Here is a 57,671-nt window from a genome sequence, read left to right as displayed (position 1 = left end):
CAGTCAGATGCAAAATCGCGCAGCAATCTTGAACTTATTTATAACGGAACACCGCTGCCCGACGATCGTGAATCGGTATTCTGGCTGAATCTATATGAAATACCGGCAATTAAAACGGCGGATGCAGAGAAAAATAAAGTGTTGATGGCGATGAATACACAGTTAAAAATTTTTTATCGTCCGGTGGGATTAAATACAATATTTAATGATCGGCTTGACGCACTTACATTTTCTTATCACCGGCAAAACGGGCAGGATACTATCGTGTGCCGTAACCCGACACCTTATTACATCTCATTATCATCATTGTCACTGATTTGGGATGGTCAATACTATCCGGTGACAATAATGCCGGATATGATGGTCGCGCCTTTCGGGGAAAAAACCTATACCATCGCCTCCCCGCCGACCGGAAACACAGGGAAAATCAGTGCGGAAGCAATAATTATTGATGATAACGGAAATTCACATACTGTATCCCGTTTATTATAATCCATTTTATATTCACCAAGAATATAACAACCAGCCGTATTGTTTTCACTTGTATTATTTTACTCGTATTATAATTACAAATAAAAAATAACCTGGTAATACACCTTTCACTAATGAAATATAGTTAGTAATATGTCATGGCACGTAATAGTGCTAACTTAGTAAGCAAGAAGTCCTCCGGGAAGGATTCCTGAAGGACTTCTTTTATACCCTTATTCATTCAAACTGCAGGTTCGTTGGCGGTACTCAGCCCGCCGGGTCACATAGTTTATCTATGCTCCCCGTCTGTTTTCCCTTGCCGCCTTGCTGCAACCTGAATGACGTTGGGTATATATCAGTTAATTATTAACATCAACCACAACCCGTCCACGAATTTTACCATCCAGTAGACGCTGTGCTGCCGGAATCGCTTCCTCTAACGGAATAACACGACTAATTTCAGCCAGAACATTCATATCCGACAGCTCCGCCAGATGATCCCATGCCGCTTGTCTCACTGCATGCGGACACATAACACTGTCGATCCCGATTAAACTCACCCCTCTGAGAATGAAAGGTGCAACTGTGCCGTTAAAATCCATTCCCTGTGCCAAACCACAGGCTGCGACAACACCACCGTATTGCGTACCCGCACAAACACCGGCCAGCGTATGGCTGCCCACACAATCAATCGCGGCTGCCCATCTTTCTTTTGTCAGTGGTTTACCAGGCGCTGATAACTCACTGCGATCCATAATTTCTTTAGCACCCAGTGTATCAATCAGATAGGCGGTGTCCAGTGTACGGCCTGTGGATGCAATCACGTCAAAACCGAGTTTGGCCAGTAATGACACCGCAAAGCTGCCCACACCACCGCTGGCGCCGGTGACCAGCACTTTGCCGGACTCTTTGGTAATCCCTTGTTTAAGAAGAGCGTGAACCGCCAGCATTGCTGTGTAACCCGCTGTACCAATCATCATCGCCTGTTTGGTTGTCAGCCCTGCCGGTAAGCGGGTCAGCCAGCTGTCTTTCACTTTAGCTACCTGAGAAAGTCCACCCCAATATTTTTCGCCGACACTCCAGCCATTAAGAATGACTTTATCACCCGCTTTATAAAGTTCTGAGCTACTTTCTGTCACGGTTCCGGCAAAATCGATCCCCGGGATCATAGGAAAACTGCGCACAACAGGACCTTTACCGGTAATGGCAAGACCATCCTTATAATTCAGGGTGGAATAATCAATCTGTACAGTTACATTGTGCTCCGGCAACTGAGACTCATCCATCTGAGCAACTTTCGCTGTATATCCGTCAGTATTGTCAATCAAAATGCACTTAAACATAATGTTATCCTTTTTGGGAATATAGACCAGGCGTCTGGTTAATTGTAAAAAAATTTATTAAATAATCTCCGTTACATTAACAACAGAGAAACTTAATAAATTATTCTGTAACAGCTGCGCCTATAGTATTAAAAGTGCTGCTATTTAATTATTTTGTTAATAAAAACAGATATAAACAGATCCAGCGGATCACTATTGCGGGTGAGTTTTGCCCGCATAACCGCGCCTTCCCATCCTATCCAGAAAAAAGCTGCCATCAGCCGGCAATCCGTTCCTGCCGGTATAGTATTCCGATCCTGAGCTTCCAACAGACAAGTTTCTATTTTCTTCTGCCATCCGCTGATAATAGTATTTAATATCTCACCATATCCGTCTGGTAAATTCGCCACTTCCTGGCCCAGGTTACCGACTAAACAGCCGCGCAGCCAGTTATACTTTTCCATACCTGCTTTTGCTGACTGATAAAATTTTTCAATCCGCGCCAGGGGCGGTAGTTCCGGGTCGCACAGGCATTTATCCAGCAGATGCGAAAAATAGTTGTCATAACTGCGCATGATCTCAAGACCAAATTGCTCTTTGCTCTCAAAATAATAGTAAAACGAGCCTTTCGGCACACCGACCTTCTTCAGTATCCCGTTGATATCTGAGGTCATATAACCTTTTTCGGTAAACATTTCCACACCACTACGGATAAGCAGTCGTTTAATATCAGCGCCCGCATCATAATTCTTCGGCGGTCTTCCGCGTTTTGGTTTTGTGGTTAATGTATTCATCACTCAGCATCTCTCCGGTCAGTCATAATAATATAGACCGATTGTCTTGTTAATTCTATTGGTTTTTTTGTATCGATGCAAACAATCATCATAACAACATGATTTTATTTATTATTATATGAACAACAGGAGGATGTATAAAACAAAAATAGCCCGTCTGACCGGCAATATCACAGTATCATTATCCTCAATCATAGATTTCTGTGAATATTTTATTTAACCTCATTAAATCGCAGGGAATTAGTCAGTTGTACAAGGAAATTAAATGGATATTATCGTAGAAATTGCCGGCCGGCTTATTATGATGATACTTGATTTTGTTTTTTCTATTCTGAGCATCTTTGGAGTAAAGATAGCCATTCCGGGAACTTCGTTTGTTTTACTGCACCTGCTAAATTACAGGCCTCTGTTGGTTGTTGCCTTTATTATTTTGGCTCTCGGATTATATGGTCCGGCAATTTATAGAAGACTAAACAAGAATAAAAATAAACCCCGGTGAATAGACCGTGGGATACGAGTATACAGGATTCGAACAGACTCATTATTATTACTGGTTTTGTCTATTCAAAAAATATCAGAGCCTCCATTTAGACCTGCTGTCATATTTAACTTAAAATATAAACTATTTTGAGTCTGGTAGTTATACAGCACAACATTATGAGAAACGCTGATAACCATGGTTTTTCATAATGTTGAACATCCTGATTACCCGTCCAGACTCAGAAGTATTTGAAGTCAGAAGATTATTCGTGACTCCGGAGTAATTCCCGGATGAGTCAGTAACTGAGTCTTTAGCAATTCACTGTTGAAATGACGAAAGCGCCATTCCGGGTGCTTACCCTGAAGCCGCTCAAGATACAGTTGAAAACTCTCCCCCTCATTCAAATGTTTCATTCCGGCAATTATGGTATTGACACTTTTGATCTTACTTAGAAGCTGGTTTTCATATAACTGTTTGAAGCAAAGATCACGATAAATCATTGCAAGAATACTTCCTTTGTTACCCATATTCCACACAGATATGGCAGTTACACTGACTAATTGTAATGCGGCTACAATGCGCTCATGCTCATTTTTGGGAACTGATGGTTCTCCGGTTACACCATTTTTTGTAGGACACATGTATGGAATTGCAAGGGGATTAATACATCGCAATCGTTGTAACCCTGCTAGTTTCAGCCATCCTTCCTGTTTATTACTCTTGGGCGTAGCTGGCGAACCCTCAGCCGCTGAATCGCCACAGTAAAAGCCCCCCCGCCGCCCGGATGATTTTTCTGTGAACTGAAACTGATAATAATGGGTAGTTATTGTCCGATTAAGATAGTTGGTTAATTTCTGTCCGGGTAGAAGAGCTAAATGTATCAACGGGGAAATATCGAAGCGTTGTAATGCTTGTCTTCTATTATCATCACCTTTAGTTGTCAGATCTTCAGGCCATACCAGCTCTTTGTCCATAACTGCCTCATAATCAAAATCAATAATTTCACTATACAGTCATTATCTATGCGGTAGTACTCTGAGATGACAACACACTCTGGCTAGTTGGTTAATACAATCAGGAGTGCCGCTTTCAGCTCTTCAGAAAATGGGAGGGAGGGAAAGCATAGAGATGCTAAGACGATATGCGCATCTGGCACCGAATCATTTAAGTGAGCACGCACGACAAATTGACGTTATTCTTGAGGGTAACGACACAAGGAGGGAATCAGGCAGGATTAAAATAGCATAACTCTTTGATTCATATGGTACGCCCTACAGGATTCGAACCTGTGACCTACGGCTTAGAAGGCCGTTGCTCTATCCAACTGAGCTAAGGGCGCACTGAAGAAAAACAGTGGGTTAACTGATTGAAGCGACATGGATTATACGTCTCAAATGCGGTGAGTCAATCAAAAAAAGTCGCTGTTTGGGTGGTAATCAGTGCAACCATAATAAAACGTGACTGACAGAGTGGAAATGTTCTGACAGAATAGCGCCCATACTTTTATCTGTTTTATGGATTTTTACACAATGTCAGCAAAAATTATAGACGGGAAAACGATTGCGCAGACCATCCGGACAGAAATTGCCGCCAAAGTTAAGCAACGTCTGGCTAAGGGAAAACGGGCTCCCGGACTGGCCGTTATTTTAGTCGGCGAGAACCCCGCGTCTCAGATTTATGTCGCCAGCAAGCGCCGCTCCTGTGAAGAAGTCGGATTTATCTCACGCTCTTATGACCTGCCCGATACCACCAGCGAAGCCACACTCCTCCATCTTATAGATGAACTGAATAATGATAATACCATTGACGGGATACTGGTTCAGCTTCCGTTACCTGCCGGTATTGATAATGTTAAAGTGATTGAGCGTATCCATCCGGATAAAGATGTCGATGGCTTTCATCCGTATAATATCGGGCGTCTGTGCCAGCGCGCGCCAAATCTGCGCCCCTGCACACCGCGTGGTATTGTAACGCTGCTGGAACGCTGTAATATCAACACCTTCGGGCTGAATGCCGTGATTGTCGGCGCATCCAATATTGTCGGGCGTCCGATGAGTCTGGAGCTTCTGCTGGCAGGCTGCACCACAACTGTCACCCACCGTTTCACCAAAGATCTGCGCCATCATGTTGAGCATGCGGATCTGCTGATCGTGGCTGTTGGTAAACCGGGATTTATTCCCGGAGAGTGGATAAAACCCGGCGCTATCGTGATCGATGTCGGGATTAACCGCCTTGAAAACGGCAAAGTGGTCGGCGATGTTAATTTTGCCGACGCTGCCGAACGCGCAGAATGGATAACCCCGGTACCGGGCGGTGTTGGCCCGATGACTGTTGCCACTCTCATTCAGAACACATTACAGGCTTGTGAAGAATTTCACGATAAGGACGAATAACCATGGCTATTTTTAATCTCGAAGGACACCCGCACGTTGAATTATGTGATTTACTCAAAATTCAGGGCTGGGCAGACAGTGGTGCAGCGGCAAAACAGTTTATTGCCGATGGTCAGGTAACAGTCGACGGCGAAACCGAAACGCGTAAACGCTGCAAAATCGTGGCTGGCAAAACAGTTGAATTTGCCGGACAACAGGTAAAAGTGGCTGAATAATATCTGTCTGTAAATAAACCAGAGCATTGTCTCTGGTTTTTTTTATCCGGCATATATACCCTTATTCATTAAATTGTCTATCTGTATAAAAGAGCCGCAAAAAAATGATAACCAAAAAATTCGCACCTGTACAAATTGCCCTGCACTGGATTGTTTTCCTGCTTGTGATTCTTGTTTATACCAGCGCCCTGTTACGGGATACCGCAAGCGAGCCGCTGAGAAGTATTTTATCCCTGCTGCATTACAGCAGTGGCGTGCTGGTCGGTATATTAATGATTGTCCGGCTGGCAGCCAGAATAAAATACCCCGCGCCTGCCATTATACCAAAGCCCTCACCGATGATAACCGGATTATCCCATCTGGCTCATCTGGCCATATTTGTGGTATTTATTCTCTTACCGGTGCTCGGTTTCAGTATTAAATACCTGAACGGTTATGATTGGTCATTATTCGGTATACCTATGCCGGTATCCGCAACATCGGATGAAGACCGCGCGTATGAAATACAAAATATTCATGAAATTATCGCTAATACCGGTTATTTCATTATCGGCCTGCATGCCGCCGCAGCCCTGGCGCATCACTATTTCTGGAAAGATAATACGCTGCTGCGCATGATGCCCCGCAAGCGGCACTGATTATCAACTCATTAAAAAGGGGAGTGCGACCGCACTCCCCTTTCTCTTTATTTGTAACTCACTGCATTTCCGTCAGCGGTATTTTTTATGATACTCGCCACGGGTGGCTTTAAATTGTTCAGCCATGGCTTTAGCTTGCGGGATTTTTCCTTCGTCTGCCAGTTTCAGCGCATCGTCAATTTGCCCGACCAGCACATCATAACCATGATGGTAATCTTTCATTTCTGCACTGTCCGCGGCTTTACCTTTTAATTTGGCAGGTGTTTCTTCTTTGGCACTCAGCGCGGCGGTACGCATTTGTGACAGGGCATTTTTCAGCTCTGCCGCATCATCCGTTTTTTCAACAACCTGCAAATTTGCGTTCAGGGTTTTCATATTATCCGAAAGCCCGGCAGCGGATGCGGTCACTGCGCCAAATGCACAGACAGAAACCACCAGCAGGGCTAATATATTTTTACTCATCAGCGCTTCCTTTATTTATTAGTATAAAAATACGACAAAAAATCACAATATAAACCAAATACTGTAACAGAATAGCTGATAACCCACTGTTATGCCCGGCCGTAAAAATAAAACACAATAAAAAAGCCCGGCGGTAAATAACCCCGGGCTTTCAGCAAAAATATTATAGATTATTAATAGTGTATACCCAACGTCATTCAGGATGCAGGCAGGCGGTAAGGGAAGATAGACGGGGAGCATACATTAGTATGTGACCCGGCTATCTGGGTGCTGCCAACGAACCTGCAGTTTGAATGAATAAGGGTATATAACTATTTACGCCGCCAGGTTGTACCCTGCGGACCATCTTCCAGCACGATATTCATCTGTGTTAATGCATCACGCGCTTCATCTGCCAGCGCCCACTCTTTTGATGCGCGGGCATCAAAGCGTAGCTTAATCAGCGCTTCAATTTTGGCCACATCTTCATCACTTTCCGTCTGCGCACCGCTTTGCAGGAACTGCTCCGGGTCCTGTGTCAACAGTCCGAGAACACCCGCCAACTGACGGAGTTGCGCTGCCAGACCATTTGCCGCCGCCATATCTTCCTGTTTCAGACGATTCAACTCACGCGCCATATCAAATAATACAGAATAGGCTTCCGGTGAATTGAAATCATCATCCATCGCTTCACGAAAACGGGTTTCAAACTCATTATTCACAATCACCGCAGCGTTTTTATCTGTGCCGCGCAGTGCGGTATAAAAACGCTCCAGAGCTGTACGCGCCTGCTTCAGATTTTCTTCCGTATAGTTAAGCTGACTGCGGTAATGGGCAGATAACAGGAAGTAACGCACGGTTTCCGGGTCGTAATATCCCAGCACATCACGGATGGTAAAAAAGTTATTGAGTGATTTTGACATTTTCTCTCTGTCAACCATCACCATGCCGGAGTGCATCCAGTAATTCACATACGGACCGTCATGCGCACAGGTGGACTGAGCAATTTCGTTTTCATGGTGCGGGAACATCAGGTCAGAGCCGCCGCCGTGAATATCAAAATGATTTCCCAGCTGTTTGCTGTTCATCGCAGAACATTCAATATGCCAGCCCGGACGCCCCGCGCCCCATGGTGATTCCCAGGAAGGCTCACCCGGCTTGGACATTTTCCACAGCACAAAATCCATCGGATTGCGTTTTACATCTGCCACTTCAACACGCGCACCGGCCTGAAGCTGCTCCAGATCCTGACGGGAAAGCAGACCATATTCCGGGTCGCTGCTGATATCAAACATCACGTCGCCGTTGTCAGCCACATAGGCGTGATTGCGCGCCAGCAGCAACTGCGTTATCTCAATAATCTCTTTTATATGATGCGTTGCGCGCGGCTCAGAATCCGGACGCAGCAGGTTCATCGCATCAAAATCACGGTGCATTTCCACGACCATGCGATCAACCAACTGGTCGCAGGTTTCATTATTCTCATTTGCACGCTTGATGATTTTGTCATCCACATCCGTGACATTACGGATGTAATTAACCTTATAACCTGCGTAACGCAGGTAACGCACGATGGCGTCAAACGCAACAAATGTCCGCCCGTGCCCGATATGACACAGGTCATAAACAGTGATACCACACACGTACATCCCGATGGAACCCGGGTTAATGGGCTTAAATTCCTCTTTTTGTCTTGATAACGTGTTATAAATTTTCAGCATAAGGCTATTCCATTAAGAGTCTGTACGTGTTGAAGGTGAGTTCTGTTAATTAATTGATAATTAAACGCTTATTTTATCTGGTATGCGACGGGATATCAGCGCAAAGCAACATAGGTTATTGAAACGCGAATACCCTGTAAATGCAAGAAAGACCCTGCAAAACCCGTTGATTATAACAAATACTGACGATCATTTGTGAGTGTGATATAACACCTCCGTGAGATAAAAACGGCCTATAGCCTCATTCATTCAGACAACAGGTTCCCTGGCGGCACTCAGCACGCTGCCTGCCTGAATGATGTCGGGTATATAACCGCCTTTAAAATATTAGCAGGAATTTATTATGGTAACTTTTCATACAAATCATGGTGACATCGTCATTAAAACGTTCGCGGAAGAAGCACCAGAAACGGTCAAAAACTTCCTGAAGTATTGCACTGACGGTTTCTACAACAACACTATTTTCCACCGTGTAATTAATGATTTCATGATCCAGGGCGGCGGTTTTGAACCGGGTCTGAAACAGAAACCAACACTGGCTCATATTCAGAATGAAGCAAACAACGGTCTGAAAAACACCCTCGGTACTCTGGCAATGGCCCGTACCGGCGACCCGCATTCAGCAACTGCACAGTTCTTCATTAATGTGGCAGATAACGACTACCTGAACTTCCGCTCAGAAACACCAAGCGGCTGGGGCTACTGCGTATTTGCAGAAGTCGTTGAAGGCATGGATGTTGTTGACTTAATCAAAGTGGTTAAAACCGGTAACAGCGGTATGCATCAGGACGTTCCGCGTGAAGATGTCATCATCAAAAGCGTCACTGTTTCCGAATAAGCATGACCACGCTTGTTATTGCAGATTTGCATTTAAATGAGCACGAGCCGGCGATCACCGCCGGCTTTCTTCGTTTCATACAAGAGCAGGCCGTTCACGCATCACAACTCTATATCCTGGGTGATTTTTTTGATTACTGGATTGGTGATGATGACCCTGCCCCGCTGCATAAAACCGTTGCTGATGCGCTGAAAGCACTCAGTGAGCGCGGCGTGAAGATCTTTTTTATTCACGGCAACCGTGATTTCCTGCTGGGTGCGCGTTACGCGAAACAGTGTGGTATGACGCTGCTGCCACAAACACAGATAATTGAAGCCGAAGGTCAGCGTATTCTGATCCTGCACGGCGATACACTCTGTACCGATGATACCGATTACCAGCACTACCGCAAACGCGTTCATACAAAATGGATCCAGCGCCTGTTTTTGTGGCTGCCGCTGTCAGTCCGGCTGAAAATCGCAAAAAAAATGCGCGTGGGCAGTCAGTCTGCTAATCAGCAGAAAACGCAGGCAATAATGGATGTGAATCAGAGCGCGGTAATTGACACCTTCCGTCAATACAAAACACAATGGATGATCCACGGCCATACTCACCGCCCGGCAGTTCATGACATCCGTATTGACGAAGAAACACACTTACGTGGCGTTCTCGGTGCCTGGCATTCTCAGGGCTCTGCATTTAAAATTACCCCGGACGACATCTCGCTGATCTTCTTCCCGTTCTGATACATTACCACCTGAAATTGCATTAAATCACTGACGCAAACGTTTTCCTCTGCGATTTACCGTGATATTATGCCCGTCTTCTTAACCGGCCAATACGCCGGAAGTCAGCCAATCTTTGTGACGCGGGATGTACAGGAGCACCGAAAACATGAATGCCACTTCTTCACAACAACACTCACCAGCCGCTAAAATTGCCATTGTGATGGGATCCAAAAGTGACTGGAGCACCATGGAGCACGCCGCAGACATCCTCGACAGTCTGCAACTGCCCTATCATGTGGAGATTGTGTCCGCGCACCGCACGCCTGACAAACTGTTTTCCTTTGCTGAAACTGCTAAACAAAACGGCTTTGATGTTATTATCGCCGGTGCCGGTGGTGCCGCACATCTGCCGGGCATGCTGGCAGCCAAAACCCTGGTTCCTGTGCTGGGTGTGCCGGTTCAGAGTGCCGCACTCAGCGGCGTAGACAGTCTTTATTCGATTGTTCAGATGCCGAAAGGTATCCCGGTCGGCACCCTGGCTATCGGCAAAGCCGGAGCCGGAAATGCTGCCCTGCTCGCCGCTCAAATTCTGGCACTGCATGATGCCGCGCTGCTGACCCGCCTGGCTAACTGGCGCGCAGCACAGACCGAAGAGGTTCTCAGCCATCCGGATCCACGGGAGATCTGCTGATGACGCCGGTTTGTGTTCTGGGAAACGGGCAGTTAGGCAGGATGCTGCGCCAGGCCGGTGAGCCGCTGGGTATTGCGGTTTATCCTGTGGGGTTGGATGCCGAGCCGGAAGCCGTGCCGTATCAGCACAGTGTGATCACCGCCGAAATAGAACGCTGGCCGCAGACTGCTCTGACACAAGTGCTGGAGCAACACCCCGCCTTTATTAACCGGGATATTTTTCCGCGCCTGGCTGACCGCCTGCCGCAAAAACAGTTAATGGATGATTTGCAGTTAGCCACCTCACCGTGGCAGCCGCTGACATCACCGGATGAATGGCCGGGTATATTCAGCCGTCTCGGGGATTTTGTAATAGTCAAACGCCGCACCGGCGGTTATGACGGTCGCGGACAGTGGCGTGTGCGTCCGGGTGATGAAACAGCACTGCCCGCAGAGATTTACGGCGACTGCATTGTTGAGAAAGGCATTGCCTTTTCCGGTGAAGTTTCGCTGATCGGCGCCCGCAACCGGCATGGCGACTGCGTGTTCTACCCGCTGACCCATAATCTTCATGAAGACGGTATTCTGCGCATAAGTGTCGCGTATCCGGAAAGTCAGCATCCGTTGCAGTTACAGGCGGAGCAGATGCTGGGCGCTATTCTTGCAGAGCTGGATTATACCGGTGTGATGGCGATGGAGTGCTTTATCGTCGGTGACGGGTTACTTATCAATGAACTCGCACCCCGCGTGCATAACAGCGGACACTGGACACAGAACGGTGCATCTGTCAGTCAGTTTGAACTGCATCTGCGCGCTATTCTGGATTTACCTCTGCCACAACCGGTGATCAGCGCCCCGGCTGTCATGGTCAATATTATCGGGACTGAATTTAATACACAGTGGCTGGCACAGCCCCTGGCGCATATTCACTGGTATGACAAAGAGGTGCGTCCCGCGCGCAAAGTGGGACACATTAACCTGACACACCCGGAGCCCGCGCTGCTTAACACAAATCTTGACGGGCTCGCGCAGCAATTACCGGCGGAATATCAGTCAGCTATCCGTTGGGCAAAAGCAAAATTAAGCTGGTAGTCTGTACCGCTTCCGGCGACAATAGCGCTCTTCTGCTGCCCGGCTCTCAGCCGGGCATTTTGCTTTTTACGCCTTTTCCGGAGCCGGGATGTTTTCGCGAGACCGCCGCTTAGGCACTGTTTATCAGTGGACCATACTCACCCTGCTGGGGTTAGTCTATTTTCTGGCAACCGCCACCACTTTTACCTCGTTAGGTGTGGTATTGCCCGGGATGCTCAGAGAGCTGCACTGGAGCTGGACTGATGCCGGTTTTGGTTTCACCCTGCTCGGGCTGACCTGCGGGTTATCCAGTTTTCTGCCGACGCTCTGCATCCGCAAAACTAATGTTAAGGTCACGCTGTTTACCGGGCTGCTGCTGTTTCTTGCCGGGTTTTACAGTCTGTATACCACCGAAACTATTCAGCGCTATTTTGTCGGCACCGCCTTTCTCGGGATAGGCTTTACCTTTATGGCAACCGTGCCGGGCACTTATGTTATTTCACGGCTGTTCAGCCGTCAGTCTCTTGCATTCGGGTTCTATTTTACCCTCGGCGGGCTGGGCGGTGTGGTCGGTCCGTGGATCTACTTTCTTGCAGTCAATGTATTCGGTTCCTGGCGCATTCACTGGCTGATCGCCGCCCTGACCCTGACTGTGATGACGCTGATCACACTGTTAGTGCTGCGTGAAGGGCGCCGCGAAATCACCCACGCCCGCGCCGTCATGTGGCAGCAAAAGAAACAAAGTTCCCGCATCTACCGCAGCCGTGATCGCTGGACTGCGCGCCAGGCGCTGCGCACATGGCAGTTTTATGTGATAGCCGCGTCGTATACCGCGTTTTTATGGTGTGGGTTTACGGTAAACAGCTTTGCCGTTCCGCATATTACAGATAACGGGTTCAGTGAGACGATTGCCGCCACACTGCTCAGTACCATGGCGTTTATTAATGCCTTCTCCCGCCTGGCAGGCGGTGCTATCGGCGAGTGGCTGGAGCCGAAAAAACTGCTAATTATCAGCCTGGCAACCATCACCCTCGGTGTGCTGACATTAAGCATCGCCACCAGTTGGCCGCTGCTTATTCTGTTTACGATTTTAGTAGGTATCGGCTACGGCATGACATTTCTCGCCTCCAGTGTGCTGCTGGCAAACTATTTCGGACGCGGACCCTACCTGGAACTGTTTTCTGTCGTAAATCTGATTTCAACCTTTGCCTGTCTCGCGCCGTTCTTCGCTGGTGCTATCAAAGATTACAGCGGCAGCTTTACTCCGGCATTCCTGGTAATCGCGCTGCCGGTGGTTGCCATTCTGGCAGTCACATTCTTTATGCACCCGCCACAGCACAAACCGGTAAAGGCCCGCAGTCAGCCCGCATCATGATCCTGCGGATGAGCCGCCCACGCCGGTAACTCATCCGTAAAAGAATGGTATTCCGGGATACAATAATCACGTCCCGGATTATCAAAACCCCCGACCAGCAGCGCAATGACCGGCGCATCATCCACCGCCCCCACTGAGCTGCCGCATTGCGGACAAAATGCCCGGCAGGTGCTTTCTGATGAGCGAAACAGTGACGGCATACCGCCCTCACCATCCCATATGATATTTTTGCTGTCAAACTCCACCCACAGCGCCGTCAGGGCACCGGTGTGTTTGCGGCACATAGTACAAGAGCAGGTATGCGGATAGCGCGGATGCTGCGCCCGGTAACGAATATGCCCGCACAAACAGCCGCCGGTAATTATCTCTGTTGTCATAAGACAGCTCCCTCATTAACTTAGCTTTGCAAACTGCGGTACTGCTGTGAATCGCCTAATAAGCGGATCCCCAGCACACTGCCGCACAGAGAAAGCAGGAAACCGCCAATCAGCGGCAGTGCAATCCACAGCGGCCACTGCGGCTGCCACGGAAAATCAAACACCCGGGTCTGCAACTGCCACAGCGCGATTTCAGCACCCAGTGCCGCGACAACTCCCGCCATCGCGCCCAGCAATGCAAATTCACACCACAGTGTGCGTCGCAACAGACGTTTTCCCGCCCCCAGCGTGCGGTACACCACCAGCTCTGTTCTGCGCTGATTCATCCCGACCTGAATTTGCGCCAGCAACAGCAAAACGCCGCAGATCAGCACCAACACGACCATAGCTTCCAGCGCACGGCTTACCTGCGCCAAAATAGTCTGGATCTGTTTGAGCATCGCGCCGGTATCAAAAATACTGATAGACGGATATTGACGATTCATTGCCGTAATTAATCCGTCATTACCTTCATAATGAAAACTGGTCAGCCACATCGCCGACTGATTTTGTAAAGATGACTGATTGAAAATAAAGAAGAAATTCGGGCGCATACTCTCCCAGTCCACCTGACGGATACTGCTGACCGTGGCGGTGAATGGTTGTGTATCACCAACAAACGTCAGGGTATCACCCACTTTCAGACCGAGCTGTTTCACCACTTCCATCTCAATGGAGACTTCCCCGGGCTTCGGCGGCCAGGAGCCGTCCGCCAGTTCATTCATCGGCGGTAATTTATCCTGCCAGGTGAGGCTCAGTTCGCGGCGGACAGTATTGTTACCGGGATCTCTTGCATCTGCCCACGCCAGCGCAGTTTCGCCGTTGATGCCGGACAACCGCGCCAGCACAACCGGGTAATATTCTGTCGGCGTCACATTATGTTTTGCAAGCAGCTGATTGACCGGTTCAATTTGTGCCTGCGTCATATTCACCAGAAAATAATTGGGTGTGTCCGGCGGCATCTGCTCCTGCCAGCGTCCGATCAGGTCCCCGCGCACCATCACCAGTAATCCCAGCAGCATAAAAGAGAGTGCAAATGCGCCGGTCTGCACCAGAGTCTGACCCGGCTGGCGCAGTAAACGCCGGATAGCCAGTTGCAGGCTTAATTGCCGGAACGGAATTTTTGCCAGCAACCACAGCCCGCCGTAGCCCACCACCGCAAGTAGTGCGGCGATCAGTACCACACCCGATAACACCGCCCAGAGCAGCACAGAAGCATTTGTCAGCACCGCCAGCCCGCCGGCAACAATCACCGCTACCAGTGGCAGATACCAGCGCAGCGGCCAGACAGGGGCGATAACATCATTGCGCAGCACACGCGTCGGCTGCGTCAGCATCAGCTGACGGTACGGACGCGCGCCGACCAGCACAGTGATCGCCAGCAGTGTCAGCAACGCCCAGATCCACGGCCACCAGCCCGGTGCGGGCAGTTCTTTCGGCAACAAAGGTGCAAGCAGGCTCATCAGCACAACATCAAACATCAGCCCGAGCAGTGATCCGGCGACCATTGCTGCCACCATCAGTACCGCCCATTGTCCGATAACCCAATAGCGCAGCTCACGGCGGCCTGCACCGAGTGTTTTGAGCACAGCGATCAATGTGTGACGGCTGCTGCAATAGTGCGACATCGCCACAGCAACCGCAGCAATCGCCAGTAACAGTGTCAGTAAGGAGGAGAGCACGAGGAACTGCTGTGCACGATCAATCGATTTCGCCAGCGCCCCGCCCTCCTGATCCAGAGTCATCCAGCGCTGATCGATGCGCAGAGCATCTTTAAATTTTTCCTGAAATGCAGCCACTGCATCCGGTTCACCGGCAAACATATCACGGTACGTCAGGCGGCTGCCGGGCTGTACCGCACCGGTCGCATCCACATCATTCAGATGAATAAGGACGCGGGGTGCCATCTGAAACGGATTAAACCCGCTGTCCGGCTCCTGAATCAGAAAACCGGCTATGTTCAGATCGGTATCCCCGACTTCCAGCTTGTCACCCGGTTTCACCGAAAGCAGTTCCGCCAGACGCGGTGCGATCAAAATCTCACCGGGCTTCGGTTTCAGCCCCGGCGGATCGGTTTCCAGCTCACCATACAGCGGATAGGCGTCATCTGCGGCTTTGACATACACCAGTTGCGGCACATCATTGGCAAACACCATGGTGTTAAAGCTCATCTGCTGACTCAGGCGAAGCCCGTTTTTCTGTGCGGCAGCAAGCCAGGCGGTTTCCGGCGGGTGAGAGCCGCGCAGAACCAGATCACCAGCCAGATAATCACGGCTCTGATAATTAACACTTTGATTAATGCGATCCCCTGCCCGCCCGAGCGCCAGCACACATGCCACCGCCAGGGTCAGAGAGAGCCAGACCACCAGCAGAGACGGCGTGCGCCACTCCCGCCAGAACCAGCGCCAAATCATGCCAGTTCCTCCAGTTTGCCGTCCGCAAGTTTTAGCCGCCGCTGACAGCGTGACGCCAGGGTCAGATCATGGGTGACTAAAATCAGTGTTGTGCCGTGGTCACGGTTAAGGGAAAAGAGTAAATCGGCAATTTTTTCACCGGTTTGGCGATCAAGATTGCCGGTTGGTTCATCGGCAAAAAGAATTTTCGGGCGCGTGGAAAACGCACGGGCAATCGCAACGCGCTGCTGTTCACCACCGGATAGTTGCGCCGGCATGTGTTTCAGGCGCTTATCCAGACCTAACTGTGTGAGCAGACGCACCGCATTTTCCCGCGACGCAGATTCTGATTCTCCGCGCAGCAACGCGGGTAACTGGACATTTTCCAGCGCATTCAGTGTGGGGATCAGCATGAAAGACTGAAAAACAAACCCGACATCCTGCGCGCGCAGTTTTGCCCGCGCTTCTTCATCCAGTTTCGGCAAAGAGTGCCCCAGAAGATTTACCTCGCCGGACGTGCCGTCATCAAGCCCTGCGATGATCCCGAGCAGGGTCGATTTCCCCGAACCGGACTCGCCGACCAGCGCAAGTGTATCCTGAGACTCGACAACCAATTCAACACCCTGCAATATAGTGATCTCATTTTCATCCTGACCGACGCGCTTAATAAGATGATGAACTTCAAGAATACGCTCCAACGCCATCTCTGTTTCCTTTTTCTGCTGCTGTTCAGCGGGAATGTCTTTGCCGCCGGAACGTTACTGATTCTGGGTGACAGCCTGAGTGCCGGTTATCGTCTGCCTGCCGAACAGGCATGGGCGACACAACTGGGGCAACGCTGGCAACAGGCCGGTAACGGCATCACACTGATAAACGGCAGTATCAGCGGCAATACCGCAGCACAGGGGCTTGCCCGCCTGCCCGCACTGCTGGAACAACACAAGCCGCAATGGGTATTGATTGAACTGGGTGCCAATGACGGCCTGCGCGGTCTGCCGGTCACACAAACCCGTGACGACCTTCAGACCATTATTAATACTGTAAATGCCGCCGGGGCAAAACCGTTACTGATGCAGATCCGTATTCCGCCGAATTATGGCAAGCGCTACACCGAGCGGTTTTCGGCGATTTATCCGGCACTTGCCGCGGACAATGCCATCCCGCTTATCCCGTTTTATATGGAAGCTGTCGCTTTGAATCCACAATGGATACAAGATGACGGAATACACCCGAATGAAACGGCGCAGCCCTATATTACAGACTGGATGGATAAAACATTGCTGCCTTATTTACACTCAGGGTCGCCCGACTATCCTAAATGATCTATTGATGATTTATAAGCAGTTAAGCAGGTAAAGAAATGCAAAAAGCCGTTTTGATCACCGGGTGCTCCAGCGGAATCGGGCTGTGTGCCGCTAAAACACTGAAATTGCGGGGATACCGTATCCTTGCGGCCTGCCGCAAACCGGCAGATTTAGCCGAAATGACCAGCCTCGGATTTGAGCCTGTGGAGTTGGATCTGGACTCCCCCGAAAGTGTTGCCCGCGCGGCACAAACGGTGCTGACATTAACAAACAATCGTTTGTATGGTTTATTTAACAATGCCGGCTTCGGATTATACGGTCAGATAGAGACTATCAGCCGGACTGACCTGGAAAAACAATTTTCCGCAAATCTGTTCGGCACACATCAGTTAACCTGTCTGCTGCTGCCCGCGATGAAACACGCCGGAGAAGGCCGGATAATCCAGACCAGTTCTGTTATGGGACTGATATCTACTCCCGGACGCGGCGCATACGCTGCCAGCAAATATGCACTGGAAGCCTGGTCTGATGCCCTGCGCATGGAGCTTACCGGCACAGGTGTCCGTGTCAGCCTGATTGAGCCGGGCCCCATAACCACGCGCTTTACAGAGAATGTCACACAAACTCAGCAGGATAAGCCGGTCAAAAATCCCGGTATTGCACGTCTTTTTACCGGAAAACCAGAAGATGTGGTCGACAAAGTTATTCATGCCCTGGAGCACCGTAATCCGAAAATACGCTATCCTGTAACAGGGCTGACTGTCATTGTTATGTGGCTTAAACGTTTATTGCCACAACGGTTGATGGATAAAATACTGAATAAAAGACCGCCTGCCGCTTGAAATGCAGCGCAGCGCCCAGATGTTAACTTTAAGTCCGCCAATTTATTAAGAGAATGAATATGTTATCAAATACGAATAACACACATAACGCACACAGCACTGACGTTAACGAAAGCAACTTACGTCAGGTTATTGACGCCTCCATGCAGGTACCGGTTGTCTTTTTCTTCCATTCCCCGCAATCCCCGCAATGTCAGGAGCTGGGTGTTACTCTGGAAAAAATTGCTGCTGAATATGCCGGAATGATGATCCTTGCCAGAGTGAACTGCGATACCGAACAGATGATTGCATCCCAGTTTGGTCTGCGCGCGGTGCCGACGACCTATTTGTTCCGTGAAGGGCAACCCGTTGACGGGTTTGAAGGACCACAGAGTGAAGAAACCATCCGCACATTTTTAGCTAAATTTCTGCCGGATGAATCAGAAATAAAAGCAGGACAAGCAATTGAACTGATTGAAACGGGTGATTTTCAGGCGGCTCTGCCACTGCTGCGTGAAGCGCATCAGCTTGATGAGCGCAACAGTGAAATCACGCTGCTGTTGGTGCAGACATTACTGGAAGTTAATCTTTCGGAAGAAGCTGAAAAAGTATTGAAGTCTGTCCCGATTCAGGATCAGGATACGCGCTATCATAGTTTCTTATCTCAAATTGAATTACAAAAACAAGCAGCGGATACCCCTGAAATTCAGGAGCTGCAAACCGCATTTGCCGCTGATGCTGAAAATGCAGAACTCGCGGTACAACTGGCGCTGAAGCTGCATGAAGTTCGTCGTAATGATGAAGCTCTGCCACTGTTATTCAGCTTCCTGAAACGTGATTTGGGCGCAGCTGAAGGTCGCGTGCGTAAAACGATGATGGATATTATGGCGGCAATGGGCACGGCGGATAGTACTGCCGCATCTTATCGCCGTAAGCTATACTCATTACTCTACTAATTAATTGCACCAATGAATTATTTAACTGACTCATTACTGATAAGGATTTTGGCTCATGGATTTGTTCTCGCTGGGTTTTGTCCCGATTATTATTTTAATCGCCGTTATTATCGTAGCAACGGGCGTCAAAACCGTTCCGCAGGGCTTTCAATGGACGGTTGAGCGTTTCGGTCGTTACACTAAAACATTGCAGCCGGGTCTGCATATGATTGTCCCGTTTATGGATCGCGTTGGTCGTAAAATCAACATGATGGAACAGGTACTTGATATTCCGTCACAGGAAGTTATTTCCCGTGATAACGCCAACGTAACTATCGATGCAGTCTGCTTTATTCAGGTTGTTGACCCGGTTCGTGCGGCTTATGAAGTCAGTAACCTGAATTTAGCTATCATCAACCTGACCATGACCAACTTCCGTACCGTGCTTGGCTCCATGGAGCTGGATGAAATGCTGTCTCAGCGTGATTCTATCAACTCCCGCCTGCTGCATATTGTTGATGAAGCAACTAACCCTTGGGGGATTAAAATCACCCGTATCGAAATCCGTGACGTGCGTCCGCCGAAAGAACTGATTTCAGCGATGAACGCCCAGATGAAAGCAGAGCGTACCAAGCGTGCTGATATCCTGGAAGCGGAAGGTATCCGTCAGGCAGCTATCCTGAAAGCAGAGGGTGAGAAACAGTCTCAGATCCTCAAAGCTGAAGGTTTACGCCAGTCTGCGTTCCTGGAAGCAGAAGCACGTGAGCGTGGTGCAGAAGCGGAAGCACGCGCAACTCAGATGGTTTCTGATGCAATTTCAAATGGTGATATGCAGGCAATTAACTACTTTATCGCCCAGAAATATACCGATGCACTGGCTAAAATCGGTTCAGCTCAAAACAGCAAAGTGATCATGATGCCACTTGAAGCCAGCAACCTGATGGGTGCTATCGGCGGTGTGGCTGAAATGTTTAATGTATCAAAAGATAAAAACAGTCAGGGTAAATCTGCATGATTGAACTGATCGCATCGCAGGCAATGTGGTTCTGGCTCTGTTTCGGCGGTATTCTTCTGATCCTGGAGATGCTGGGAACCGGCGGTTACTTGTTGTGGAGCGGTGTGGCTGCGTTAGTTGTCGCGCTGCTGGTCTGGATGTTGCCGGGTCTGAGCTGGGAGTGGCAGGGTATTATTTTCGCCGCAATGACGGTGGTATGTGCGGTGCTCTGGCGTAACTGGCAGCGCCGCCGCCAGAGGCCCGACAGCACAACACCAAACCAGATGAATCATAAGCTTATCGGTCTGCGCTCACACCTGCTGACAGATACCGAAGATGGTTTCAGCCGCATCCGCCTCGCGGATGGCAGCTGGCGCATTCACAGTGTCACCCCGCTTCCTGCAGGTACAGAAGTGGAAGTGATCGCTGTTGATGGTATTACACTGACCGTCAGAGCCGTCAGCCGGTAACGCAGCAGTATCTTTGTCATATCTGAACGGCCTCTGTAAAAACAGAGGCCGTTTTTTTACTGACCAAACAGTGATTCAATACGCTAATGAAACAGTGACCCGATACCCTGAATGCGGCCAACGCCGTTGCAGAGCAAAGGATGACCGCAATACGCTAAATCATTTGTTTTGCAACAAGGCGGCAATTGAAGGGGATCGGGGAGCATACATCAGTATGTGACCCGATACCCTGAATGCGGCCAACGCCGTTGCAGAGCAAAGGATGACGCGTATATCAGGCACCTTTAAAACGGTAGCGCTCATTCACTGAATTAGTCAGATCCTGAAGAATAATGTTAGTCAGTTTATCAGTGGTATTTAACGCATCCTGCATCACTTTGTTCTGGAAATCCTGCAATAACTGTTTCGCTTTTGCCGGATCAGTTTTGTAGATACTCAGATACTCTTTTTCCATTGCCTGCTGTTCTTTGGCAAACTGAGCTTCCTGTTTACTGTATTCCGCCTGCACAATTTTCGAATATTTATTAAAGTCGATCATTGCCAGTGTCTGTAATTTACGGAATTTCCAGTGTGCAGAGAGATTATCCGTTTCCGGTGACCCGATAGTATAGGCTTCCACATAGCTGTCAGGTCCGTAATAGACCGGAACATAAACAGATAATGTCGGCATACCGAATGCGATATAGCGGACGTTACCAATCTCTTTCGGTAAGTCTTTGCGAACCTGTAAAATATGGGAATGCTGAGTTCTGAAGACAGAAATAGGACGTTTTGTTGTATCCGGATAAGTGGTCGCGTAAGGTGATGTGCCTACATTTTCATAATGATTACGCAGTCCGTTTTTAATATCTTCCAAGCCCAGTTTTTTAGCCGGTTTTAAAAAAACAGGGAGATCATTGGACTTCACATCTTTAAAATCAGTTTTAGTTTCAGGGTTATACATTTTCTGTAAGACTAATACGCGGGGATAGTTATAATAACCATCGCCTTTCGGATTATCTCTTGTATACGCTTTTTTGAAATTAAATTCGCCATCTTTCTTCGGATCATATAATCCGTTTTTCTCTGCAAAAGAAATCAGTGTCGGTGATGAAAGGTAATTATCTTTATCATTGATATCAAATTTTTCCAGACGGCCCTGGTTTGCTGTTACATAATAGGTATTCGCCGGGATTTTAGCCGCCATCCACTGATGACCACTCCCGGTTTCTAAATACCAGATCCCGTCTTTATCGATAAAGGCGACACCAAACCCTTCGCCCGCCCCTTTTTCTTCGATGATTTTACCTAAACGCATGACCCCTTCTTTTGCTGAGGATACATACGGTAATACCACATCCGGAATAGCATCTTCAATAATCCCGGTGTCTTCAAGATACGGGTCAATTTTTAAAGACGCGTCGTTGGCAAAAATAGTTTCTGTCGCACTGATCCCGACACCGGCATCATTAAACCCATTAGAACTGAAACGGAACTGGCCTTTATCATTCCACTCCGGAATAGTGGTATAGCGCATTGCTTTTTCCGGCAGAGTATAAGTGAATTTATTTAAATTCGTTTTAAATTCTGTTTTTTTATTTACTTTTTCCTGATTCACCTGCAACACTTTCGGGTTTGCCGGGTTCATATCTTCATTACGGGCAATATATTGTGCGCCATCTGAAGAGGCATCCGCCCCGACAAAAATAGTGGTACATGCAGATGCATCAGTAATCACCAGAGCAACACCCACAGCCAGAGATAAAATACTACGTTTCATAGAAAAGACCTTCCATTGCGTTATGAATTGCGCTTACGCTATCCATTACCAACTAAATTTTCTTTTACGTAGATCGCATAATGCAAAGTCAACCACTGCTTTATTCACAAAGCATGGTGTAATTCACTAAATTACACTTTAATTACGGATGACTGTTTTGGTTAAAAAGTAAGATTATTTTTTAGCGGAGGAATTGATCGGGTGAGGGAATATGCAATGTGAAATAAATATCCTTATCTGATTTCTGTTTTACGGGTTATATAAAAAAATGGCTCTTCCTGAATAGCGAAGAGCCGTTTGATTTTACAAAACAAAGACAGGATTATTTCACCCGGCTTTCCACACTGCCATGCTCATCCGTGACAGAAATACCTACAGGAGATTTCCCGTTCAGCAATCCGTCTTTAACCGCACTGATTGCCTGACCGGCATTGAGCGGCAATTCGCCGTGAACACTGGTGCCGGTGTTTTTCACCGCCACAGAGCGGGTTTCTGTCCGCCCGTTTGCCGCATCCGCAATTGCGTCAATTGCAGCCCCGGTGAGAACCGTACTGCCACCGGTACGTAAAGTGCCATGTTCCCGGGCTGTCAGTCCGGATTGTTGTCCCACCTGCTCAACCGAGCGGGTTTCAAACGCACCTTTAATATTTCCGCTGGTTCCGGCAGGTGCCGTCAGACCGGATTTTACTTTATCCGCCACAACACCTGCACCGGAACCGGCACTGTCTCTGACAGAATCAGCGGCACTGTCCAACCCGCTTTCCAGGCTTGCTTTGATTTTATCCGCATACACCGGTGTTCCGGCATTGGCCAGTTTTGCCATTGTGCTGCTGCTCTCCTCATTTGTATTATTGAGAGAAAGATCAACATCCATCTTTGTGACTGCCTGCGTATTGGTCCGGCTCTCTATCACCAGATCCCCGCCGACACGTCCGCTGACATTATCTGCCCTGACATTTCCCCCGAGGATCTGCGTATCGTTCCGGCTGTTCAGTGTCAGGTTTTTGCTTTCAACTGATGCATTTTTCTGAGTCAAAATCTGACTGTTATCGATCCCGCCTTTCAGCCCGGCACTGACATTATGCCGTGAGCCGGTTTCCGGGTTTTCCTTACTGCGGCTGGTGCCGATATTCAGGTTTGCACCGGCATTCCAGTTGGCTTTGTCTGTATTTTTTTGAGCAGATTCAATTACAATACCGCCATCACGGGCAGTCAGTGCGGTATTTTCCGCATCAATCTGAGTCCCTTTCAGATGCAGAGCATCACCGCGCATACCCTCTGCGGAAACAGACGCAGTTCCCCCGCTGCGGATACTGCCGCCGCGCTGGTCAGTCTGATTTTCTGCCTGTTTACTGACAGAGAAATCACCGCCGCCGCCGAGTTTACTGCCTGTATCAGTGTTACCGCCGCTGCCCTGCACACCTGCATGCCACTTGTGACCTGCAACCGTATTTGTGCTTTCAGCGCTGTTCAGATCAGTCCGGTGCCCGCTTTTTACCGTGATATCCCCGTCACTACTCAGATCAGCGCCTTTGAGTGTCAGGTCATTTCCGGCCTGCAGAACAACCCCTTTGCTGCCATCGATAAGCCCGGTTTTCGCCGTTGTGCCGGTTTCGTTATACACTTCACGTCCGCCGCCAAGACCGCCGCCCGCATTTTTCAGGTTAACAGATTCAACATTTACCTTCGCATTGGCATCAAATCCGTTAACTGTTTTGCTGTGGGAGTCATTCGCCTGATCCAGTGTCAGATTATCCCCCGCCCGCAGCGCAACATTGCTTTCATCACTGCGCAATGTGCTGCCCTGCAACGTGATATCGCGCCCGGCGTTAATAGTAATACCCTCTTTTGCAGATAGTGAACCGGCCACCGCGTTGCTGCTGCTTTCTGTGGTGGCATGGTTACGTCCGCGGCCTTCTGCACTGACAGAAATATCCTGTCCGGTAGAGGTCGCAACACGCAGGCTGCCGGAGCCTTCAGCAACATTGGCTGACTCCTGATGCGTATCTGCCGCTGCGGCTGACAAATAATCACCGGTATCAATCACAATGCCGCCGTTATCTGCACGATATTGCGTGCCTTCATCGCGGACACTGTTCCCTGCCTTAATCTGCGTAGATCCGGACTGAATAGTGGTGGTTACTGCTTTGCTGTCCTGCGTAACGGTTTGACGGTTTTCACCTTTGACACTCAGATCCACACCAATATCAGGCAACCCGACCGCACTTGTGCTGTCTGCGGCACCTGCGATATTTCCTTCAGCCGCTTTTTCACCGGCATTCACCAGCGGACGGGAAACCTTGCTGTAATCAAGAGAAATACCGGGATTACCTTCCCCGCCTTTGGTGGTTCCGGTGGTTTTATCACTGTTGTGAGCAGCCTGATGCACAACCGTATCAGCCGTTTCGGTATATTTTCCGCCGACTGAGTGTGCCGCACCTTCCTGCGTAATGGTATTTTTAGCGGTCAGGGTTAAATCACCCTGCACTTGTGTGCCGGACGTTACTGCCTGATGCTTCTCCTGCTCCTGCCGTGTATCAGTATGACCGACACTCAGCCCGCCGCCGATTTTATCGGCTCCGCCCGTGAGATAAACCCCGCCGTGCGTTTCCTTTTTCTGCTGAGTACGGGTGTCGCTGTTGTCCGCAGCATTCAGGTGAATATTCTCCGCCGAAAGCGCAGCATCACCTTGTGTCGTTGTCAGAGAAGAACCGGTCAGAGTGATATCGCTCCCGGCGGTTGCTGTGACATTGCCGCCTTTCAGTTCACTTCCCTGATTCTGAACTGTTTCCTGCTTTTCAGAGTCGGTGGTATGGCGGATATCCAGCCCGGCGCGGTACTGTTTATCTTCCTGCTCTTTGGCATAGCCGCTGATTTTCAGTTCAGTCTCTGTTTTGTCAGACTGTTTTTTTGCCTGTGCCGCGCGGACATTAATATCACCAAGGGTATCAATGTGGAGTGCGCCCGCACTTTCAATCAGACTGCCGGTGACAGTGATATCATTTTTTCCTGCCAGCCGCAGATCCGCATCTGATTTCAGCTCACTGCGCACAATGCGGGTATCTTCACTGTTTTCGCGCAGCGTGCTGCTGGTGATATTAAATGCGCCACCATTACGGTTATCGATATGTTGTGCGGTCCGGCTGACACCGTTCTCTATCACCAGATTACCGCGCCCGGTCTGTACCAGACTGTCCTGCGTGCCTTTTACCTTACTGCCGGTCACCACCACGGCGTTCCCGCCGGAAAGCAGAAGTTTACCACCTGCGGTAAATTCAGATCCCTGTGCTGCTTCCTCTGCGGTTGCGGTGTTTTTGCGCTGCCCGCCGCCGATCCCGCCCCAGGAGGTGATATTACTGGTGTGTCCCTCGTGTTGCGTGGCGGTTTGCGTGCCAATACGCAGGTCATTGCGGCTGTTCAGGATCATATCCTGCCCGGCTTGTGCCTTTGCTGCCAGTGCATTGATATCACTGCCCGCATTCAGCCCGAGATTTTCCCCTGCACTCAGCTGCGTTCTGACAAGCTGCTCACCGGAGGTCACATCTGCCCATGTTCCACTGTGCAGTTTTGCTGATTCATTGCGTTTATTGCCGGACACGGTTTGTGTGCGGGTGTTTTTCACGCCCTGAAGATGAATACTGCCCGCTGCATCAGCACTCAGATGATTACCCGCGTCTGCGGTTGCACCTTTCATCACAATATCACCGGTTTTAGCGGCAATACGGATATCACCGGCGGCACGAACCGCCGTGGTTTGCTGATTTACACTTTCATCTTTATAGGTTTCATTATTCTCCCAGGACATTTTCCACTGATTATGGGTCCGGCTTTCTGATTGCGCGACCTGATCGCTGTCCAGAGTGACGTCCGCGCCCTGAATTGTGACATTCTGCCCGGTCACATCGGTTCCGGTCAGTCGCGCGTCCTGCGCGGCCACTAAGGTGATATTTTTGCCATCAAGTGTGGTGCGGGTATAGCGCGCCTGGTTTGTGGTAGTTGTAACTGCCTGCCCGCTGCGTTTATCTTCTGTCTGATGATGGTCACGGCGCAACTGGCCTTCTGTGCGCAGCGAACCGCCGTTCAGACTGATATTCCCGCCGGTCACCTGTGCCGCCGTCAGTGTCAGCGCGCCTTGTGCCTGCGCATCAAAACCATTCGCGGCATCAATTGTTCCGGAGAGTTTCACACCACTGCCCTGCGCGGTATTCACCAGGCGGATGCGTCCTGCCCGCATTCCACCCAGATAGTAACTGTCCAGCGGTACGGCATTTTTCCCGGCGGTGATCGTCTGCATATCGGCGGAGACAATATTGTTACCGGTGATCGCATTCAGCGTGCCGGCGCGGATCGCGCCGTCGGCATTAATAGCAGGCGCAACCAGATCCAGCACCTGCCCGGTGGCGATCCCTTTGTTGCCGATAGTCAGCTGATTATAATTATCCAGCGTGCTGTAGGCATTTATCATCCCGTTTTCAATCAACGGATTACCGACCACCAGCGCCGCGTTATTGGTATTAATAAACCCGCAGCCCTGACAACTGATCCCGTTCGGGTTCGCGAGGATCAGATCCGCCGCCATGCCGAATACTTCCTGCTGCCCCAGCAGCAGAGACGGATTGCGGCTGATCACTTCATTGAGGATAACCCCGGCCGCCTGCCCGTTCAGGTGATTGTTTGCCTCCAGTCTTCCCGCAAGCTGTGACTGCCCGCCGTTCAGAGCGTTATTAAAGACCGCCCCCTGATTATCCACGTTAAAATCAAGATATTGGTTATGTGACAGTCCGTTATTATTCGGTGCCACAATATTAATAATATCTGTTCCGTTTACCTGAGAAACCCCGGGTCCGTTCAGGCCTGTATCCGCCACAATACCAACAGCATTGCAGTTAAAGGTGACAAACGCCAGCGCCATCCACGCGGCGATTTTTCCGGAAGAAGAGAGCTTAAATCGTTCTTTTTTCATATTATTTCCTTACCATCCAACGACAGACGAATGTGATCAGAACTGATATCCGAGACGCAGGGAAAATAACGTATCCTGCACAGGCATCGCGGCGGCAGTTGTACGGGCACGGCTGATTTCCGCATCCAGCAGCGCTCCGCCGTAACTGAAATTGATGCCCGCAGCAATCCCTGTGGCAGATTGCCATCCCGCATGTCCGGTCTGAGCCATCACCCGTCCGTAGTCCACACCGGCACGCGGCGTCACAGCGACGCCCTGCCGGACAAAACGGCGGGAAAAGGTGTTTTGCCAGTACCACCCTTTATCCGCCGATAACGAGCCGTCGCTGAAGCCCCTGACAGCATTGCTGCCTGACAGGGTCAGCCACTCCACACCCGGAAGGTTGTCCTGAGTGTACTGACCGGTCAGATTGCTGCTAAACAGATAGCTATCACCCGACAACAAAAAGCCCTGAATATAATTGAGAGAAAATTTACCTTTGGTATATTGCGGATCAGACCCCGGCAAGGTTTGCTGAGTATCGGCACCAAACAGTGTCATGCCTTTCTCCGCCGAAAGCGTGGTACTGATAACACCGCCCGGCACCATAAGCAGCCCGGTGTAACCTGCCTCCGCAATGCTCAGGGACGGGCTGCTGACGCCAATCAGTGTGTCGTTTATATAATTGCGGCTGCGTTTATAGGTGATTTGCGCCATCAGTGAATCAATCCGGGTCTGGTTGCGGAAAATGGCATAATCTGCCCGCAGCGCAGCCTGTGCACTGTCCCCGTGTAAAATGACCCGGTTATAACGCAAAGCCTGATCTATCCGGTAACCGGACAGACTGGCGTAAGTGCTGACGGTCAGTGCGCCGTAAGGAACGGAATAGAACAACATCCCGGAACGGCTGTAGCGGTTTTTCCGGTCATCTGTCGTGGTTGCGCCACTCAGACTGAGAAAGTCAGATAACCCTGCCGGACTGTCTGCTGACACCGTGCTTCTTACCTGACGCCGCCCGGTACTTTTCTGTCCGTAGTTATCAGCCGTAAGAGAGACAGACAGCGGTGTGCCGCGCTGATTGTTGAGATACACAACCGAGCCGCCCGGCAATTTTCCGGGCAGAATATCCATCGTGACATGATTAGATCGCAGGCGGTTTGCCTGATCCAGCCCCTGCTCCAGTTCGGTTATTTTCAGCGGGTTTCCGGTCAGTGACGGAAACAGCATCGCGGTATTAACCCCGCCGTCTGCGCCGTCAATCCGCTCAATAATGCCCTCGGTCACACTGATCCCGATTTCCTGATATGCATTGACCGGCAAAAAACGGATCCGCGCGGTGATATAGCCTTTCGCCAGGTAACTCTCCATCAGCTCTGCAACCAGGATATTAATATCCCGGCTGCGGATACACTGTGCAGGCAAAGGTGAGAGCGAAGAGAGATCTGCCTGCGATAACAACGTTATCCCGGAAAGATACACGCCGGTCACCGGCAGACAGCGATCACTTTCGGCAAGTTGCAGAACAGACTCCGCCGCCGGTTTGGTACTCTGAGGTTTATTAAGTTGCTGATAAGTCTGCTGTTCCAGCAGGTCATTTACCTGGTGTGTGGTGTCCTGCAATGCGCGGCGTGACGCATCAACGCCCGGATTGTCAGGCACGGAAGGAAAAGGTGCGGCAATTGCCGCCTGGCAAAGTAATATCAGCAACACCGGTAATTTCGTCAATTCAGCTTACTTATCCCGCTCGGTATTCACCGCCCGTTCCGGGCAGAGAACCCCGTGTTATCCGGCGTGGCACCGGATTATAAAAAACGCCGGGGTTTTATCAGTTATCGGCAGAAGTAAGCAAAACTTAACTGTTTCAGGTAAAAAAGGCGTCCGCCGGGACCGGCAGACGCGCTGAGGAAAATATTACTTATGGCAGGCGGGTTTACTGTGGCGGCAACCGCCGGACAGCTGTTCAATAATCGGACAGTCGGCGCTGTCGTCGCCCGGACAGGATTCCGCCAGCACCAGCAGGCGGTCACGGATAGCACTCAGCTCCGTAATGGTTTTTTCAATCTGCTTCGCTTTACCCAGTGTGGCAGATTTCACATCTGCCGCATGACGGTTCGGATTACGGAACAGTGCCAGCAGTTCGCGGCACTCATCAAGTGTGAATCCCACTTCTTTCGCCTGACGCAGTAATGTCAGCTCATCCAGGTGGCGTTCACTGAAATACCGGTAGCCGTTCTCACCCCGATCCGGGGGTGTTATCAAAGATTTATCTTCGTAAAAACGGATAGCTTTTGGCGTTAAACCCGTTTTTTGTGCAATATCACTGATATTCATAACTTCTCCTTGACCTTACCCTTGAAGGAAGGTTTACCATCATCTTAAATCAAAATTCCCATTCCCCCGAACGGAATTTTTTCTCTGTCACCCCGGATTTACTGCGGGATGATGATGCGAAACAGTTAAGGAAAAAAAGATGGCTAATACGACTATTCTTGCATTACAGGGACTCACCTGTATGCATTGCGTCGGCAGTGTGAAAAAAGTGCTGGACGCCCGTCCGGATGTTGAATCCGCCGTTGTCACCCTTGAATTTGCAAAAGTCACCGGTGATGCAGATCCGCAATCGCTTATCAGCGCAATCGAAGACGCCGGCTATGAAGCACAGGTGGCTGAGCATCCCGGTACAATTTTGCAACTTTCAGGGCTCAATTGTATGAAATGTGCTGCGAAAACGCAAAGTGCATTAGAAGCGGTTGAAGGTGTCGCCGCCGCCGTTGTGGATACCAAAGAAGCCAAAGTGTATGGCAGCGCAGATGCGCAGGTACTGATAAGTGCAGTGGAAGCCGCCGGTTTTCAGGCGGCGGTAGCAGGAGAAAACCAGCACCCAAAAACTGAACCGCTGACACCGGTCACATCTTCGGATGAGACAGTGTCAGCGGCGCATTGCGATATTCCTGCCACCCCGGAGAACCCCCCGGTAATGCCGGACATTGCAGATGACGATGAAAGCCTGTCATTTCTGCTCGACGGTATGACCTGTGCCAGTTGTGTCAGTAAAGTGAATAAAGCCCTGCTCAGTGTGGACGGCGTGGAAAACGTCCGCGTTAATCTGGCAGAGCGCAGTGCGCTGGTCACCGGCCACGCATCACCTGATGCACTGGTCGCGGCGGTGGTGAAAGCCGGTTACGGCGCAGAACTGATTCAGGATGATATAAAGCGCCGTGAACGTCAGCAGGAAGTGGCAACAGCAAACATGAAACGCTTCCGCTGGCAGGCCATTGTGGCACTGGCAGTGGGTGTTCCTGTGATGATCTGGGGCATGATCGGCGACAACATGATGCTGACGCCCGCCAACAACGGGATCTGGCTCACCATTGGTGTGCTGACCCTGGCAGTGATGGTCACCGCAGGCGGACATTTCTACCGCAGCGCCTGGCAATCACTGAAAAACCGCAGTGCGACGATGGATACCTTAGTCGCGCTCGGCACCGGTGCCGCCTGGCTTTATTCTATTACCGTCAACCTGTGGCCGGATGTTTTTCCTCCACAGGCGCGTCATCTTTATTACGAAGCCAGTGCCATGATCATCGGTCTGATAAACCTGGGTCACATGCTGGAACAGCGCGCCCGTCAGCGCTCATCAAAAGCACTGGAGCGGCTTTTGGATCTGACCCCGCCGACCGCGCGGGTTGTCACGCCTGAAGGTGAGAAAGATCTGCCGCTGGCAGAGGTTCAGCCGGGTATGATCCTGCGTCTGACCACCGGTGACCGGGTGCCGGTCGATGGTGAGATAACACAGGGCGAAGTGTGGATGGATGAAGCCATGCTGACCGGGGAACCCATCCCGCAGCAGAAAACTATTGGTGATTCAGTTTCAGCCGGAACAACCGTTCAGGATGGTACCGTACTGTTCCGTGCTGCGGCTGTCGGCAGCAAAACCACACTGGCGCGCATTATCAAACTGGTGCGCCAGGCACAGAGCAGTAAACCGGAGATTGGTCAGTTAGCCGATAAAATCTCAGCGGTGTTTGTGCCGGTTGTGGTGGTGATCGCCCTGGTCGCCGGAGCCGTCTGGTACATCTTTGGTCCTGCGCCGCAGATAACTTATGCACTGGTCATTATTACCACGGTGCTGATTATCGCCTGTCCGTGTGCGCTGGGTCTGGCAACGCCGATGTCGATAATCTCCGGTGTCGGACGTGCGGCTGAGTTTGGCGTGCTGGTGCGGGATGCGGATGCACTGCAACAGGCCAGTAACCTGGATACTATCGTTTTCGATAAAACCGGGACACTGACCGAGGGAATGCCGCAGGTTACTGATATTCATATTTTTAATGGCCACAGTGAAGAGGATGTACTGCGCTGGGCGGCAGCTCTGGAAAGCGGTTCTAATCACCCGCTGGCACGCGCTATTACCGCGCGGGCAAAAGATCTCTCTGTGCCGTCTGTCACGCAGTTCCGTACGCTCGCCGGAATGGGGATCAGCGGGGAGTCAGAAGGACGGACACTCCTGCTTGGCAACCATGCCCTGATGAATGCGCAGAATATCGCGACCACCGCACAAGCCGATGCACTGGTTCAGTCACAGGCCGGTAAAGGTGTGACGCCGGTGATACTGACAGCAGACGGCAAAATTGCCGCTGTTCTCTCCATCCGTGATCCGCTGCGGGAAGACAGTATCAGCGCCCTCGCGCGGCTGCGCAAACAGGGATACCGCCTGGTCATGCTGACCGGGGATAATGAAATCACCGCCCGGGCTATCGCAAAAGAAGCCGGGATTGATGACGTGATCGCCGGTGTGCTGCCGGACGGCAAATCAGCCGCAATTGAGAAATTGCAGCAGGCCGGACAGAGAGTGGCAATGGTCGGCGATGGCATTAATGATGCGCCTGCGCTGGCGCGTGCTGATGTGGGGATCGCCATGGGCGGCGGCAGTGATATCGCCATTGAAACCGCCGCGATCACCCTGATGCGCCACAGCCTGCATGGTGTGGCTGATGCCGTGGCTATCTCAAAAGGGACACTGCGCAATATGAAGCAGAACCTGCTGGGCGCCTTTGTGTATAACTCGCTGGGGATACCAATCGCGGCGGGAATACTCTTCCCGTTCACCGGCACACTGCTCAACCCGGTGGTTGCGGGTGCGGCAATGGCGCTCTCTTCCATTACCGTGGTCAGTAATGCTAACCGGCTGCTGAGGTTTAAACCTAAAGATTAATAACGATACCCTTATTCATTCAAACCGCAGGTTCGTTGCCTGCATCCTGAATGGCGTTGGGTATAAACTAATAAAGGAGCGAATAATTCGCTCCTTTATTTTTTTCTTACTAATTAATCGTATATTATTAATCAGGGTTGAAAATTTGTTGTGATTCCAGCCAACTAAGGGAATGGGTCACGACAGGAGTCGTCATGAAAAAATTGTTCCGCCGGTTGAAAGAATACCTGCTTTCGTCAGATCCGCAGGGAATTTATACCTGGCCCGCCGTTGATATCACGCTGTCGGGAGGCATTGCGCTCCATCTGGTCGGCACTATCCATATGGGATCGGAAAATATGTCTCCGCTGCCCGGCCCGCTGCTGAAAAAAATTGCGCATGCCGATGGTCTGATAGTGGAAGCTGATATCACGCAACCCGCGCCGTCATTTCCCGGGCAGGACCCGGAGTATATACGCCGCCCCGTGAGTGAGCGCTTACCAGAGGGATTACGGGATGATTATCGCCGCTATTGTGAAGAGCAGCGGCAGCCCTCAGAAACACTCGATACTCTTCCCGCCTGGCAAATCGCGCTGATCCTGCAATCCACCCAGGCACAAAACCTCGGGCTGCGTCCGCATTACGGGATTGATTATCAGATGCTGAACGCGGCACACGGACAAAATATCCCTGTGTTTGAACTCGAAGGCACGCAGTCTCAGATGCAGATGCTGCTCAATTTTCCGGATGAAGGCATGAGCCTGCTGGAAGATACACTGACCTACTGGCATGACAATGCCCGCGCCCTGCAAATCATGCTCGGCTGGTGGCTGGATTACCAACCGGAAAAAACGGCGCAGCCGCTGCCGGAAACCTTCAGTGAGCTGACTTATCAGCATCTGATGATAAGCCGCAATGATGCCTGGAAAACCCGCCTGAACCAACTGCCGCCCGGAAATTATGTGGTGGCAGTGGGCGCTCTGCATCTGTACGGCGAGCATAATCTGCCGTCAATTTTGTGCTAAACTGGCAGACCTTGTGACTCTGCTGTCTGAATTATCAGCAAGGAAATACTATGACACCAGCTGTAAAACTCCTGGAAAAAAACCGGATTGCATTTACGCTGCATCCCTATGAACACGATCCGAATGACCATAATTTCGGCGATGAAGCGGTCCGCAAACTCAATCTTGATGCCCGCCAGGTATATAAAACCCTGCTGGTGGCACTGAACGGGGATAATAAACACCTCGCCGTCGCCGTTACGCCGGTATCAGAACAGCTTGATTTAAAAGCGGTTGCCAAAGCATTGGGAGCGAAAAAAGCTGAAATGGCGGATCCGGTAAATGCCCAGAAAGTGACAGGTTATCTGCTCGGCGGTATCAGCCCGCTGGGGCAGAAAAAACGTCTGCCGACGCTGATTGATGAAGGCGCTCAGGAATTTACCACCATTTTTGTGTCCGGCGGCAAACGCGGTCTGGATATCGAACTGGCACCGCAGGATCTGGCAAAGGTGCTGGACGGGAACTTTGTACCGGTGGCAAAGCGGGATTGACGGGGTGAAAAAAAGCACTTCCGGGGAAGTGCTTAAATATCTTTCATAGCAACGTATCTATGCAGCCCGCTTACTCACATATCCGGCTTTGTTGTTATTGAATCGTTTCCTTATCTGACTATTTTTATCAATTATTTCAGTGTTAATACTTTCATCCGGACTTCTCAGGGTATGATTTCTTCCCGCTGTGGCTGATATTACCTGATATCCCTGTGGTGAATGGCTTTCATTTGCAGAGTGCCAGATACCTGTTTCGGCTATACCATTATCTCTGATTACTGATAACTTACTGAACTCATCAGAAGAGATAACCATCTGGAGATTCTGCCCCATCGATTTCATTATTATGTCTGAAACTGCTTGTCTTTCATCCGCCTTCGCAAGCTGAATTCTTGATAAATCATCTTTTAACATACTATTCCATTGAGAATTAACTAAAGGCTGTTTTTGATGAATTTTCAGTACAGTCGGAATGATATTATCAGGATAATCAGGTCTGAATTTATATGAGCCGAAAATCCCGAGCAGCGAATTTTGTATTTTTCTGTAAAACGGAATATTTCTGTCAAATTCAGCTTTCCTGCTGCCGCCATCAGGATTTGCAGATCCTTCAGCAAGATAGCGGTCTTTGGCAATATAGAACCCCTGACCAATTTGTCCATGAGGAAGCATGTCAATATCGAGTCCTTTTCCGATAATATTTTTTGCTGCCTGTTCATTTGTACCATGGTATCCGATAAACACTTCACCTTCTGCGGTTTGCGATGATGTTGTTGTAGACAGGTTCGGCTGACTGACACTTCTTGTCAGTTGATATCCTTTTCCCCTCTTATACTGAACAGCCGATACAGGTAACAAATTCTGAAATTCACCTGTTGATAACGCAGCCTTAGCTGGCGCAAGTCCGTCATTATCATAAAGCGTTACCGGGTTATTCCTCACCATCCGGAATAAATTCAGCCCGTCAACCGTCCCCGCCGGGTCTGAACTCAGCCAGCGGCCTGCCCATGGCTGATAATAACGGTAGCCGTAATAATACAGCCCGGTCGCATCCCGCTCTTTGCCGGAATAGCGATGAGTTTTGTAATCGATCCCCGCGTCAGGTCGAGCCACCAGAACTGCTGTACCACCATACGGATAATACTCTTCCTGACTCAGCAAATTGCCGTCGCCGTCTGTTTCCAGTCCGCTGCTGCCAATAAGATTGTCATAGCCGAAGCGCAGATGATCTTTTTTGCCATCCGCCCAGTGCAGATAACGCACCTGCGCACGCCCGGATGCACCTGCACAGATAACCTGATAATTATCCGTACCTGTGCGAAGCTCCAGACCCGGCAAATAAATCACCCGCTGAGTTTGTATGTTGTTACCGGTTTTTTGTACCGAGATTTTCAGGATGCGCTGACTGGCTGCGTCATAGCGGTAGCTTTCACTGTCACCGGCTGCTCCTTCACGCGTCACCGGGGTGACTTTGTGTAACTCCGCCCGCGGTGTCCATGCCAGCGTTTGTCCCGGCATCAGCTGAGTCTGCTGTCCGCCCGGGGTAAACAGCGCATCCACTTTATCCGGTATGGCTGCCAGTGTTTTTAATACCGCGCGGTTGCTGCGGTTGCTGACTGTGATATCTGTCGTGTAATTGTTCCCGGTTTCCGGAGCAGAATGACGGATTTGCGTCATATTACCGGCTCGATCATAGGCGTAATTGCGGGTGTAATTAGTACAAGTGGCTTTATCAAACGGGGAAATATCAGGAAGGGAACTGCTTTGCTGTCCGGCATTTGCCATTTCGCGCCCGCTCGCGCTGACCAGCTGGTACAAGCTGTCGTAGATATAGGTATTTTTCGGTACCACTTTCTGATTATGCCAGAAGCGCGTCTCTTCGGCGTCATTAGTCACACACAGCACATTGCCGACCGGATCATACTGATAGCGCAAGTCCTGCAACACGTTTTTCTTCACCGGATGCGCCGTTTTTATTGCGATCAACCGTTGAGTCTGTGGTTCATAAGTGTACGTGGTCACCACGCCGTTGCCATGCTCCTCACGCAGTTTTTGTCCGGCGGCAGAGTAATCAACAGATTTAATAATGATTTTTTCTGCACCACCTTTGACGGTAATCGTGCTGGTGCGCAGTAATCCGGCGATATTATAAGTGACCTTCTGCTGATTGCCTGCCGCATCTGTGGTGATCAGTGTGGCACCAGTCGCATCTGCGACAGTCTGTGTGGTGTATTTTTCTGCTGATAACAGTGCATCCGGGTTGTTTTCCGGCCAGTTTACGGACTGCTCCGGGTTATCCGCCTCTTTGAGTAACTGACGCGTAACGGACAGCGGAACGCCGGTCAGCGCGATGCTCTCTGTCTGTGTCAGCCCTGCGGGGTCATAATGATGAGTGCAGACACCTGCCAGGTTTTTATCTTTTGCTGCCTGACTGTTATTCCCATAGATAAACCGTTCCGTAATCAGGGCATTATGACCCGCCAATTGCTCTGTGATACTCAGCGGACGCCCGGCTGAACTGCTGCCTTCATACTGAAAGGTGTGTGTTACTGCACGGTTCTGATCATCCTTCCCGTTTTCATCCGTGCTAATCTGACTGACCGCTATCATCGGCCGCCCTGCTGCATCATTCAGTGCAAACGAGGTTCCGGCATCACAACTTTCTGTACGCAACACCTGCCCGGACAGTGAGGTGAGATAGCAGAAATTTGCTTGTTTCGCGTCACCCAAACGCGGATCAGCATTCTGCTGCAAAAATCCACGCGCATCATACTGATGGCGGGTAATGCGTTCATCGGTTTTATCCGGTGAATCAGGATGGCGGTGATAAGCGATATCACGAATGACATGACCGCGGTTATTTAACACCGTCACCGAAGGGGTTTTCTGGTGTACAGCTGTTTTTGTGCTGTTCATAATGATCTCCTTTTATTGAGATAAATATCAGTGCAGGTTCAGTATGACCCGTTTGCAGATATACCATTCCAATATATAAGCAATAGAGAGAATGAAAAGAATAATAAAGCAAAGCAGTCTAATCTCAGGGCCATATAAATATAAAAATTCATGATATTCAATCAGTAACATATTTTATATTTACCCATGTTACTTATAGGCCCAGAAAATACCATTACTACATTTATATTGCATAGAGAATGCATATACACCGCGCGATATAAAAACGTCAGGAATTTTCCACCATTTTTTGTTTCCGGCGGAAAGCGCTGTCCGGACATCAAACTGGTACCGCAGAATTTAGCAAAGGTGCAAGACGGGAAATTTACGCTGGTAGAAAAATGGGGCTGATATAGCACAATAATGCAGGTAACATACGGTTTTGGTATGTTACCTGACTATAAACATCAACTACGGTTTAAGCTGAAATATTCGGACGTAATTTACATTATATTATCCTATGGCTCAATAATCGTTTAAAAAACACACTCTGGTATTAATTTAATGTTGTTTTAGGCATTAAGTTCCTTATCTTTCCAACAGATGTAAGAAAACCTCTTTTCAATCTGGATTGAATATCGCCGGATGTTGCAATATTACGCATTTTTTTTGCTATTGCTGCGGAGCGGGGATTAACTGCATCAGTGGATATCCTTTCTATTATGTGTTTTTGTGACAGACCTTTTAATATTTCCACTACTAATCTATTGCCCGCGCCTTTAATAAGGAAGCCCGGGTCAATATTGTTTTGTTCATAGAATGAAATCCCTTCTCCCCGTAATTGGGTGAGGGGGTTTGAAACTATATTTTCAATGCTAACCGCTACTCTGTTATGCATGAAATTAGATAAGACGACAACCGCCCCCATCGCATAAATATTTTTTTTGTTTTTATCTTTGAGAGCAAAATACTTTATTTCCCGATTGTTATATCCATTGACATCATGGCCTGATGAATGCCCCTCCCCCCCGGAGCCGACGGAATTAATAAGATTGTGCTCATAAGAAATAATTCCTTCCATTGTCCTCATGGAAATACTTGATCCAAGCTTCATGTTTTTATCATCAAGAGCGTATTTCTGATTTAACTTATGATATGTTTCTGCGTAGTTTTTCAGAGTTGATTTTGCCTCATCAAGACTAACCATACCATGTTTATGACTTTCTAAAAGTTCAGTAACATAGGTTTCTTTATATTTAGTATATTTATTTTTCGATGGATCGAATTTCATTAAGCTACTGTCAAGAAATGGAATGACACCATTAATTATATTAGTATCTATGTGATTCGTATCAAACCTGACCAGTCCATTATTATCCCGATACCTTACAGGATTATTGCTCACCATCTGATAGAGGTTCAGCCCGTCAACCGTCCCCGCCGGATCTGAACTCAGCCAGCGGCCGGCCCATGGCTGATAATAACGGTAGCCGTAATAATACAGCCCGGTCGCATCCCGCTCTTTGCCCGAATAGCGATGAGTTTTGTAATCAATTCCCGCATCCGGTCGTGCAACCAGAACTGCCGTGCCACCAAACGGATAATACTCTTCCTGACTCAGCAGATTGCCGTCGCCATCCGTTTCCAGACCGCTGCTGCCGATAAGATTGTCATAGCTGAAGCGCAGATGGTCTTTTTTGTCATCCGGCCAGTGCAGATAACGCACCTGCGCCCGCCCGGCGGCACCTGCACAGATAACCTGATAATTCTCCGCGCCGGTGCGAAGCTCCAGACCCGGCAAATAAATCACCCGCTGTGTCTGTGTGCTGTTACCGGTTTTTTGTACCGAAATTTTTAAGATGCGCTGACTGGCTGCGTCATAGCGGTAGCTTTCACTGTCACCGGCTGCTCCTTCACGCGTGACCGGGGTGACTTTGTGTAACTCCGCCCGCGGTGTCCATGCCAGCGTCTGTCCCGGCATCAGCTGAGTCTGCTGTCCGCCCGGGGTAAACAAGGCATCTACTTTATCCGGTGTGGCTGCCAGTGTTTTTAATACCGCGCGGTTGCTGCAGTTACTGACCGTGATTTCAGTAGTGTAATTATTGTTAGTGGCTGGAGCCGAGTGGCGGATGTGTGTCATATTTCCGGCACGATCATAGCTATAGTGTCGGGTGTAATTGGTGTAAGTGGCTTTATCGAAATCGGAAATATCAGGAAGGGAACTGTTTTGCTGCCCGGCATTTGCCATCTCGCGCCCGCTGGCGCTGACCAGCTGGTACAGGCTGTTGTAGATATAGGTATTTTTCGGCACCACTTTCTGATTATGCCAGAAGCGTGTCTCTTCGGCGTCATTAGTCACACACAGCACATTGCCGACCGGATCATACTCATAGCGCAGATCCTGCAAGACTTTCGCCCGTGCCGGATGTTCTGTTTTTATCGCGATCAACCGCTGAGTCTGCGCTTCATAGGTGTACGTGGTCACCACCCCATTGCCGTGCTCCTCACACTGTTTTTGCCCTGCAGCGGAGTAATCAACCGATTTAATAATGATTTTTTCAGCACCACCTTTTAAGATAATACGGCTGGTGCGCAGCAACCCGGCGACATCATAAGTGACCTTCTGCTGATGACCTGCCGCATCCGTGGTGCTCAGCACCGCACCAGTGGCATCCGCGATAGTCTGAGTGGTGTATTTTTCTGCTGACAGCAAACTGTCCGGGTCACGTTCCGGCCAGTTCACCGTGATATCCGGATTATCTGCCTCTTTGAATAACTGACGGGTGACTGACAGCGGAACGCCGGTCAGTGCAATGTTGTCAGTCTGTATCAGCCCTGCCGGGTCGTAGTGGTGCGTACAGACACCTGCAAGGTTTTTATCTTTTTCTGCCTGACTACTTTCCGCATAGATAAACCGTTCCGTAATCAGGGCATCATGACCTGCCAATTGCTCTGTGATACTCAGCGGACGCCCCGCTGAACTGCCGCCTTCATACTGAAAGGTGTGTGTTACTGAACTGCGGAGGTCATCCTTCCCGTTTTCATCCGTATTAATCTGGCTGACCGCTATCATCGGCCGCCCTGCTGCATCACTCAGCGCAAACGAGGTTCCGGCATCGCAACTTTCTGTGCGCAACACCTGCCCGGACAGTGAGGTGAGATAGCAGAAATTTATCAGTTTGGCGTCGCTCAGGCGCGGATCAGCACTCTGCTGCAAAAATCCACGCGCATCATACTGATGGCGGGTAATACGTTCATCGGTTTTATCCGGTGAATCCGGATGGCGGTGATAAGCGATATTGCGGATCACATGACCGCGGTTATTTAACACTGTCACCGAAGGGGTTTTCTGGTGTACAACTGTTTTTGTGCTGTTCATAAATAGTTTCCTTTTATTGAGATAAATATCAGTGCAGGTTCAACATAAACTGTTTGCAGATATTCTGTTCCATTTTATAAACAGATGGAAAAAGAGAAATGATTAAAAATGGCAAAGGAGGATAAATACATTTTTCATTTCTTATACATCAATAAAAACAACATATTATTTCAATTCAGATAACCTGACGTCATATACGAAAAATCTATTTAAAAACCAAAATCATATATTAAATAAATACAACACCGGGAAATATCCCGGCGTTGTATTTCAGTTAAAACCCGTTATTTGTTTTTATAAACAATTTCACCTTTTGGCTCATAGTCTGCCATTTTCAGCGGTGAATGCGATTCAATATATCCTTTCAGCACTTCTGCATCGACAAAGCCGGTACTGACATATCCCGGATGCGTATCAATTTTCGGATAACCATCCCCGCCGATAGCATTAAAGTTCAGTGTCGCCATACGATACGTTTTCGCCGGATCAACCGGTTTACCATCGATAGTCACATCACTGATTGTTTCGTCTTTATTCAGTGTCAGCCCGACATTATAAAACTGCGCATACGCACCAGAGTCCGGTTTCATATTTGCAACTGCCTGTAAATACGGCAGTACTTCTGATCCCTTAAAATCGATATACACCAGTTCATTCGCAAACGGCTGAACTTTCAGTACATTTTTGTAAGTAATCTCACCCGCATCAATAGAATCACGCACACCGCCGCCGCTCATAATGGCAAAATCGGCACCAGCTCGCTCTTTCTGCGCAGCCAGCAGCAAGTGTCCCATACTGGTCTGTTCAAAACGGACTTTACTACGGTCACCTTCTAACTTACCGTCCACCGAGCCAACTTTAATGCTCAGCTGTTCGTCGCCCTTTTCCTGATACGGCGTCAGCAGTTTCAGCATTTCCGGGCTTTCCGTAATTTCACTGGTGTAATAGATGCGTTCTGATGTGCCATCTTCTTTCGTGACTTTCTTTTTAAGATTCACAGGAATGAGCTGATAGTGTTTGAGTGTGAATTCCCCGTTGCGGAACTGAAAATCCGCACGACCGACATATTTTCCCCACTCATGGGCCTGGACAATCCAGGTGCCGTTCTGCTTATCCGGCGCACATGGCGTACCCGGCACATAATCCGCAATTTTATAGTTTTTGTTTTCCGGCTGCATACAGACAGGATCCTGTGAATGCCCGCCCACAATCATATCCAGATATCCGGCCGGCAGGCTGCGTGCCATTTCCACATCCCCCGGGGCATTAGAGCCATGATTGGCATCATCATAATGACCCATGTGAGTGGCGGCGATGATAATGTCCGGCTTTTCTGTTTCCCGCAGGCTTTCAACCACTTTTTTGGCTTCTTCTGCCGGAACGCGGAATTCAGTATCAGGGAAATTGCCCGGATTGCCAATTTTGGCGGTATCATCCGTTGTTAAGCCAATAACGGCGATTTTTATACTTTGTTTATCAAACAACGCATAGGGCTTAAATAAACGTTCGCCGGTACTTTTCTGATAAATATTGGCAGAGAGGAATGGAAAGGTTGCCCATTTTTCCTGAGTCCGCAGGGTTGCCAGCGGATTATCAAATTCATGGTTACCCAGCGCCATCGCGTCATAACCCACCAGATTCATGCCTTTAAAATCCGGCTCGGCATTTTGCAGATCAGATTCCGGCACGCCGGTATTAATATCCCCGCCGGAGAGAAGCAGAACAGAACCGCCCTTCTCTTCCACTTCTTTGCGGATCCCGTCCACCAGCGTTTTCTGAGCGGAAAGCCCGTATTCGCCGTGGTCATTCTGCCAAAAGTGCCCGTGGTGGTCATTTGTATGCAAAATCGTAATATCATAGGTTTTATCTTTTTCCCACGCACCGGCAAGTGCCGGAAAAAGTGCCACAGAAACCGCCAGAGCACTGACGGTGGTTTTAAATGCAAATGTCATGGTCGTTCCCCATGTTTCTGAATGATGATAACGGCAAATAGCCGGGAGGCATGCCGATCCCTGTCGAAAGTATGATTAAAATTCACAATTTTTAATACCTGTTCTGACAGATCCGGCAAAGAAGTGAGACTTGATTCAATATTCTGTTATTTAGTGTACCGTAACAATACCGGTATCAGCGTCCTGAAAAACCTTAAATATCAATAATAAATCATAGAAATAGTGTAATCTTTCCGTATCGGAAGTTGTCTTTATTTTATACCAGGCTACTCATTACTTTTGTAATACCCGTATAAATACGCCAACAAAACCCTCCCTTTCCATGCTGATTTACATAATATGGCTATTGTTATGTCAAAATGAGATTAAACTTCATAAACGCATTGTTAATAAAGAAAAAACAAAAAACGAAAACACAGCCAACTAAGGATAAGACTTGCAGCATAAAGAGCAGAATAAGCTGAAAATAGACAAAGCTGAATGGTATCTGCTACTAATGGCTGGTTTTCACATAATTACTTATATTTTTAACGCGATTTATGTCACAAAAACATGTACTATATTTATAATAGACCCACATTTATTCACATTGCGAATCAAAAGGAGAATGACAAAGTGCACTCAACGCCTCTCATTACAACAATTGTTGGTGGTCTCGTTCTCGCTTATTTATTTGGTATGTTAGCTCAACGGTTAAAAATTTCGCCATTAGTGGGTTATCTGGCAGCGGGTGTGTTGGCCGGGCCTTTTACTCCGGGATTTGTTGCAGATGCCTCTCTGGCACCGGAACTTGCTGAAATTGGTGTCATTCTGCTGATGTTCGGCGTCGGGCTTCATTTTTCCCTCAAAGATCTTCTGGCGGTTAAGAATATCGCGATTCCCGGCGCAATTTGTCAGATAGCCGTCGCCACAATTTTGGGCTTGGGTCTTGCCAGTCTGTTTGACTGGGGACTCTTCACCGGTATTGTATTTGGTCTGAGCTTATCTACCGCCAGTACTGTTGTGCTGCTGCGTGCCCTGGAAGAACGGCAACTGATTGACAGTCAGCGCGGTCAGATAGCCATCGGCTGGCTGATTGTGGAAGACCTGGCTATGGTTCTGACCTTGGTTATGTTACCTGCGGCAGCGTCTATTATTAATAACCCTGAAGCAAATGCCAGCAGCTCTGAGTTGCTGATGAGCCTGGCGATAACTATCAGCAAAGTGGTTGCTTTCATCCTGATTATGGTTTTCATCGGTCGCCGCGTTATTCCGTGGTTACTCGCCAGAACTGCCGCAACAGGCTCCCGTGAACTGTTTACCCTTGCCGTTCTGGTATTGGCTCTGGGCATTGCGTATGCCTCTGTTGCCCTGTTTGAAGCCTCTTTTGCCCTCGGTGCGTTCTTCGCCGGTATGGTGCTGAACGAATCAGAACTTAGCCATCGGGCCGCACAGGATACTCTGCCGCTGCGTGATGCATTCGCAGTTCTGTTCTTTGTCTCCGTCGGGATGCTGTTTGACCCGATGGTACTGATTAACCATCCGCTGGGTATTTTAGGTGTTCTGGCGATCATTATCGTCGGTAAATCAGCGGCGGCAATGCTGCTCGTGCGCCTTTTCGGGCATAACCGGCGAACCGCGCTGACCGTTGCGGTGAGTCTGGCACAAATCGGTGAATTTGCCTTTATCCTTGCAGGAATGGGCGTGGTACTGGAAGTGCTCAACCGTCAGGCCAGTGACCTGATTTTAGCCGGGGCGATTGTCTCCATTATGCTCAATCCAATCTTATTCACCCTGCTTGACCGCTATCTGGAAAAAACCGAAACACCGCAAGAACAGCAGGAAGAAGAAACTCTGGATGAAATCACCCAGGTTCCGGTCAATATCTGCGGTCATACTATCATTGTCGGTTATGGCCGGGTCGGTTCAATGTTGGCAGAAAAACTGCACAATAAAGGCTATCCGGTTGTTGTAATTGAAGATACCCGCGCACGCTTTGAAGAACTTGCAGAACGCGGTTTTGCATCCGTGATGGGCAATGCGGTTTCACCTGATGTGCTGAACCTGGCGCGTGTGGATTGCGCCCGCTCACTGCTGATGACCATTCCGAACGGCTATGAAGCAGGTGAGATTGTGGCAAAAGCCCGTGCACTGAATGATCATATGACGATTATTGTCCGTGCGCATTATGATGATGAGCGCACGTATATCATGGAGCGCGGCGCAAACCGTGTGGTTATCGGTGAGTTTGAAATTGCCCGTGCAATGAGCAGCCTGCTGGTTGAAGACCAGACAGATCATGAATTCGGCTGCCCTGTTGTGGTGAATCCGGTGACGGAAAAAGGTCAGGAAGAACAAGAGGAAGGCCGTTCACTGCATGAAATGCTGCGCAAAACGCCGGAAGTGGCTCCGGAACCGGAAACACCGGCGGACAGCACTCCGCAGCCATCTGCATAAAATAAGATAAACAATACAGCCCGGCACAGTCCGGGCTTTTTTATTTTTCAGTTTTCTCTCCTGCCCCCATCCGCTTGAGAAACTGTTGCTGATAACGGAACAATTCCCGTGCTGATATACAGTGATAATCCATACCAAACTGCGCTGCTGTCTGTCTGATAATCTCCGCCAGTGCAGGATAGTGACGGTGGTGCCAGTTCGGGAAAAGGTGATGTGTCAGATGCAGGTTCAGCCCGCCGAGCCAGTAAGTCAGCGCGCGCGGGGTTGTCTGCCAGTCATAGGTTGTGGAAAAGGTATGAGTATAAAAGCCGTGCGGCATGCGCCCGGAATCCGGTGCAGTATAAAACGTGGCTTTCGCCCAGTGTGTTCCGAGGATCAAGACAACGAAGACCAGCTATCTGTCAGACCGGTTGAGAAATGAGTGACCACAAACCCATAGCAGAACAGCTCAAGCCCGCGGAACAGCCACAGCATAATATGCCCGGAATTGAGATTGAACACCACATCACGCCAGCGGAATAACGCCGGATTTTTTCGGGCGATCACAGCGGCTTCCGCTACCACGATCATCACCATAAAAATAACCGGAAAAGTTAATTCATTCATTGAGATTGATCCTGCGTGGCATTCTGAACATCCGTACACTCATTATGGCAACTATGGCGCAGGCAGCCCCGGCAAATACATCAATAAACAGATGCCGTTTAAGGTACAGAACTGAAAGAATGATCACCAGCGCCCACACCAGCCACAACGCATTGCCATAAAGCGCCCCTTTTTGCCATAAGGCCGCCAGTGTGATCAGTGTCAGAGAAACATGCAGGGATGGCAGCATGTTTTGCGGGGTATCGGCCTGAAGCAGCGCCGTCAGCAGATATTGTGTCAGTCCGCGCCCGGTGTCTGCCGGAAAATCTGCGGTGGTGGGATACAACAGATACACAATTCCGGACAGTACCGCACATAATATCATCTGCCACATCAGCGGATTCGCTTTCCCGGGTAATGATAATAAATACCCGCAGGGGATAAACAGAAAAAAAGAGAGATAAACCCAGACGGCGTGTGGGTTATACATGATTGCTTTATCAATAATTCCCGGCGTAATCATGTGTGCCGTTGCATGTATGTCGCCGGTCAGAGAATAAATCACCCCCACCGTTCCCCAGCCCGCCAACAGATAAAAAAACCGGTTAGCGATTCCCTGAGAGCTGCTCATTCAGGCTCCCGCGTGATCCGCCGCCGCTTGACTGACATTGCCACAGAAGGTAATTCAGTCAATAGCTGCCACTGTAACCCGGAGGTGTCCGCGCCCTGCTGTTCAAAATAGTGGGTAAGTGCTTGCTGACACACCCGAAGCTCTGCTCTGTCACACTGCGCAGACAAACTGAACACCAGCCCTTTCTGATGCAGCCGAAAATCTGTTTCTGCCGGTAATGTATTACAGATTATGCGGTTACAGGCATCAGCAAACAACCTGACGGGTTCGTTTTGTGCATCTGCCAACAGCAATTGATCATCACAACGCCCTTCAATGCGCTCAATAGCGGTTTGCACATCGCCGCACGGACACGGCGTGTCACGGATAACTAACACATCATCCAGCCGGTAGCGGACAATTGGCTGCGTTTTGCGGGTAAAATCAGTGATCACCGGCAAAAAGCGGCGCTCATCCAGCCACTCTTTCTCAATATACAAAAAAGCCTCATTCAGATGCAATGTGCCATGTTCACATGTACAGCCAAGAAATCCTTCCGTTGCCTGATAGACTTCCCCTACATCATCAAATACCTGTTGTAACAATACCTTATCATCTGATTCAAGCACTTCTGCCACTGAAATCACCCGCTTCGGTGACAGTGAGCACTCACCTTTTATTTTTCGCCGCGCAATTTCAGCCAGAACCTGCGCCGGTGCCACAATAATGGAGGGCTGATACGCCACCAGCGCATTCAGATTATCCTCAAAATTCCCCAGCAGGTCATAAAACCGGAAAGAGAGCCACCGGCTGTTCACACTTTCATAGAGATTATTGTTCGCCCGCAGAAATAATGCGATACGCTCACCGGCAAATAAACCGTCCGGCAGCATTTTGGCCAGCATGGTTCCCGCCCAGACCGACTGCTCCTGCGGGCTGACGACAAACACGCCGCGCCGCCCGGAAGTCCCTGATGACAGCCCGACACTGAACCGCCCGACCGTCGGTGAAAAATCCCGCGAGGATTCACTGCGCCGCGCACACCCCAGCAATTCATTCACTTTCAGACCGGAGGTATTCATCTGATCAAAATGCTTCATCATCAGTGCTTTATCCATCTCCGGCCACTGTGCCAACGGAAAAGTGCAATAGGGCGAGAAATAGGGGCTGCGGCACAGAACGCGGCGGATAAAACGCGACAACATCCGTTGCTGATGGCGCTCCAGGGCACCACGATCCCGGAAATGCCGCTTTCGCACCCGATGATAATGCCACAGAGTTTTCAGCAGGCTCACAAGTTACCTTCATGACAGAGCTGTATCGGGATTTGCCGGTTATCTATCTGATGCAATTTATTCAATGTCTCATAATAAGCACGGCTATCATCCATAATCAGATTCGCAACAGTCATCGGGCCGCGCAGTTCGCGGTAATTTGCCGGCGACCATGCCGCATCACCCGCCAGCAGAACCCAGCCGTCATCTGTAGCCACACATAATCCGATATGCCCCGCGGCGTGTCCCGGCAGCGGCACCGCCAGTAGTGTTTTTTCACGGTTAACCGCATATCCGTCTCCGAGGACGGCCAGTTCAGCCGGAAGTGCAACCTTCTCAAACTGTTCATAAAACCGGGTGCGTGTTTCAAAATCGTCCGGGATAAGCCCACGCACAAAGGCTTTGCGCAGAGCAGAAAAACCCGTCAGATGGCGGGTTTTCGCCCAGCCGTCGCCGGAACAAATCATCGGCACGCCGGGAAAATCGCGCAGCCCGGCAATGTGATCACCATGGAAATGGGAAATAATCAGCCCTGATATATCCGCGGGCGTTATACCATCAGATTTCAGCTGAGAAACCAGGGCATCTTTGGCATCAAAATAAACCGGTGTTACCGTGCGGTACAGGCGGATCACGCCGCGCCGGGTATGATCATAAAAATGATCTGCATAACCGGTATCAAACAGCCAGCGCTGACCGTGTCCCTCAATCAGCCATGCCCGCGCCGGAAATTTACAGGCTTTCATGCTCGCTCCTTTGAGCGCCACACAGCCCGGATGGGTGCAGTAACCGGCTTCAAAAACCCGGATTTTCATCATAACTCACCCTGTTTTTCATTATTCAGCCAGTGCGCAGTGCGGGCAATTCCTTCCGCCATCGTGTAACGCGGATAGTACCCCAGCTCATTCTGCGCACGCTCATTATTAAGTGTCATAGTGAAATATGCAGCCCCCAGGCTATAGCGTGTCAGCAACGGCTCTTTTCCTGATCCCGCTAATTTTTCCAGACAAAACGCCAAGCCATACAACAACGGATAAGGTGCGGATTTCACCCGGCACTGTGTGCCGGTCTGTGCAAACAGTGCGCGCAGCGTGGCGATAAGCGGCTGCGGATCCTGGTTGGTAATATTATAAACTGATCCGCTTTTTACCGGCTGCGTGGTCGCCAGCGACATGGCATACACCACATTTTCCACATAGGTCAGATCAAACGCATTCTTTCCGCCGCCGGGCAGGATCAGTCTCCCGTTACGCGCACGAACCTGTGCCATCAGGCGCGGCAGCAATACCCTGTCATGAGGGCCGAATAGCCCGCGCGGGCGCAGAATCACAAAGGTGATTGCCGGGCAACCCGGTACAATGTCAGCAATCGCCCGCTCCGCCAGATATTTAGTCCGCGCATAATCATTGGCAAACCGGTGGTTCACCACCGATTCCCGGATATTCTGCTGATGCGTAAAGTTAAAATAGATTGCCGGTGTGGAGATATGCACAAACCGAACAATGCCGGAGTCCGCTGCCGCCTGAGCCAGTATCCGGGTCGCGGTCAGGTTCACCGCCTCAAATTCCGCCTTATCACCCCAGGGGGCGGAAAGTGCCGCGCAGTGCCAGACTGCCTGACAATCGGCCATCAGTGCCGACGCCGTTTCCGGAGTCAGTGTACGCAGGTCAGCCGGGCGGAAAACCGCACCGGCAGCCGTCAGTGCTGCACCCGCTGCCGTATCACGCCCGCAGGCGACAACCTCATGCCCTTCCCGTAACAATATGTCTGCTGCATTGCGCCCCAACCCGCTGGTTGCCCCCGTCACTAAAATTCTCACGGCACCAGTACCATTGCCGAGAGTGCCAGCCCCGCGGCTGTGCCGACCAGCAGTACAGCGGATTTGCCGTAAAATCGCCCGGTAATAATAGCTTCATGCAGCGCTGACGGAATCGATGCCGCCACCTGGTTTCCCCGGGTGGCATAAATATCCACAAGCTGTTTATCGGTGATCCCCAGCCGTTTACGCATGTGTTCCAGCGACAGATGGCTCGCCTGATGCGGCACTACGGTATCAATCTGTGACAGTGCAATACCCGTCGGTGACAGCACGCGATCCATAAAATCTTCGATCAGTGATGATGCCAGACGGAACAACGGCTTACCTTTCATATGAAACAGAAAATCATCCTCTTTCATGCCCGTCCGTGGATTACAGCGGGTACCTCCGGCGCGGATCTCACACAGATCCAGTCCTTCGGGATAGGTTTCCAGACGAAACGAGAGAATACCGCTGTGCCCGTCGCCTTTCTCAACAATGGTGCAGGCAGCACCATCGCCGAAAATCAGGGATGACTCTTCATGCGTCCAGTCAATACCCCGTGACGCAAGGTCGGCTGAGACAATGGCTATGCGCTGATATTGATTTGTTGCCAGCAATCCCCCTGCGACCTGTAATGCCGATAAGTAACTGACACAGCTGGCGTTAACATCAAAACAGGCAATTCCCGGCGTCAATGATGAGCAGGCAAGAATATGTGCGGCACTGCACGGCAGCGCCTGAACCGGGATGGCGGATGCACAAATCAGGGCACCCACAGAGGCCGGGTCAATATTCTGCTGCGCCAGTGCATGATGCAGGGCTTCTGCCGCCAGTACAGCCTGGCTATCTGAATGGGCGGCATGATAGCGCCAGCGGATCCCGGCCCGTTTTTCCACATACCCGCTGCGCTTATTGAAACGTTTATCCAGGTCGGCCGATAAAACCCGGTCAGCCGGTAGCGCAACACCTGAAGCCACTATTTTCAGCGGAACAAGCGCGGTGTTGTCTGACATCATAATTTCCTTACTCATTTTTATCGTTATTAATTAATTCATTTACCAAATTATTATCGTATATGGTATAGGAAAATACGCATATGAAAAAATCATGCTCGAAACAGCACTATTTTCTGCCGTGAAAATCCCAAAAAAATCCTGCCGGGGCAGGATTTTAGTGATAAATCATTATATACCCAACGTCATTCAGGATGCAGGCAGGCGGTAAGGGAAGCCGGACAGGGAGCATAGGTAAACTATGTGCACTGGTGATAATATGACCGGATATTCTGTATTTTTTGTGTTTTCTGAGGACTCAGTACTTAATCTGAATCAGAGGGATCATCGATGGCAAGTTTACAGGAGATAAATTGAGCATATGCGGAACACCTTGTATTCCGCAAATGAGTAATAAAAAATCTGATTTTACTGCTGTGAATTAAAATAATTCCTGTACATGTCCATTTGTTCCGGCGTAATTTGAGTCGGATTAACTAATACCTGCACCGGTACATTAACCGGAAGTTGTTTTATCCCATCATGAACCAAACTCCCCGTAACCGCCATACCCGCACCAATTGCTGGTGTGACCGGTGTCATTGATGCACCAATTGCTGCTGTTAACACCAAATCATTTATAAATTCAATATTATTTATGACTTCCGAATCATTAGCACCATATACATTTTCCATCATATTATTATTTAATTTTTTCACTCCTTACCCTTATTTGTTTTTATTGAACAATAGACCCATAGTATAAATAAATTAATAACATCACCTGTAATGGCAGTGATATAGTAATATTTATCAAGCATAAATGAAAAACCAATGGGTATATTTTTTATAAAAAATTAGTCATTACAGAGTAAAGTGCAATAACTAAACATGAAATTATAAGAACTAAAAAAATCGAATTGATATATTTAGGTTTGATATTTTATCTCTAATACTAATAATATTCATCAGACTTAATACAATGGCAATTGCATACTGACCTGCATCAGGCATAATTCCTCCGAAAACATTAAGAAAAGAATTATACAGTAGTATTATTTTCTTTTTATGAAAAGACGTTTGTACCCTTATTCATTCAAACTACAGATTCGTTGGCTGCATCTTGAATGACGTTGGGTATATATTAAAAAAGCCGGTAATAATTAACCGGCTTATTAATGATATTAAAATTATAGATATTTAAACAACACTCAGCACCTGATTCTGGATCAATAAGTCAATCGAGTAATCATGAATAGTAATGGTATTTTGTGCATCACTGATAACAACATTCCCTTTTACATCACGGGCGTGGAGCAGTACATCGCAGACATCTTTAAACATATCTGAGGTAAACTGAACAGTATCTTTATCATGTGCATACTGGTTTAAATCCATAATATCAGTTTTTCCGCCACTATTTTTGTTAAAGTGGAAAATATCATTGCCGATACCGCCAAACAGAATATCATTACCTTTGCCGCCATACAGGAAGTCATTACCTTCCCCGCCGTATAACTCATCATTACCGTCATTGCCGAGAAGAATATCATTGCCTTCCCCGCCGACCAGCAAACTGGCAATTTTCAGGGCGTGCAGTGTGTTATTACCACCAAGACCAAATAACACACTGCCGGTTAAATCATCATCACCGTTTGTACCAATCACCACATTTTTATACTGTACGGTCTCTTTGGTTTTGAAAATAAAACCGGATTCATAGCTCAAATTGCGAGCATTCACATCAAAGATTTTATAACTTTCTTTGGCGAATTCCACTTTTTCAATGGATTCTGTTTTTTTCATCCCGGTACCATCTTTCGGGCGGAAATAAACAAAATTATCCACGTTGTAAATATCCCAGTCTCTGGCAAATCCATGCAGCATCAGCGTATCTGTTCCGGTTCCGCCGTCGATCACATCAGCACCCAGACCCGGTTTTATTTTATCATTACCGCCACCGGCAGAAATATAATCACCTGCATCGTTACCTTTGAGCATATTGCCGTATTCATTGCCGAATATAAATGCCGGTTTACCGTAGTGCCCGGTGTTTTGATAAATATCCCCCACCCATTTTGTATGGCGCATCAACTGGGATAAATTATCCATGACAACAACACTGTCTTTATTCAGCAGCGGGTAAAATTTAGATGTTGCAATTCGCTCCCAACTGTCAGTTACCATATTCATAATATGGGGTGTCCAGCTGATCGGAATATTCAGTAATGATTTCGCCAGATAATTACCGCCACCCAATAAAGATAATGAATGTGGATCATCAAATGAAATAATGTTATTAAATGCAGAGTTATAATTCTTGTCAGGATTAACAACAAACAGCTTAGTATCCAGGAAAGCACCTAAAAAAGAATCCGCATCACCTGCAATTCGGAATACACCATCATTTTCAAAGCCAATATTCAGAACAGAACCATCATCGTGAATATTCGGGCTGGCAAATGCAATATAGTTTGAGTCTTTAAAGAATCCGCCGGCCAGCGATTCCCTGGCTTGTGCGTTGACATTCACTAATCCGGCGCCCAGGCTGTTACCGGTGATAATAATATCTTCCGGTGACAGATTATTTTTAATCGCCAGATCTTTAACTGCTTCCAGCAAAGGCTCAAGATGCTTTGCAATGCTTCCGTTATTTAATTGTGTATAATCAATAAGATCAACAAGGTCATTAGTTCCGGTCCAGGAGAGTGTGATTTTTGTCAGCTGGTTATGATCATCAAACTCACCTAAAATACGGGATTGTAATCCCTGAGACGGAATAATCTTACCCGTTGCCGGGCTGGTCACTTTATAAAAACCAAAGCGATCCATTGCGCTATTCGGCAGGTTAAGCTCAGCCGGCTTTAATTCACGCCATCCGGCAGGAATACCAATATCCATTTTACTGGGCATCCAGTTAAATGCATTAGATAATGGCTCAAGTATATGATTAATCACTTTTGCCACAGGGAAAAAACCAAGTTGCGTATGCAAGTTATCGTACATAGCAATTTTTTTAGCAGTCATCATTAAATCTATTGATTCCTGCGTTGTATAATTTTTATAATTAAATATCATTTGTTCATTCCTTGAGTTTATTCCTTTACGCAATTATATTTTTATAATTGAATCAGCATTAATGTAGTTCAAATTTCAGGTAATGGCAATTAAAGCAATCTTTAAATAGGGCTTATTATTTATTACGTCAGAATCAGGCATTAATACCAGGAATATAAAATAAAACAGCCTGTTATAAAAACAGGCTGTTTATCTGAATCCATGATTATTTACCCGGTATTTAGAAATATTACCGTTCCCAGTAAGATTCTTCCAGGCTGTCTTCCCGTTCCGGTAATCCTTTAGTCAGACGCGGTGAATGCTGAATAAGTACCTGATAGCTTACCCGGTTAGCATACCGGCATACCTGAGCTAAAGAAGAATACGTCAGATAGCGGCGCTGATGTTTAGCAGAATTAGGAATATTCATCCGGTGATAGCTATTTGCAGTAATATCATGAAGCAATGCAGATAATGCACCATCTCCGGCACCGTTAGTATTCATTATTTTTTCCGGTCCGCCCATATAGGGTTCAATATGGGAATAAACCCGTGATGGTTCTGTGCAATCTTTTTTACGCATTGCACGACTGAATTCATAACGGTTAAATTCAGCCAGTCCGCCCGGTAATAACGGATGCGTTGTTTCACGTTTAAATTCATCCTCAGAATATCCGGCCATATATAAACCCGCCGGACCTGCGGTACAGAGCACCAAATCGACCCAGTCGAGTGCTTTGTCTGACGCCAGAAGAGGATCAGCAAGCCCTGTCAGCGCCAGCGCTTCTTCCTCATTCATTGCCAACACTGACACATTGTCTGCGAGGAAATCACACCACCACTGCGGATCTTCCGCAATCACATGTTTTGTACCCAGAGTCAAAACAACCGGAACATTATGTTTCTTTGCATATTCGATGGCTTTCATGGTCGCTTCCGGCATCGGCTCGCCAGGCTTACAGCGAACCAGATACGCTGTCAGTACCAAGGCTGACGCCTCAGCAATAATATCTTCAGGAATATTTTCCGGACGCAATTGATTCATCAGCCCGGGGCTGATGGCAAATGTCCGCTCGCCATTTTCACTGATAAGGGTAAAACAACGCCCGATAGGACCATCAACGCCCTGCAAATAATTAAGATCCATCCGGCTGGATGTATTACATAAGTAATAATAAGCATAACTGCCGATCCGGATATTACTGCACATCGTGCCCAGTAATACAGAGCGGTCATCTGCTAAAACAGAGTAATTATGCAATGTGTTTCCGATAGTACCACCCGCAAATTCGTGGGTAATAAGTGACTTGTCAATCAATTCGCGATAAAGCGCTTCTGCCGTATCATCTTCGATAACCAGAGAATGCCCGCGGCTCAACTGATAACGGTTGATGAAATCATCATCTACATTCGCTTCGATATCCACGAGCGTCTGATCGATGCCCACAACATAAGAACGGGTATTTTCATCATCCATCATCATTTGGATAGGCTGCAACAGCGGATCACGCAGGCTGACAGGAAAATAGTGTTTGGATTTACGTCTACCGGGGAATTTCATAGTGATTTAATGGCGCCAGAAAAAGATAGCGCATTTTATCATAAGCTGACAGAAATGTGAGCGGGCAGACACATGAATGCCCGCTCAACCGGAAATTACGCCGATTTTTTCCGGTTAACAAACATATTCCATGAAAAAACGGCCAGAACAGAGAGAATAAAACCTAAAAATGCAGAAGCCAGGATATACATTTTAACCCCCGGTCCGTCTTTTATGACCGGCAGAGCAGGTGCTTCCTTCACGGAAAATGGCATGATATCCAGCATGCGGGGATCCGCATTATTAATCGCCTGCAGAGCATAAGCCCTGTTCTGAAGCCCGGCATTCACTTTAGATAAATCCATGTTCTTCAGTGCATTTTCTATTTCAGAAATAGCCGGACGCCCTAACGCACTGTAGGCTGCGACCGGATCAGACACTGTATTTTGCGGTGGAACAACCGGACTGTTTCCGGCTATTTTCCCGGCCATATTCAGGTATGCCAGTGTCTGATCGCGCTCATGTTCAACCTGCACAAGTGCAACACGGTATTCATTTTTTCCCTTATCCAGCGCAGCATCCAGATTTTCCTGTAACTGAGTTTGCAGTACTGTACGACTATAGTCGCGGGTATAATCCAGATAGTCTGCCAGTACGCGCTGCGCAGTTTGCGGATCATTCGCCGTGAAAGAGACGTTGGCTGTTGCCGGCATCAGTAAATTGGCCTCTTTTCCCTGAAAACCGAATGTACCGGATGTTGCCGGGTTGCCCGTTGACTGCAAAAAATTCTGCTGAATATCCGGTGACTGCCAGACAGTACCAAGTACGTTAAATGCAGCAGGCAGGTCAGATACGGCAGACACATTCAGCGCCCCCATTTGCAGGCGCAGCTTATTAAATAGTGGCATATCACGGACATCAACGGCGGCAATTTCAGCCGTACTTGTCCATTTTTGCGGCATAAATTTTGACAGACCAAACCCGGCGACCGTAAACAGCAGTGTCACGATAATAATAAAAACTTTATAGTGATAAAGCAGCTTAATGAGATCGATAATATCAATCTCATCATCATTCAGATTAGCTGGTTCCTTTGTACTCATCATATCCGCGCCACCCGTCATTTCTGCTATGAAATACGCCATTTCACTAAAAACGAACAAAAGAATCTGTCATTTTAAGATAAATTAATTGTCACAATATTAATTTTAACATTAATTCCTAAAATTCTACGCATTACAGAGGTATATCTCAGACTAATCCTTATTACAATGCAAAAAAACTAGCCAATAAGAGTACCTAATAGTTTTATATGGATATCATTGTCATTAAGAGACCGGATATAATGATATTCATCACCTCCGGCAGTTAAAAAGAACGCTTTATTCTGTTCCTTTATTTCCTCTAATGTTTCAAGACAGTCAGCCGAAAATCCCGGACACATCACCTGAACAGATTTAACCCCCTCGCCGGGCAATGACTGCATTGTTTTATCCGTATAAGGTGCCAGCCACGGCTCTCGGCCAAAGCGGGACTGATAAGTATGCATAATATGTTCAGCGGGAAAATTCAGACGTTCGCGCAGTAATACAGTTGTCGCTTCACATTCAGCAGGATAAATATCCCCCGTTTTTGCATAACGCACAGGAATACCATGATAAGACAAAATCAGTCTGTCCGGCTCACCGTGTTCGGCAAAAGCCGCTTCAGCCGACTGCGCCAGCGCCTCAATATAGAGCGGGTGTGTCGCATAACTGCGGATAAAATTCAGTGACGGTAACGTTCTGTAGCGCTTAAAGATATTCGCCAGCCCGTCAAATACAGCACCGGTGGTTGAACAGGAATACTGAGGGTACAGCGGCAGCACATCAAAGTGCGTAACGCCCTGTGCAAGTAATGCCTCAACCGCAGATTCAAGAGAGGGAGAACCGTAGCTCATGCCCAGCTCCACAGGGGTATCCGGCAGGGCTTTTGCCAGCGCCGCCTGTTGCCGCCGGCTGTAAACCAGCAGAGGTGAGCCTTCATCCATCCACACAGACTGATAAAGCTTTGCCACACGGGGTGAGCGGAACGGCAATACAACACCCCGCAAAATACATTGCCAGAGCAGCGCAGACATATCCACCACACGCGGATCACTGAGAAATTGTTTAAGATAACGTTTAACCGACGCCGTATCCGGTGCATCCGGTGTGCCCAGGTTGACCAGTAAAACACCACGTTTATGTTGATTCATTGTCAGAAAATCCTGTCAGCAACTGATTGTCATTAGGGTTATCAGGGTAGTGCAATCATACAAATGATTCTTATTCTTTTCTGCCATATTCTTCATCCTTCAGCCTGCAGGGGTGTTGGCTGCTATCTTTCACCCCCGGTCACATACTTATATACCCTTATTTATTCAAACTGCAGGTTCGTTGGCTGCATCTTGAATGACGTTGGGTATAGTTACATACTAATATACGTGCTTCCGGAATAAAAAAAGGCAGCCATACGGCTGCCTGACAGAAATAAAGGCCGTATTAACCTAAAATACGCGCTAATTCCTGACTGACTTCATTTACCGGACGGGTGCCGTCAATGCAGGTATATTTTACATCGCCTGCCTGTGCATCCTTCTGGTAATACGCAATTAATGGCGCGGTCAGCTGATGGTATTCCACCAGACGTTTGCGTACGGTTTCTTCCTGATCATCTTTACGGATAGTCAGTTCATCGCCGGTCACATCATCTTTATTTTCCACTTTCGGCGGATTGTATCTGACGTGATAAACACGGCCTGAGCCGGAGTGCACACGGCGACCGATAATACGATCAACAATAATTTCATCCGGTACAGCAAATTCCAGAACGAAATCAACTGAAATACCGGCGTCTTTCATTGCATCAGCCTGCGGAATAGTACGCGGGAACCCATCCAACAAAAAGCCATTGCGGCAATCATCTTGTTTGATACGCTCTTTGACCAGTGCGATAACTAATGCATCAGTCACTAACTTACCATTGTCCATCAATTCTTTTGCCTGAAGACCCAATTCACTGCCGGATTTCACTGCTGCACGCAGCATGTCACCCGTCGAGATCTGAGGGATCCCGTATTTTTCCATGATAAATTGAGCCTGCGTTCCTTTACCGGCGCCCGGTGCGCCGAGCAGAATAATACGCATTGCGTAAACCCCTTGCTGGTTGCTTTTTTATAATTCGGATGAAAACAAGCTACCATACCATTTG

46 protein-coding genes, 1 tRNA gene and 2 pseudogenes (1 of these 49 only partly in view) are annotated in these 57,671 nt (G+C 48.8%); 20 read left to right on the top strand and 29 right to left on the bottom strand.

Going from position 1 to position 57,671, the window contains the following annotated elements:
- Nucleotides 1-492: the 3' portion of a fimbrial biogenesis chaperone gene (locus ACMHKJ_RS14635; RefSeq protein ID WP_413494990.1), read on the top strand. The gene continues 201 nt to the left of window position 1, outside the view; the window shows 492 of its 693 coding nt (coding positions 202-693); its start codon lies off the left edge, out of view; it ends in the stop codon at nucleotides 490-492.
- Nucleotides 493-830: 338 nt separating this feature from the next.
- Here ACMHKJ_RS14635 and acuI read toward each other — a convergent pair whose 3' ends face one another.
- Together acuI and acuR are read right to left on the bottom strand one after the other, a co-directional pair.
- Nucleotides 831-1,814, bottom strand: a complete 984-nt coding sequence (acuI, locus tag ACMHKJ_RS14630) for an acrylyl-CoA reductase (NADPH) (protein ID WP_413494988.1) — start codon at nucleotides 1,812-1,814, stop codon at nucleotides 831-833.
- A 140-nt stretch (nucleotides 1,815-1,954) separates the two neighbouring features.
- On the bottom strand, nucleotides 1,955-2,587 hold the full coding sequence (gene acuR, locus ACMHKJ_RS14625; RefSeq protein ID WP_413495011.1) for an acrylate utilization transcriptional regulator AcuR: 633 nt from the start codon (nucleotides 2,585-2,587) through the stop codon (nucleotides 1,955-1,957).
- Between the two features lie 265 nt (nucleotides 2,588-2,852).
- On the opposite strand from acuR, the gene ACMHKJ_RS14620 reads away from it, so the two are divergent.
- On the top strand, nucleotides 2,853-3,086 hold the full coding sequence (locus tag ACMHKJ_RS14620) for a hypothetical protein (protein WP_413494986.1): 234 nt from the start codon (nucleotides 2,853-2,855) through the stop codon (nucleotides 3,084-3,086).
- A gap of 236 nt (nucleotides 3,087-3,322) precedes the next feature.
- On the opposite strand, the gene ACMHKJ_RS14615 is transcribed toward ACMHKJ_RS14620, so the two are convergent.
- Nucleotides 3,323-4,042: a hypothetical protein gene (locus ACMHKJ_RS14615; protein WP_413494984.1), complete on the bottom strand. Its 720-nt coding sequence runs from the start codon at nucleotides 4,040-4,042 to the stop codon at nucleotides 3,323-3,325.
- A 70-nt stretch (nucleotides 4,043-4,112) separates the two neighbouring features.
- Here ACMHKJ_RS14615 and ACMHKJ_RS14610 point away from each other — a divergent pair.
- Nucleotides 4,113-4,311, top strand: a pseudogene (locus tag ACMHKJ_RS14610) (tyrosine-type recombinase/integrase); the annotation flags it as partial.
- A 19-nt stretch (nucleotides 4,312-4,330) separates the two neighbouring features.
- Here the strand turns inward: ACMHKJ_RS14610 and ACMHKJ_RS14605 are convergent.
- Nucleotides 4,331-4,407: transfer RNA gene (locus tag ACMHKJ_RS14605), tRNA-Arg, on the bottom strand.
- Nucleotides 4,408-4,597: 190 nt separating this feature from the next.
- Between ACMHKJ_RS14605 and folD the strand changes: the two genes are divergently transcribed.
- The 3 genes from folD to cybB all read left to right on the top strand — a co-directional run bounded on the left by folD (nucleotide 4,598) and on the right by cybB (nucleotide 6,314).
- Nucleotides 4,598-5,461: a bifunctional methylenetetrahydrofolate dehydrogenase/methenyltetrahydrofolate cyclohydrolase FolD gene (gene folD / locus ACMHKJ_RS14600; RefSeq protein WP_413494982.1), complete on the top strand. Its 864-nt coding sequence runs from the start codon at nucleotides 4,598-4,600 to the stop codon at nucleotides 5,459-5,461.
- A gap of 2 nt (nucleotides 5,462-5,463) precedes the next feature.
- Nucleotides 5,464-5,676, top strand: a complete 213-nt coding sequence (ybcJ, locus tag ACMHKJ_RS14595; RefSeq protein WP_067421520.1) for a ribosome-associated protein YbcJ — start codon at nucleotides 5,464-5,466, stop codon at nucleotides 5,674-5,676.
- Between the two features lie 107 nt (nucleotides 5,677-5,783).
- Nucleotides 5,784-6,314 carry a cytochrome b561 gene (cybB, locus tag ACMHKJ_RS14590; RefSeq protein WP_413495009.1) on the top strand — a complete coding sequence of 177 codons (531 nt, stop codon included), beginning with the start codon at nucleotides 5,784-5,786 and terminating at the stop codon, nucleotides 6,312-6,314.
- A 72-nt stretch (nucleotides 6,315-6,386) separates the two neighbouring features.
- On the opposite strand, the gene cybC is transcribed toward cybB, so the two are convergent.
- Both cybC and cysS read right to left on the bottom strand, forming a co-directional pair.
- On the bottom strand, nucleotides 6,387-6,776 hold the full coding sequence (gene cybC / locus ACMHKJ_RS14585; RefSeq protein WP_413494980.1) for a cytochrome b562: 390 nt from the start codon (nucleotides 6,774-6,776) through the stop codon (nucleotides 6,387-6,389).
- 311 nt (nucleotides 6,777-7,087) lie between these two features.
- Complete coding sequence (cysS, locus tag ACMHKJ_RS14580; RefSeq protein WP_413494979.1) at nucleotides 7,088-8,476, bottom strand: cysteine--tRNA ligase; 1,389 nt, start codon at nucleotides 8,474-8,476, stop codon at nucleotides 7,088-7,090.
- Between the two features lie 343 nt (nucleotides 8,477-8,819).
- Here cysS and ppiB point away from each other — a divergent pair, with 343 nt between their 5' ends.
- From ppiB to ACMHKJ_RS14555, 5 genes are all read left to right on the top strand, one after another.
- Nucleotides 8,820-9,314, top strand: a complete 495-nt coding sequence (gene ppiB / locus ACMHKJ_RS14575; protein WP_413494977.1) for a peptidylprolyl isomerase B — start codon at nucleotides 8,820-8,822, stop codon at nucleotides 9,312-9,314.
- A 2-nt stretch (nucleotides 9,315-9,316) separates the two neighbouring features.
- Nucleotides 9,317-10,039 (top strand): UDP-2,3-diacylglucosamine diphosphatase, encoded by a 723-nt coding sequence (locus tag ACMHKJ_RS14570; RefSeq protein ID WP_413494976.1) that lies wholly within the window; start codon nucleotides 9,317-9,319, stop codon nucleotides 10,037-10,039.
- Nucleotides 10,040-10,187: 148 nt separating this feature from the next.
- Nucleotides 10,188-10,712 (top strand): 5-(carboxyamino)imidazole ribonucleotide mutase, encoded by a 525-nt coding sequence (gene purE / locus ACMHKJ_RS14565; protein ID WP_413494974.1) that lies wholly within the window; start codon nucleotides 10,188-10,190, stop codon nucleotides 10,710-10,712.
- Nucleotides 10,712-11,782, top strand: coding sequence for a 5-(carboxyamino)imidazole ribonucleotide synthase (purK, locus tag ACMHKJ_RS14560; protein ID WP_413494972.1), 1,071 nt, complete (start codon nucleotides 10,712-10,714; stop codon nucleotides 11,780-11,782). The genes purE and purK overlap by 1 nt, the downstream gene beginning before the upstream one ends.
- Nucleotides 11,783-11,870: 88 nt before the next feature.
- A complete protein-coding gene (locus ACMHKJ_RS14555) occupies nucleotides 11,871-13,136 on the top strand; it encodes an MFS transporter (RefSeq protein ID WP_413494970.1) in 1,266 nt (421 codons plus the stop codon).
- On the opposite strand, the gene ACMHKJ_RS14550 is transcribed toward ACMHKJ_RS14555, so the two are convergent.
- From ACMHKJ_RS14550 to ybbA, 3 genes are read right to left on the bottom strand one after another with little or no spacing between them, the layout of a single operon-like run.
- The gene (locus ACMHKJ_RS14550; protein ID WP_413494968.1) at nucleotides 13,121-13,513 is read right to left on the bottom strand and encodes a GFA family protein; all 393 of its coding nucleotides are present in this window, start codon (nucleotides 13,511-13,513) and stop codon (nucleotides 13,121-13,123) included. The genes ACMHKJ_RS14555 and ACMHKJ_RS14550 overlap by 16 nt on opposite strands.
- A gap of 20 nt (nucleotides 13,514-13,533) precedes the next feature.
- Nucleotides 13,534-15,966, bottom strand: coding sequence for a putative ABC transporter permease subunit YbbP (ybbP, locus tag ACMHKJ_RS14545; protein WP_413494966.1), 2,433 nt, complete (start codon nucleotides 15,964-15,966; stop codon nucleotides 13,534-13,536).
- Nucleotides 15,963-16,649 (bottom strand): putative ABC transporter ATP-binding protein YbbA, encoded by a 687-nt coding sequence (gene ybbA / locus ACMHKJ_RS14540; protein ID WP_413494965.1) that lies wholly within the window; start codon nucleotides 16,647-16,649, stop codon nucleotides 15,963-15,965. Before ybbA ends, ybbP begins: the two co-directional genes overlap by 4 nt.
- Between ybbA and tesA the strand changes: the two genes are divergently transcribed.
- Genes tesA through ACMHKJ_RS14515 form a run of 5 tightly spaced genes read left to right on the top strand, consistent with a single transcriptional unit; the run spans nucleotide 16,617 to nucleotide 20,469 of the window.
- The gene (tesA, locus tag ACMHKJ_RS14535; protein WP_413494963.1) at nucleotides 16,617-17,267 is read left to right on the top strand and encodes a multifunctional acyl-CoA thioesterase I/protease I/lysophospholipase L1; all 651 of its coding nucleotides are present in this window, start codon (nucleotides 16,617-16,619) and stop codon (nucleotides 17,265-17,267) included. The genes ybbA and tesA overlap by 33 nt on opposite strands.
- 38 nt (nucleotides 17,268-17,305) lie before the next feature.
- Entirely contained in the window at nucleotides 17,306-18,091 is a 786-nt protein-coding gene (locus ACMHKJ_RS14530) for an SDR family oxidoreductase (RefSeq protein ID WP_413494962.1), read from the top strand.
- Between the two features lie 53 nt (nucleotides 18,092-18,144).
- The gene (locus ACMHKJ_RS14525) at nucleotides 18,145-19,026 is read left to right on the top strand and encodes a co-chaperone YbbN (RefSeq protein ID WP_413494960.1); all 882 of its coding nucleotides are present in this window, start codon (nucleotides 18,145-18,147) and stop codon (nucleotides 19,024-19,026) included.
- 55 nt (nucleotides 19,027-19,081) lie between these two features.
- Nucleotides 19,082-20,020: an SPFH domain-containing protein gene (locus ACMHKJ_RS14520; protein ID WP_413494958.1), complete on the top strand. Its 939-nt coding sequence runs from the start codon at nucleotides 19,082-19,084 to the stop codon at nucleotides 20,018-20,020.
- Nucleotides 20,017-20,469, top strand: a complete 453-nt coding sequence (locus ACMHKJ_RS14515) for an NfeD family protein (RefSeq protein ID WP_413494956.1) — start codon at nucleotides 20,017-20,019, stop codon at nucleotides 20,467-20,469. Before ACMHKJ_RS14520 ends, ACMHKJ_RS14515 begins: the two co-directional genes overlap by 4 nt.
- Nucleotides 20,470-20,743: 274 nt before the next feature.
- On the opposite strand, the gene ACMHKJ_RS14510 is transcribed toward ACMHKJ_RS14515, so the two are convergent.
- The 4 genes from ACMHKJ_RS14510 to cueR form a co-directional block, all read right to left on the bottom strand.
- Nucleotides 20,744-22,228, bottom strand: coding sequence for a C69 family dipeptidase (locus ACMHKJ_RS14510; protein ID WP_413494954.1), 1,485 nt, complete (start codon nucleotides 22,226-22,228; stop codon nucleotides 20,744-20,746).
- Between the two features lie 322 nt (nucleotides 22,229-22,550).
- Nucleotides 22,551-27,191 (bottom strand): hemagglutinin repeat-containing protein, encoded by a 4,641-nt coding sequence (locus ACMHKJ_RS14505; RefSeq protein WP_413494952.1) that lies wholly within the window; start codon nucleotides 27,189-27,191, stop codon nucleotides 22,551-22,553.
- Between the two features lie 36 nt (nucleotides 27,192-27,227).
- Nucleotides 27,228-28,895, bottom strand: coding sequence for a ShlB/FhaC/HecB family hemolysin secretion/activation protein (locus tag ACMHKJ_RS14500; protein ID WP_413494951.1), 1,668 nt, complete (start codon nucleotides 28,893-28,895; stop codon nucleotides 27,228-27,230).
- 186 nt (nucleotides 28,896-29,081) lie between these two features.
- Nucleotides 29,082-29,501 (bottom strand): Cu(I)-responsive transcriptional regulator, encoded by a 420-nt coding sequence (gene cueR / locus ACMHKJ_RS14495; protein WP_413494949.1) that lies wholly within the window; start codon nucleotides 29,499-29,501, stop codon nucleotides 29,082-29,084.
- A 139-nt stretch (nucleotides 29,502-29,640) separates the two neighbouring features.
- On the opposite strand from cueR, the gene copA reads away from it, so the two are divergent.
- From copA to ybaK, 3 genes are all read left to right on the top strand, one after another.
- Nucleotides 29,641-32,385, top strand: coding sequence for a copper-exporting P-type ATPase CopA (copA, locus tag ACMHKJ_RS14490; RefSeq protein WP_413494947.1), 2,745 nt, complete (start codon nucleotides 29,641-29,643; stop codon nucleotides 32,383-32,385).
- A 194-nt stretch (nucleotides 32,386-32,579) separates the two neighbouring features.
- Nucleotides 32,580-33,389: a TraB/GumN family protein gene (locus ACMHKJ_RS14485; protein WP_413494946.1), complete on the top strand. Its 810-nt coding sequence runs from the start codon at nucleotides 32,580-32,582 to the stop codon at nucleotides 33,387-33,389.
- A 50-nt stretch (nucleotides 33,390-33,439) separates the two neighbouring features.
- Entirely contained in the window at nucleotides 33,440-33,919 is a 480-nt protein-coding gene (ybaK, locus tag ACMHKJ_RS14480; protein WP_413494944.1) for a Cys-tRNA(Pro)/Cys-tRNA(Cys) deacylase YbaK, read from the top strand.
- Between the two features lie 57 nt (nucleotides 33,920-33,976).
- On the opposite strand, the gene ACMHKJ_RS14475 is transcribed toward ybaK, so the two are convergent.
- The 3 genes from ACMHKJ_RS14475 to ushA form a co-directional block, all read right to left on the bottom strand.
- On the bottom strand, nucleotides 33,977-36,835 hold the full coding sequence (locus ACMHKJ_RS14475; RefSeq protein WP_413494942.1) for an RHS repeat-associated core domain-containing protein: 2,859 nt from the start codon (nucleotides 36,833-36,835) through the stop codon (nucleotides 33,977-33,979).
- 535 nt (nucleotides 36,836-37,370) lie between these two features.
- Nucleotides 37,371-40,193, bottom strand: coding sequence for an RHS repeat protein (locus ACMHKJ_RS14470; RefSeq protein ID WP_413494940.1), 2,823 nt, complete (start codon nucleotides 40,191-40,193; stop codon nucleotides 37,371-37,373).
- A 284-nt stretch (nucleotides 40,194-40,477) separates the two neighbouring features.
- Nucleotides 40,478-42,145, bottom strand: a complete 1,668-nt coding sequence (gene ushA, locus ACMHKJ_RS14465; protein ID WP_413494939.1) for a bifunctional UDP-sugar hydrolase/5'-nucleotidase UshA — start codon at nucleotides 42,143-42,145, stop codon at nucleotides 40,478-40,480.
- 552 nt (nucleotides 42,146-42,697) lie between these two features.
- On the opposite strand from ushA, the gene ybaL reads away from it, so the two are divergent.
- Nucleotides 42,698-44,581 carry a YbaL family putative K(+) efflux transporter gene (gene ybaL / locus ACMHKJ_RS14460; protein ID WP_413494937.1) on the top strand — a complete coding sequence of 628 codons (1,884 nt, stop codon included), beginning with the start codon at nucleotides 42,698-42,700 and terminating at the stop codon, nucleotides 44,579-44,581.
- 40 nt (nucleotides 44,582-44,621) lie between these two features.
- Here ybaL and ACMHKJ_RS14455 read toward each other — a convergent pair.
- The 13 genes and pseudogenes from ACMHKJ_RS14455 to adk form a co-directional block, all read right to left on the bottom strand.
- A pseudogene (locus tag ACMHKJ_RS14455) lies at nucleotides 44,622-44,975 on the bottom strand (fatty acid desaturase); the annotation flags it as partial.
- Nucleotides 44,957-45,187: a hypothetical protein gene (locus tag ACMHKJ_RS14450; protein WP_413494935.1), complete on the bottom strand. Its 231-nt coding sequence runs from the start codon at nucleotides 45,185-45,187 to the stop codon at nucleotides 44,957-44,959. The gene ACMHKJ_RS14450 and the pseudogene ACMHKJ_RS14455, both read right to left, overlap by 19 nt.
- Complete coding sequence (locus ACMHKJ_RS14445) at nucleotides 45,180-45,797, bottom strand: phosphatase PAP2 family protein (protein WP_413494933.1); 618 nt, start codon at nucleotides 45,795-45,797, stop codon at nucleotides 45,180-45,182. Before ACMHKJ_RS14445 ends, ACMHKJ_RS14450 begins: the two co-directional genes overlap by 8 nt.
- Nucleotides 45,794-47,071 carry a F390 synthetase-related protein gene (locus ACMHKJ_RS14440; RefSeq protein ID WP_413494932.1) on the bottom strand — a complete coding sequence of 426 codons (1,278 nt, stop codon included), beginning with the start codon at nucleotides 47,069-47,071 and terminating at the stop codon, nucleotides 45,794-45,796. The genes ACMHKJ_RS14445 and ACMHKJ_RS14440 overlap by 4 nt, the downstream gene beginning before the upstream one ends.
- Entirely contained in the window at nucleotides 47,068-47,868 is an 801-nt protein-coding gene (locus ACMHKJ_RS14435) for an MBL fold metallo-hydrolase (protein WP_413494931.1), read from the bottom strand. Before ACMHKJ_RS14435 ends, ACMHKJ_RS14440 begins: the two co-directional genes overlap by 4 nt.
- Entirely contained in the window at nucleotides 47,865-48,869 is a 1,005-nt protein-coding gene (locus ACMHKJ_RS14430; RefSeq protein ID WP_413494929.1) for an NAD-dependent epimerase/dehydratase family protein, read from the bottom strand. The genes ACMHKJ_RS14435 and ACMHKJ_RS14430 overlap by 4 nt, the downstream gene beginning before the upstream one ends.
- Nucleotides 48,866-49,864: a 3-oxoacyl-[acyl-carrier-protein] synthase III C-terminal domain-containing protein gene (locus ACMHKJ_RS14425; RefSeq protein WP_413495008.1), complete on the bottom strand. Its 999-nt coding sequence runs from the start codon at nucleotides 49,862-49,864 to the stop codon at nucleotides 48,866-48,868. The genes ACMHKJ_RS14430 and ACMHKJ_RS14425 overlap by 4 nt, the downstream gene beginning before the upstream one ends.
- Nucleotides 49,865-50,272: 408 nt before the next feature.
- A complete protein-coding gene (locus ACMHKJ_RS14420) occupies nucleotides 50,273-50,563 on the bottom strand; it encodes a hypothetical protein (protein ID WP_413494927.1) in 291 nt (96 codons plus the stop codon).
- A 480-nt stretch (nucleotides 50,564-51,043) separates the two neighbouring features.
- Nucleotides 51,044-52,873, bottom strand: a complete 1,830-nt coding sequence (locus tag ACMHKJ_RS14415) for a calcium-binding protein (RefSeq protein WP_413494925.1) — start codon at nucleotides 52,871-52,873, stop codon at nucleotides 51,044-51,046.
- A 277-nt stretch (nucleotides 52,874-53,150) separates the two neighbouring features.
- Complete coding sequence (locus ACMHKJ_RS14410) at nucleotides 53,151-54,461, bottom strand: inosine/guanosine kinase (protein ID WP_413494923.1); 1,311 nt, start codon at nucleotides 54,459-54,461, stop codon at nucleotides 53,151-53,153.
- A gap of 95 nt (nucleotides 54,462-54,556) precedes the next feature.
- Nucleotides 54,557-55,546, bottom strand: a complete 990-nt coding sequence (locus ACMHKJ_RS14405) for a Wzz/FepE/Etk N-terminal domain-containing protein (RefSeq protein ID WP_413494921.1) — start codon at nucleotides 55,544-55,546, stop codon at nucleotides 54,557-54,559.
- A 176-nt stretch (nucleotides 55,547-55,722) separates the two neighbouring features.
- The gene (hemH, locus tag ACMHKJ_RS14400; RefSeq protein WP_413494920.1) at nucleotides 55,723-56,676 is read right to left on the bottom strand and encodes a ferrochelatase; all 954 of its coding nucleotides are present in this window, start codon (nucleotides 56,674-56,676) and stop codon (nucleotides 55,723-55,725) included.
- Between the two features lie 286 nt (nucleotides 56,677-56,962).
- A complete protein-coding gene (gene adk, locus ACMHKJ_RS14395; protein ID WP_067369745.1) occupies nucleotides 56,963-57,607 on the bottom strand; it encodes an adenylate kinase in 645 nt (214 codons plus the stop codon).
- Between the last annotated feature and the right edge of the window lie 64 nt (nucleotides 57,608-57,671).

Source organism: Morganella psychrotolerans (assembly GCF_965118875.1).
Classification (GTDB): domain Bacteria; phylum Pseudomonadota; class Gammaproteobacteria; order Enterobacterales; family Enterobacteriaceae; genus Morganella; species Morganella psychrotolerans_C.
This window is presented reverse-complemented; position numbering and strand designations above follow the sequence as displayed.

Excerpts from the sequence above, each read along its gene's own strand:
- acuI (WP_413494988.1), bottom strand. The coding sequence starts at position 1,814 with ATGTTTAAGTGCATTTTGATTGACAATACTGACGGATATACAGCGAAA.
- acuR (WP_413495011.1), bottom strand. The coding sequence starts at position 2,587 with ATGAATACATTAACCACAAAACCAAAACGCGGAAGACCGCCGAAGAAT.
- ACMHKJ_RS14620 (WP_413494986.1), top strand. The coding sequence starts at position 2,853 with ATGGATATTATCGTAGAAATTGCCGGCCGGCTTATTATGATGATACTT.
- ACMHKJ_RS14615 (WP_413494984.1), bottom strand. The coding sequence starts at position 4,042 with ATGGACAAAGAGCTGGTATGGCCTGAAGATCTGACAACTAAAGGTGAT.
- folD (WP_413494982.1), top strand. The coding sequence starts at position 4,598 with ATGTCAGCAAAAATTATAGACGGGAAAACGATTGCGCAGACCATCCGG.
- ybcJ (WP_067421520.1), top strand. The coding sequence starts at position 5,464 with ATGGCTATTTTTAATCTCGAAGGACACCCGCACGTTGAATTATGTGAT.
- cybC (WP_413494980.1), bottom strand. The coding sequence starts at position 6,776 with ATGAGTAAAAATATATTAGCCCTGCTGGTGGTTTCTGTCTGTGCATTT.
- cysS (WP_413494979.1), bottom strand. The coding sequence starts at position 8,476 with ATGCTGAAAATTTATAACACGTTATCAAGACAAAAAGAGGAATTTAAG.
- ppiB (WP_413494977.1), top strand. The coding sequence starts at position 8,820 with ATGGTAACTTTTCATACAAATCATGGTGACATCGTCATTAAAACGTTC.
- ACMHKJ_RS14570 (WP_413494976.1), top strand. The coding sequence starts at position 9,317 with ATGACCACGCTTGTTATTGCAGATTTGCATTTAAATGAGCACGAGCCG.
- purE (WP_413494974.1), top strand. The coding sequence starts at position 10,188 with ATGAATGCCACTTCTTCACAACAACACTCACCAGCCGCTAAAATTGCC.
- purK (WP_413494972.1), top strand. The coding sequence starts at position 10,712 with ATGACGCCGGTTTGTGTTCTGGGAAACGGGCAGTTAGGCAGGATGCTG.
- ACMHKJ_RS14555 (WP_413494970.1), top strand. The coding sequence starts at position 11,871 with ATGTTTTCGCGAGACCGCCGCTTAGGCACTGTTTATCAGTGGACCATA.
- ACMHKJ_RS14550 (WP_413494968.1), bottom strand. The coding sequence starts at position 13,513 with ATGACAACAGAGATAATTACCGGCGGCTGTTTGTGCGGGCATATTCGT.
- ybbP (WP_413494966.1), bottom strand. The coding sequence starts at position 15,966 with ATGATTTGGCGCTGGTTCTGGCGGGAGTGGCGCACGCCGTCTCTGCTG.
- tesA (WP_413494963.1), top strand. The coding sequence starts at position 16,617 with ATGATGAACTTCAAGAATACGCTCCAACGCCATCTCTGTTTCCTTTTT.
- ybbA (WP_413494965.1), bottom strand. The coding sequence starts at position 16,649 with ATGGCGTTGGAGCGTATTCTTGAAGTTCATCATCTTATTAAGCGCGTC.
- ACMHKJ_RS14530 (WP_413494962.1), top strand. The coding sequence starts at position 17,306 with ATGCAAAAAGCCGTTTTGATCACCGGGTGCTCCAGCGGAATCGGGCTG.
- ACMHKJ_RS14525 (WP_413494960.1), top strand. The coding sequence starts at position 18,145 with ATGAATATGTTATCAAATACGAATAACACACATAACGCACACAGCACT.
- ACMHKJ_RS14520 (WP_413494958.1), top strand. The coding sequence starts at position 19,082 with ATGGATTTGTTCTCGCTGGGTTTTGTCCCGATTATTATTTTAATCGCC.
- ACMHKJ_RS14515 (WP_413494956.1), top strand. The coding sequence starts at position 20,017 with ATGATTGAACTGATCGCATCGCAGGCAATGTGGTTCTGGCTCTGTTTC.
- ACMHKJ_RS14510 (WP_413494954.1), bottom strand. The coding sequence starts at position 22,228 with ATGAAACGTAGTATTTTATCTCTGGCTGTGGGTGTTGCTCTGGTGATT.
- ACMHKJ_RS14505 (WP_413494952.1), bottom strand. The coding sequence starts at position 27,191 with ATGAAAAAAGAACGATTTAAGCTCTCTTCTTCCGGAAAAATCGCCGCG.
- cueR (WP_413494949.1), bottom strand. The coding sequence starts at position 29,501 with ATGAATATCAGTGATATTGCACAAAAAACGGGTTTAACGCCAAAAGCT.
- copA (WP_413494947.1), top strand. The coding sequence starts at position 29,641 with ATGGCTAATACGACTATTCTTGCATTACAGGGACTCACCTGTATGCAT.
- ACMHKJ_RS14485 (WP_413494946.1), top strand. The coding sequence starts at position 32,580 with ATGAAAAAATTGTTCCGCCGGTTGAAAGAATACCTGCTTTCGTCAGAT.
- ybaK (WP_413494944.1), top strand. The coding sequence starts at position 33,440 with ATGACACCAGCTGTAAAACTCCTGGAAAAAAACCGGATTGCATTTACG.
- ACMHKJ_RS14475 (WP_413494942.1), bottom strand. The coding sequence starts at position 36,835 with ATGAACAGCACAAAAACAGCTGTACACCAGAAAACCCCTTCGGTGACG.
- ACMHKJ_RS14470 (WP_413494940.1), bottom strand. The coding sequence starts at position 40,193 with ATGAACAGCACAAAAACAGTTGTACACCAGAAAACCCCTTCGGTGACA.
- ushA (WP_413494939.1), bottom strand. The coding sequence starts at position 42,145 with ATGACATTTGCATTTAAAACCACCGTCAGTGCTCTGGCGGTTTCTGTG.
- ybaL (WP_413494937.1), top strand. The coding sequence starts at position 42,698 with ATGTACTATATTTATAATAGACCCACATTTATTCACATTGCGAATCAA.
- ACMHKJ_RS14450 (WP_413494935.1), bottom strand. The coding sequence starts at position 45,187 with ATGAATGAATTAACTTTTCCGGTTATTTTTATGGTGATGATCGTGGTA.
- ACMHKJ_RS14445 (WP_413494933.1), bottom strand. The coding sequence starts at position 45,797 with ATGAGCAGCTCTCAGGGAATCGCTAACCGGTTTTTTTATCTGTTGGCG.
- ACMHKJ_RS14435 (WP_413494931.1), bottom strand. The coding sequence starts at position 47,868 with ATGATGAAAATCCGGGTTTTTGAAGCCGGTTACTGCACCCATCCGGGC.
- ACMHKJ_RS14425 (WP_413495008.1), bottom strand. The coding sequence starts at position 49,864 with ATGTCAGACAACACCGCGCTTGTTCCGCTGAAAATAGTGGCTTCAGGT.
- ACMHKJ_RS14415 (WP_413494925.1), bottom strand. The coding sequence starts at position 52,873 with ATGATGACTGCTAAAAAAATTGCTATGTACGATAACTTGCATACGCAA.
- ACMHKJ_RS14410 (WP_413494923.1), bottom strand. The coding sequence starts at position 54,461 with ATGAAATTCCCCGGTAGACGTAAATCCAAACACTATTTTCCTGTCAGC.
- ACMHKJ_RS14405 (WP_413494921.1), bottom strand. The coding sequence starts at position 55,546 with ATGATGAGTACAAAGGAACCAGCTAATCTGAATGATGATGAGATTGAT.
- hemH (WP_413494920.1), bottom strand. The coding sequence starts at position 56,676 with ATGAATCAACATAAACGTGGTGTTTTACTGGTCAACCTGGGCACACCG.
- adk (WP_067369745.1), bottom strand. The coding sequence starts at position 57,607 with ATGCGTATTATTCTGCTCGGCGCACCGGGCGCCGGTAAAGGAACGCAG.